This window comes from Jatrophihabitans sp. YIM 134969 (assembly GCF_054456675.1).
In genome coordinates, this window is the sequence record NZ_JBTJEQ010000010.1 from 1 (window position 1) to 55,677 (window position 55,677).

Sequence of the window (55,677 nt, forward strand, 5' to 3'; positions counted from 1 at the left end):
GTCGCGGTGGCGGCGGCGGTGAGGTGGGCCGCCTGGGCGCGGACGTCGGCCGCGAGGTCGGTGAGCCGCCGCGCCGCGGCGACGAGGGCACCGGTGCCGGGCGCCGTCCAGGACGTCATGGCGTCGAGCCTGGGTCGGCCCGGGGCCGCGCCTCCCTGTGAACGACCCGTCTGTGGACGACACGCCGCCCGTCCACAGGGCCGTCACGTGCAGTTCGGCGCCTGGCGGGTGCCGGTCCGCCACGCGGGGCCTCCTGCGTGCTTGAATGACGGTCGACCACCGCGAATGACACTGGTGCAATTCACCGTCCCCCGTCCGTCGCGACGACGTCCGACCCCGAGCGAAGAGGAGTTGCCCGTGGCCGCCGAGCCCGCGCGTGACGCCCAGGGCGAGCCGTCCGAGGCCGCGACCCAGACCGCCGCCACCGAGACCACCGGCGACGAGCTCGGCGCGGGACTGCCGCGCCGCGACCGCGACATCCTGGCCTTCGAGCGGCAGTGGTGGAAGTACGCCGGCGCCAAGGAGCAGGCGATCCGCGACCTGTTCGGGATGTCGGCCACCCGCTACTACCAGGTGCTCAACGCCCTCATCGACACCCCGGAGGCCCTGGCCGCCGACCCGATGCTGGTCAAGCGGCTGCGCCGCCTGCGCGCGAGCCGTCAGCGGCAGCGGTCGGCCCGCCGCCTCGGCATCGACGTCTGAGCGCGCCCGGCCACGCCGCGCCCGCGCCACGACGCTGAATACCCTGCTCGCATGACCCGGCTCGACCCGGCGCCCGACCGTCGCCGTGAACAGATCATCGGCGCGGTCGTCGTCCTCGTCGGCGTGGCCGTCCTCGTCCTCTCGGTCATCGCGCTGATCGCCGCGGGCGACGACCCGAGCAGCGACGTCGCCGGGCCGTCCGTGACCCTGCCGCGCGACTCCGCCAGTGCGAGCCCCTCCGGCACCCCGAGTGCCACCGGCTCGCCGACGACCACCAGCCCGGGGGCGACCGGGTCCGGATCGGCGTCGGCGACCACCTCCACCAGCGCCTCGACGTCGTCGGCCGCCGGCGGGGCCATCGGCTCGCAGCCGCTCGTCGTGCTCAACAACACCCGCCAGGTGGGCCTGGCCCAGCAGGCAGCGGCGACCTTCACCCAGGGCGGCTGGAAGGTCAGCGACACCGGCAACCTCGACCAGGACATCCTGTCGACCTGCGCGTACTACGACCCGAGCGTGCCCGGGGCACAGGCCGCGGCCGAGGCGCTCATGCAGCAGTTCCCGGCCATCAAGCGGACCAAGGAGAAGTTCGGAGCGCTGCCGGCCGGACCCGTCGTCGTGGTGCTGACCGCCGACTACACTGCCCAGTAGCTCCACCCACAACTGAACACCTCATCCAGAGGGGCAGAGGGACCGGCCCGTTGAAGCCCCGGCAACCACCCACGCGCTACGCGTGGTGCAGGTGCCAATTCCGGCTCCCGGGGCAGATCGCGCCCGGGGACAGATGAGCGCGAAGGAACCGCCTCCTCATGACCACCCTGCTCGACCGTCCCGCTGCCTCCGCGTCCCCGGCCAGCGGCCTCGTCTGTCGCAACTGCGGCGCGACCTACCCCCTCGGCGCCCAGCACGCGTGCCTCGAGTGCTTCGGCCCGCTCGAGATCGGCTACGACGCCGACCGGCTCGCGAGCGTCACGCGCGAGCAGATCGAGGCCGGCCCCCACAGCATCTGGCGCTACGCCGGTCTGCTCCCCGTCGGCCAGGACCCCGCCACCCGCGTCGACTCCGGCACCGGCCTGACCCCGCTCATCCGCGCTGACCGCCTCGGGGCCGAACTCGGGTTCACCGCGCCGCTGTGGGTGAAGGACGACTCGGCGAACCCCACCCACTCGTTCAAGGACCGCGTCGTCTCGGTCGCCGTCACCGCCGCCCGCGAACTCGGGTTCGACCGCATCGCCTGCGCCTCGACCGGCAACCTCGCGAACTCCGTCGCCGCGCACGCCTCGCGGATCGGCATGCGCGCCGTGGTCTTCGTGCCCTCCGACCTCGAGCCCGCCAAGATCGCGCAGAGCGCCGTGTACGGCCAGACCCTCGTGGCCATCGAGGGTTCCTACGACGACGTCAACCGGCTGTGCTCCGAGCTGTCGGAGACCGACGAGTTCGAGTCGACCGCGTTCGTCAACGTCAACGTCCGGCCGTACTACGCCGAGGGCAGCAAGACCCTCGCCTACGAGGTCGCCGAGCAGCTGGGGTGGCGGATCCCGCGCCAGGTCGTCGCGCCGATGGCGTCGGGTTCGTTGCTGACCAAGGTCAACAAGGGCTTCAAGGAACTGGTGGCGGCCGGGCTGGTCGACGACACCCCGTGGACGGTGTTCGGCGCGCAGTCGGCCGGGTGCGCTCCGATCGCGACCGCGTTCGCCGAGGGCACCGACGTCGTGCGGCCGGTCAAGCCGACCGGCATCGCCAAGTCGCTCAACATCGGCAACCCCGCCGACGGCCCCTACGCGCTCGACGCCGTCCGGGCGTCCGGTGGCGCGATGGCCGCGGTCGACGACGACGAGATCCGCGAGGGCATCTCACTGCTCGCCCGCACCACCGGGGTGTTCGCCGAGACGGCGGGCGGGGTCACGGTCGCGGTGCTGAAGAAGCTCGCCGAGGCCGGGCTGCTCGACACCAGCCGCGAGACCGTCGTCTACAACACCGGTGACGGCCTCAAGACCGTCGACGCGCTGCAGGTCGCGCCCACGGCCGTCATCAGCCCGACGGTCAAGGGCATGCGCGAGGCGGGACTGCTCGTCCCGTAGGCCGGGTCCCGGCCGCCCGTGCGGCAGGAGCGCCGCCCGCGGGCGCAGGTGATGCAGGCTCACGGCCGTTCGTCCAGGATCGCGGTCAGCTCGTCGTCGAGGCGGCGGACCAGATCGCGCACGCGGCGCACCCGGTCGGGGTCGGTGCGCTGGACCGCCCGGGCCGCGCGCTTGAGCAGCGCGGCGAGGTCACGGTCGAACGCCTTCGCCTCCTGCTCGTCGAGCTTCACGTCCGCCCGGGCCGACCGGCCGGACGCCCGCCGCTCCCGGCGGGCGCCCCGGGCGGCCGCCGTGAGTTCCTCGCGCAGGTCGCGGGCCGACGCCCCGACGTCGCGCCGGAGCTGCTCGGCCACCCGCGCGACGCTCTCACGGACCTCCTGCTCGACCGAGTCCAGCTCGTCGCGGTGGGCCTCGAGTTCGGCGCGGCCGGCCTCGGTGATGGCGTAGACCTTGCGGCCCTCGACCTCGTGGTGCTCGACCAGCCCCTCGGCCTCGAGCTTGGCCAGGCGCGGGTAGATGGTCCCGGCCGACGGGGCGTAGGTGCCGAGGAACCGGTTCTCCAGTTCGACGATGACCTCGTAGCCGTGGCGGGGGGACTCCGCGAGCAGGCCCAACAGGTAGAGCCGCAGGCCGCCGTGCCGGAAGACCGGGCTCACGTCGTCACCGTCGGCCGGTCGACCAGCACGATGCGCCCCGAGACGGTCGACCCGGTGACGTCGACGTCGCCGCCGCCGGTCGCGCGGGCCTTGGACGAGCCCGGGGAGCGGTGGATCTCGACCGGGAAGTTGTCGGAGTCGATGCGACCACTGGTGGAGTCGAACCGGACCCGGCCGAGCGCCTCGACCGGTGCACGCAGCAACAGGTCGCCGCTGACCGTGCTCAGCGTGATCTCGGAGGCGGGCTCCGGCAGCAGGTCGAGCGTGATGGCGCCCGAGACGGTCTCGGCCTTCAGCCGCGACGGCCGCCCGTCCACCACCGTGAGGTCGCCGGACACGCTGAACAGCTTCACCGGGCCGCGGACCCCGCGCAGTTGCAGGTCGCCGGAGACCGTCTCGCCGCGCGTGCCGGCGGACAGGTCGTCGACCACGACCGTGCCCGACACCGAGCGGACCTCGGCTGCCTCGGCGAACCCGGCGACGGTGGCCGTCGCGCTGACGACGCCCAGCTGCACCTTCGTGTGGTCCGGCACGGCGATGGACACCCGCGCCTCGCGCTTGTTGCTGCCCGTGACGAAGGCCAGGATCCCGCCCCACTTCACGTCGTCGTAGCCGACCCGCAGCACGCCGTGCTCGAACCGCACGACGACGGGTGGGCCGTCGAGCACCTCCACCTCGACCCGCGCGGGACCGTCGGTCGACACGACGTCGACCGCCCCCGCCACGAGCCGGATGCGTGCACCGCTGACGTCCTCGTCGATCTCGACGGTCTCGGTGTCCTCGACACGCCACTCGCTCATGACGGTCCTGCCTCTCGTCCGGTTGAAACGCGATGTATCGCGTTGCGGTCGACGGTAGGGAGCGACTGTCGCGAAGTCAAGACACATCGCGTTCGGGACGGTCGGGGAACGCCTGCGTGACACGCCCGGTGGAGAACTGCGACACGCCCGGAGGGAGGTGGCGGACGGTGTCGGGCGCCGTGTACGTTTCGCCGCGGTCGAGGTACCGAAGGACGTTCGGGACTACGTATGACCCCGAGCGTGCGCGACGTGCGGCGCTCCGGAAACACTGCAAGATCCGCGAGGAGCGCACGTGGCACAGGGCACCGTGAAGTGGTTCAACGGCGAGAAGGGCTACGGCTTCATCGCCGTGGACGGCGGCCAGGACGTGTTCGTCCACTACTCCGCCATCCAGTCCGACGGCTACCGCAGCCTGGACGAGGGTCAGCGGGTCGAGTTCGAGGTGACCCAGGGTCCCAAGGGCCCGCAGGCCGACCAGGTCGTCCCCGTCGCCTGAACCAGCACCACCAGCTCGATCCGGCCCGGTTCCACCGCAACGGCGCGGTGGGGCCGGGCCGTGTCGCGTCCGGGGACTCCTCGGGACGAGGGCGTGCCGGGGACGCGGTCGTGATCAGGACGCGGCGGTGACCAGGTCGTCCGTGCCGGCGGCGACCGTGCCGGTGGCGTCGCGCTCGTCGCCGGCCGCGGCCGACGTGCCGGTCAACGCGGCGAGGTAACGCCACGCGCCCACCCCACGGGGCGCGGTGGCGTCGCTGCCGGCGACGAGCGTGACGCCCGCGTCGTGCAGGGCGACGGCGATGCGCACCGACGGTGCCCGCCAGGTCTCGTCGACCTCGACGGCCGCGCCCTTCTCGGTGCAGGCCTCGGCCACGGCGAGCAGGTGGTCGTCGGTGACCAGGTCGTCGTCCAGCCCCAGTTGCGGCAGCAGGCTGAACGGCCGGCCGAGCACGGTGTGGGTCGGGCTGGTCGCGACCGCCGCGACCATCGCGGCCACCAGGTCGTCGACGATCTGCTCGCCGGTGACCGTGCCCTGCTCGAGCGCGGCCCGGACCTCCTCGACCTCGACCGGGCCCTCGGCGCCGGGCATGTGGACGGCCGTCACCACGACGTGGTCGACGCCGGTGACGTCGCCCGGCAGGTCGAGTCGGCCGGCGCGGTCGAGCACCGCCGTCTCGACGCCGCAGCGCACGGTGATCCCCGGGCGCGCGAAGGCGCGGACCATCTCGACGTAGTCGGGGAGCCAGTCGGTCGCGGCGCTCACCTGGTCGGTGATGCCGACGGTGTGCAGGCCGGCGGCCTGGGCGGCGTCGACCATGCCGACGGCCGAGGCGGTGCCGCGCCCGAGGTCGGTGTGCACGTGCCAGTCGGCGCCGAGGTCGATCGGCAGCGGGTTCTCCACGACGGCGGCGTCGGCCTCGGTCACCTCGGCCGCGCGGGCCAGCGGGACGACGGGCGCGGTCTCCGCGGCGGTCAGGGCGGTGTCGTTCTCGGCGTGGTCAGCCATGGCAGCGGCGCCCTGTCTCGGGTCGAGCGGTCACCGGGTGCGACCACTTCACTGGGAACACACATGACTTTGTACCCGAGGAAGAGGCTTCTGTCATCCGGAGATCGGCCGGACCTCCGGCCGTCAGCCGAACAGGGGCAACCGGGCCACGGCGTCCCCGAGCGCGGCGGTCTCGGCCGACGTCGGGTCCGCCCGGCCGGTGGCGAGCCGCGCCCAGCGCTCGCTCGACCAGTCCGGCGGCGTCGGCCGGCCGAGCAGGGCGTCGCACACCCGCCGCACCTCGGCCAGGACCTCGGGTGCGGGCGGGTCGGGCAGCACCGCGACGAGGTCGAGGTGGTGGACGGCCGCCTCGACGGCGAGCGTCGACACCAGGGACGCGACCGTGAGCGTGTGACCCTGGGTGACGACGACGGTCCCGGGATCGGCCGCGGCGACCGCGTGCAGGACGGCCCGGGCGGTCTCCCGGTGCAACCCCGCGGGCCCCGCGACACTGCTCCACTGGCTGGCCATCGTGCGGGTGACGCGTTGCCCGGTGTCGGCGCCCGGGCTGCCCGCCTCCCACCGCGACCAGTAGCTGATCGCGTCGGTGTCGGGCGGCGCCGCGGTCGGGGTGTGCAGCGCGACCAGGGCCCGCTGGGCGTCACCGGCGAGGTGGAACACCAGGTCCCGGACGGTCCAGCCCGGCAGGGCGGTGGCGGTCCACCCGGTGGTGTCGGCGCGGTCGGGAGGCTGGGTGGCCAGGCTGTCGGAGAGGGCGAGCAGCGGGGCGTAGGCGGCGGCCAGCAGGTCGGTCACCCGTTCTGCCTAGCAGGGGGCTGGGCGTGGCGTCCGGTTTCTTGCACTCCCCGGGTGAGAGTGCCAGACTCGGTTCTGGCACTCTCCACAGGTGAGTGCCAACGGACGACGTCCTCCGGGCGATCGTGCCGCGCCGCGCAGCCACACCGCGCGAGCCGGCAGGCCGTCGCGGGCCCCGGGCCCGGTGGGAAGCGTCCTCTGGCACCACCCCCTGAACACCACCACTGTCTACGAGAAGGACGTCATCGCATGGCAAAGATGATCGCGTTCGACGAAGAGGCCCGTCGCGGCCTGGAGCGCGGCATGAACCAGCTCGCCGACGCCGTCAAGGTCACCCTGGGCCCGAAGGGCCGCAACGTCGTGCTGGAGAAGAAGTGGGGCGCCCCCACGATCACCAACGACGGTGTGTCCATCGCCAAGGAGATCGAGCTCGACGACCCGTACGAGAAGATCGGCGCCGAGCTGGTCAAGGAGGTCGCCAAGAAGACCGACGACGTCGCGGGTGACGGCACCACCACCGCCACCGTGCTGGCCCAGGCGCTCGTGCGCGAGGGTCTGCGCAACGTCGCCGCCGGCGCCAACCCGATGGCCCTCAAGCGGGGCATCGAGGCCGCGGTCGCGTCCGTCTCCGAGGTCCTGGGCAACCAGGCCAAGGACGTCGAGACCAAGGAGCAGATCGCCGCCACCGCGTCGATCTCCGCCGCTGACACCTCGGTCGGCGAGCTCATCGCCGAGTCGATGGACAAGGTCGGCAAGGAAGGCGTCATCACCGTCGAGGAGAGCAACACGATGGGGCTCGAGCTCGAGCTCACGGAGGGTATGCGCTTCGACAAGGGCTACATCTCGGCCTACTTCGCCACCGACACCGAGCGCATGGAGTCGGTCCTCGACGACCCGTACATCCTCATCGTCGAGGGCAAGATCTCCTCGGTGAAGGACCTGCTCCCGCTGCTGGAGAAGGTCATGCAGTCCGGCAAGGCCCTGCTGATCATCGCCGAGGACGTCGACGGCGAGGCGCTCGCGACCCTGGTCGTGAACAAGATCCGCGGCACCTTCAAGTCCGTCGCCGTCAAGGCCCCGGGCTTCGGCGACCGCCGCAAGGCCATGCTCGGCGACATCGCCATCCTCACCGGTGGCCAGGTCGTCAGCGAGACCGTCGGTCTCAAGCTCGAGAACGCCACCATCGACCTGCTGGGCACCGCCCGGCGCGTCGTGGTCACCAAGGACGAGACCACCATCGTCGAGGGTGCGGGCGACGCCGAGGCGATCCAGGGCCGGGTCAACCAGATCCGGACCGAGATCGACAACAGCGACTCCGACTACGACCGCGAGAAGCTGCAGGAGCGGCTGGCGAAGCTCGCCGGCGGCGTCGCGGTCATCAAGGTCGGCGCGGCCACCGAGGTCGAGCTCAAGGAGCGCAAGCACCGCATCGAGGACGCCGTCCGCAACGCGAAGGCGGCCGTCGAGGAGGGTCTCCTCCCCGGTGGTGGCGTCGCGCTCGCGAACGCCGCGGTCACCGCGTTCGACAAGCTGGACCTCAAGGGCGACGAGGCGACGGGCGCGAACATCGTCCGCGTCGCGCTCACCGCGCCGCTCAAGCAGATCGCGATCAACGCGGGTCTCGAGGGTGGCGTCGTCGCGGAGAAGGTCTCGACGCTGGAGCCCGGCTGGGGCCTCAACGCCGCGACCGGCGAGTACGTCGACATGCTGAAGGCCGGCGTCGTCGAGCCCGCCAAGGTGACGCGTTCGGCGCTGCAGAACGCGGCCTCGATCGCCGCGCTGTTCCTCACCACCGAGGCCGTCGTGGCCGACAAGCCCGAGAAGGCCGGTGCCCCCGCGGGCGGCGGCATGCCCGGCGGTGACATGGACTTCTGATCCCCGGATCAGGCGTTCAGCAGTACCAGTAGTACCTGTCCACGAGGGCGGTCCGGCAGCAGCCGGGCCGCCCTCGCGGCGTTTCCCGGGCCCACCGCGTTCACGTGAACGCGCCGCGAGGCCACCCCCTGACCGCGTTCACGTGAACGCGGTCAGGGGTGGCGCTGCTGCAGGACGCCGACGACGACGTGCTGGAGCTGCTCGCGGCGGGTCGGGTCGACCGCGCGGAGCAGCAGGGGCGGGCCGTCCCCGGCGAGGCCGACCACCAGCCCGCCGTCGGTGAGCCCGGTGACCCCGACGACGTCACCGAGGTCGACCTCGACCAGCGCGTCCTCGGGGTGGGTGTCCTGGACGACGAGCAACAGCCGCCGGTCGGTGACGACGAGGTCGCCGTCCACCCGTGCCGCGCCGAGGCGGGTGCGCGAGCGGTGCTCGTCGTGCACGGTCACCGGCACGGCCTCGACGACCTGCTCGCCGGGAGTGGTCGTCTGCAGCACCTGCGGCCGCACCGCCGTGTAGGTGGCGACCCGTCCCTGGCGGGCGCCGTCGCCGAGCGGGGCGAGCAACCCGAGGACCTGGTGGTCGAACTGCGCCGCGAACGACTCGTCGGGCGCGACGGCCACGGGCGCCGCGGTCACCGTCGTCGTCGGGGGTGACCACGCCGTGTCGGTCCGCGGCCACGGCGCCGACGCCACGGCCGGCACGGGCGACGTGACCTGCGGGGCGGGCGGCGGGGTGTCACGCAGGCGGCGGAAGTCGGTCCACGCCGCGCCGTCCCACCAGCGCAGCAGGCCCGGATCGGCCGGGTCGAGCAGCCACCCGGCGGGCGGAGCGGGCGTCGCGTCGGTCACCGGCGCAGAGTAGAGGGCAGCCGGGAACATCTCGGACAGGTCGTCCGTTGGAGCCATCAGACCGACCCGGTTCAATGCCCCCGGGCCTCAACCACTGCCGCTACGAGCGGCCACTCGCCGAGAGGCGGCTTTGCCGGGTCGGTCGCCCACTTCGAGTGAGCACGGGCCGCGTTCACGTGAACGCGGCCCGTTCTGCGTTTCCCGGGGACCTTCGGGCCGGGAACGGACCCCATCGGGCACCGATGACGTGAGGCGCTGTCCACCCCGGGTCGTCGTGGGTCAACCTCGGCTCGCGGTGCGCGTCCGCGGGCCGCGAGGGGACGACTCCGGAGGTTCGTCGTGAGAGCTCGATGGTTGGTCGTGGCGGTCGCCGCGACGGCAGCACTGACCGGTGGGACGGTGGCGGCGATCGCCGCGCCGCAGGGGGAGAACAGCACGCCGTCGGCACAGTCGGCCGCACCGAAGGCGCCGGTCGACACCGCGACCGAGTTGAAGTACACCGCCGTCACGCCGTGCCGCGTGCTCGACACCCGCAAGGCGGCCGCCGGCCCGCTCGCCCTCAACACCACCCGCAACGTGTTCGTCGCGGGGACGTTCGGGTTCGCGCCGCAGGGCGGCACGTCCGGCGGCTGCGGGGTCCCGATCGGCGCCACGTCGGTCACGGCCACCGTCGCCACGGTGACGCCGCCCGGATCGGGGTACCTGGTCGGCTGGGCCGCGGGCACCCCCAAGCCCGGGACGTCGTTCCTCAACTTCTCGGCCGGGAAGGTGACCAGCACCGGCGTCACGCTGCCGATCGCGAAGTCGGCCAGCGCGCAGCTGTCCCTCCAGGCTCAGGCGCCCGGCAGCACCCAGGTGATCATGGACGTGACCGGCTACTACACGTTGCCGCTGTCGGTGGTCGTCAACTTCAACGGCACCGTGTCCTCCAGCGGGGGTCGGGTGACGGCGGTGGCGACACCGGTGGACACGGCCGGGTCCTACCAGGTGACGTTCGACCGGGACGTCTCGCGGTGCGCCTACTCGGTGACGCCGAACAGCTTCCACCTCGTCGCCCAGGCGCAGCCCCGGGCGGGCAACATCAACGCCGTCTACGTGTTGCTGCAGAGCGCCTCGGACGTCGACACCGCGGGCGGGTTCTCGCTCGTCGTGACCTGCTGAGCTCCCACGTTCCTCGCGGCCGCGCCGGCACCCACGTGCCGGCGCGGTCGTCCGTGCGGGGGCGGTGGTCGGTGCGGATGACGTCCGCCGTCGACGTCACCTGCCGGTCGGCAGCGTCGCCAGCCAGGCCAGCAGCAGGTCGTTGACGGCGTCCGGGGCCTCCTGCTGCACCCAGTGCCCGACGCCCGGCAGCACGTGCGAACCCCGTAGCCCCGGCATCGTGCGGTCGAACGCGGCGATCGCCTCGCGGCCGCCGTGCACGACCGGGTCGTCGGCGCCGCCGACGAACAGCGAGGGCAGGGTGAGCGGGGCACCGTCGTGGACGGCCAGGTCCTCCCAGTCGCGGTCGACGTTGCGGTAGCGGTTGAGGCCGCCGGTCAGCCCGGTGCGCTCGAACTCGCCGACGTAGAAGTCCAGGACGTCGTCGGTCAGCCACGCCGGTCGGGCCGTGACGAACCGCGCCCGCATCGTGCCGCCCGGCGGGACGAAGAAGGCGTTCGCCGCGCGGTCGTGGCTCATGGTGTCGGCCGAGAGGCTCGCGTACATCCCGGCGATCCACCCCGCGACGTCGGGTTCGATCTCCGCCTCGGCGCGGCCGGGCTGCTGGAAGTGGTCGATGTAGAACGTGTCCTCGCCGCCGACCCGGGCGAAGAACTCGGTCGGGCGCGGACCACCCCGCGGGAGGTAGGGGACGCTGAGCAACGCCACCGCTCGCACGACGTCCGGCCGCAGCAACCCGGCGTTCGCCGTGATGGGTGAACCCCAGTCGTGCCCGACCACCACGGCCGGACCGTTGCCGAGTGCACCGATCACGGTCGCGACGTCGTCGACCAGCTCGGTCATCCGGTACGCCTCGATCGCCGCCGGCCGCGACGAACGGCCGTACCCGCGTACGTCGATCGCCGCCGCGCGGAACCCGGCCGCCGCGAGCGCCGGCAACTGGAACCGCCACGAGTACCAGGACTCCGGGAACCCGTGCACGAACAGCACGAGCGGGCCGTCGCCTTCGACGACGACGTGCGTGCGGCCGGCCGGCCGCGGACGGGATCGTCAGGTGCTCCACGGCCGCGACGCTAGCCGACCGGTGGGCTCGTCTCCCGGACCGCGAGGTCGGCCCAGACGCTCTTGCCGGAGCCCGTCGGTTCGACGCCCCACGCGCTCGCGAGGGCGTCGATGAGGTGCATGCCGCGGCCGCTGGTGGCGGTGGGCTCGAAGCGCATGTTCGGTGACGGCGGGCGGGTCTCGGTGTCGGTGACGGTGATCCGCACCCGGCCGGTCTCGCGCTGCAGCTTGAGCACCGACTTGCCGTCGGTGTGGCGGATGGCGTTGGTGACCATCTCGCTGACGATCAACGTGGCGTCGTCGACGACCGACTCGCTGCCCCACCGCGCGAGCATCTCGCGGGTGAACGACCGGGCCCGGCCGACGACGTCGGGGCCGACGGGCAGGCGCATCGTGGCCGACTCGAACCGGGCGCGGGTGCCGACGACGTCACACACCAGCAGGGCGACGTCGTCGGTGAGCCCGGCGCCGACGCGACCCAGGACGACGTCGGCGGCGTGTCCCGGGTCGCCGAACGGGACGGTCGCGAGCGCTGCGGCCAGGCGGGTCACGCCCGCCTCGATGTCGTCGTCGCGGCGCTCGACCAGGCCGTCGGTGTAGAGCAGGAGTCGGTCGCCCGCGCCGAGTTCGACGGTGGTGACCGGCCAGGTGGTCCGTGACAGCACCCCCAGCGGGACGCCGACCGCGGCGTCGACCTGGGTGACCCGGCCGTCGGCGCGCCGGACCAGCGGGCGCGGGTGCCCCGCCCGGACCACCCGCAGCCGGCCGGCGGCGACGTCGAGCTCGGCGACGCAGCAGGTGGCCATGACGTTCGGGTCGAGATCGGCCAGCAGCTTGTTGGCCCGGCCCACGGCGACGTCGAGTTCGTGGCCCTCGGCGAGGTAGGCGTGCAGACCGGTCCGCAGCTGACCCATGAGAGCCGCCGCCTGCAGGCTGTGGCCCTGGACGTCGCCGATGACGAAGATGGCGCCGTTGTCGGTGGGGACGACGTCGTACCAGTCGCCGCCGACCTCGACGTCCTGCGCGCCCGGCAGGTACCGCACCGCCACCTCGACCTCGTCGAGGGTGGGCAGTTCGCGGGGCAGCAGCGAACGTTGCAGGGTCTGGGCGACGCTGGTGATCGCGGCGACGCTGGCTGACAGCTGCCGGCGGGCCTCCCGCTCGGCCTCGAACAGCCGGACCCGTTCCAGGGTCGCGCCGAGCTGCCGGGTGGTGGCCTCGAGCAGGTCGACCTCGCCCTCGGCGAACTGGCGGTCGGTGGTCCAGATCAGACCGATCGCGCCGACGACACCGGCCTGGGTGAGCAGCGGCAGGCACAGGCTGGCGCGCACCACGCACGGTCCGCCCCGGACCAGCTCGGGCATGTCGGACGGGTCGACGGAGGTCGGCCGGGCGACCGGTTGGCCGGTGCGCATGGCCCGCAGGATCGGCGGTGGCAGGTCCTCGGGAGGCGGCATCGGCGTCGAGCCGGGAACCGCCCGCCACCCGACCAGGCGCCAGTCGTCGGGGGTGCCGAGGTAGACCCGGACGGTCGAGGCGCCGAGCGGGGCGACGACGTCGCGCACCAGAACGTCGAGCACGTCGTGCTCGGTGACGGCCGCGGCCAGCGCCGCGGTGAGCTGCTGCAGGACGGCGAGCCGGGCCGCGGTCTGCTCGGCCTGCAGCCGGGCCTGCTGCTCGGCCTCGAACAGCTTGGCGTTCTCCAGCGCGATCGCGGCCTGGCTCGCGACCGAGCGGATGACCCGCTCGACCCCGACGTCGAACCGGCCGGTCTCGCGGTGGCCGAACAGCAACGCACCGAAGACCTCGCCGGAGCTGCTCACCACGGGGGTCGCGAGGTAGCTGCGCACCGGCAGGTGCCCCGCGGGGAAGCGGCTGTGGCGGGGGTCGGACGGGATGTCGTCGACCCGCACGGTCTCGCGGCCGCTGAACGTGGGCTCGAACAGGGCGGTGATGCGGACCGGCGGCATGCTGCGGAACCGCTCGGCCTCGGCCCCGGAGAGCACGTGCAGGCGGTAGTTCTCGCCGTTGTTGTCGACCGCGTTGTAGAAGAACGCGCCGAACTCGGCCCCGGAGAGCTGCGTGCCCGCGTCGGTGACGGCCTGCAGGATCCGGGCGAGGTCGCGCGTCGACGCCGTGGCCTCGGCGAGTCGGAGCAGGGCTTCCCGGTCGTCGGCACGGTCGTCGGCACGGGCGCCGAGGCGGTCGGCCGTGCGGGCCGACACGGGGGGTGGGGTCTCGGCCAGGGTGCGCGCGGGCACGACGGTCTGCCGCGCCACGGTCCTGGGCTCCACGCAGGGCAGCTTAGGCGGGCCGGAGGGCCGCCGTCTCGTTGAGCGGGCGAAGTCTGACTGGACCTGATACCGCCGGTACCGCACAATTCCTGCATGCGCCTGGAGCAGGAGTGGAAGACGGGGAACACGGTCGACGCCGCCTACGGGGCCCACCTGGACCGGTGGGTGCGGGAGGAGGGGTGCCGCAAGTCCGGGGCGAGGGACTTCACGGTCACGATCGAGGACGACGGTGACGCCACCAAGGTCGTCCTCGACCGGCAGATGCCCCTGCGGGGGATGCCCGGGCCGGCCAAGAAGGTCCTCGGCGAGACCGCCCGCATCGTGCAGACCGAGCGTTGGCACGCCCCGGACGCCGACGGCGTGAGCCGCGCCGACGTCGTGGTCGAGTTCCCCGGCAAGCCCGTCTCGATGACCGCCGAGGCCGTCATCAGCCCCACCGACGCCGGCAGCCACGAGGTGCTCAGCGGCGAGGTCAAGGTCAAGGTGCCGATGGTCGGCAAGGTGGTCGAGCCCGAGATCGTCAAGCAGATCAGTCGCTCGCTCGACGTCGAGATGCAGGTCGGGATCGACTGGCTGGCCGAAGGCCACGGGAAGTAGGCGGTCGGTCGGGCTCACTCCCGCCGGCGCGCGCGGTAGGCGCGGGCCTTGGCGCGATCGCCGCAGCCCGCCATCCCACACCACCGCCTCCGCCCGGCGCGTGACCGGTCGAGGAACGGGTGGGTGCAGGCGGTGTCGTCGCACCACCGCAGGCGGGCGAGGTCGTCCCCGCCGACGAGGTCGAGCGCCGACCGCGCCACGGTCGACAGGGCGGCGGTCACGTCGCCCGTGCGGGTGAGCGTGCCGTCCGGTGCCAGGCGGGCGGTGACCGGCGGGTTCGCCGCGGCCCGGTTGACGGCGGCCAAGGCCGCCCGGGGGAGGGGTCGGCTGTCGCTCGCCGCCACCAGCAGTGCGTAGAGGGCCTCGCGCACCTCGAGGGCGCGGATCAGGTCGTCGTCGTCCGCCTGGGGGTGGCGGTCGACGACTCCGGCCCGCACGAGCCAGTCGTCGAGGTCGACCGGGGTCCGCAGGTGTTCGTGTCGGGTCGAGTTGCGCTCGGCCACCGTTCCCACGAAGTCCAGCGCCGGGTGGTCGGCGACGCGGGCGGTGTCCATGGCCACGTCACCAGTTTGACGGGTGACGCAACCCGGGGCAAGGTGGACACCATGACGGCATCACTGGTCGAACCGGTGACGAGCAGGTCGCGCGCCGCCGTACTGCGGTACACCGCGACCGCCACGGCCGCGCGGATCGGTGACGCCGGGGCCGGGATCGGCGTGGTGCTGCTCGCGGTCGACCGCGACGGCGCCCGGGCGGGAGCGCTCGTCGGAGGTCTGCTGACGGCCTCGTTGACCGCGCCCCACGTGCTGGGGCCCTGGACCGGTCGGCTGCTCGACGGTGGTCGCGACCCACGTCGGGTGCTCGGTCTCGCCTGCCTGGTCTACGCGGTGGCGCTGGGTGCGGGACTCGTGGTCATGACGGCCGGACCCGTGCTCGCCGCCGCGCCCGCGTTGCTCCTCGCCGGGGCGGCCGGTCCGTTGCTGACCGGCGGGTTGAGCTCGCTGGTGGCGGGCCTCGGGGGCGACACCGGCCGGGCCCGGGGCGTGGACGCCCTCACCTACGGGGTCGCCGGCACGGCCGGTCCGGCCGCGGTCGCCGGACTGGCCGCCGTCACCTCACCGGCCACGAGCCTCGGCGTGGTCGCGGTCGTCGTCGCGGCCGCCGCGCCGGGGTTGCTCACCCTCCCGCGGCCGGCAACGCTCACGACCCGCACCGGCGGCTCGTCGTCCGGCATCGGACTGCTGTTCGCCGGACGGTCCCTGCGCCGGGTCACGGTCGTGACCATGGCGGCCGCGGCCGCGGGCGGAGCGCTGGCCGTCGTCGCGGTGCTGCTCGCAGTCGACCTCACCGGTTCGGGAGCGGCCGGCCCGTGGCTCGTCGTCGCTCTCGGTGCGGGCAACCTGCTCGGCGCCGTGGTCGTCACGGCTCGGCCGTGGCGGGGCGACCCGGTCCGGTCCGGCCTGAGGGTCGCGGGCGTGCTCGGCCTCGCGACCGCGGTGCTCGCCGTCGTGCCGACCGTGGCCGTCGCCGCGGCGGTCTTCGCCGTCGTCGGCGTGCTCACCGCCTGGTGGGTGGCCACGACGCTGACCGCCCGTGACGTCCTCGCGCCGCCCGGCAGGCGCGGCGAGGTCTTCGTGGCGATGTCCGGACTGAAGGTCGCCGCGGGATCCGGCGGCACCGCCCTCGCCGGTGTGCTCGCCGGCTGGGGGGCCCGGCCGCTCGCGTTCGCCGCGGGAGCCTTGGTGCTGGTCGCGCTCGGTGCGGTCAGTCTCCGCGCAACCGCGCGGCGGCCTGCTCCGGGGTGACGTCGTTGATCCACACGGCCGCGCCGGACTCCGAGCCCGCGAGGTACTTCAGCTTGCCCTTGGCGCGGCGGATGGTGAACAGCTCGTTCGCGAGGTGCCAGTCGGCGCGGCCGTCCGCGACCGGCGCCTGCTGCCAGCCGGAGATGTAGGGCGCCGGGGTGTCGAAGAGCCGGTCGAAGCGCTGCAGGACGTCGAGGTAGACCTCGGCGAGCTGGTGGCGTTCGTCGTCGGTGAGCGCGGGCAGGTCGGGGACGTGCCGGTGCGGCACGATCCGGACCTCGTAGGGCCAGCGCGCGGCGAACGGGACGTAGACCAGCACGTGCTCAGTGTCGAGGACGACACGTTCGCCCGCCTTGCGTTCGGCCTCGGCGACGTCGCACTGCAGGCAGGCGTCGTGGTCCGCGCGGTAGGCGGCGTTGTTGGCCACGACCTTGCCGAAGCGGGCCGGCACGAACGGGTAGCCGTAGATCTGCCCGTGCGGGTGGGAGAGGGTCACGCCGATCTCCTCCCCGCGGTTCTCGAAGGCGAAGACGTACTCGACGCTCGGAACGGACGACAGTGCAACGGTGCGGTCGACCCAGGCGTCGAACACCGTGTGCACGCGCGAGAGCGGCAGCCCCGAGAACGACGTGTTGTGGTCGCTGGTGAAGCACACGACCTCGCACCGGCCGGCACCCGGCCACGAGGAGAACGGCGGGTCCTCGACGACCGGCACGTTGGCGAGGGCGTCGGTGGCGAGCGACGGGAACCGGTTCTCGAACACGACGACGTCGTAGTCCGCCGCCGGGATCTCGGTGAGCCGTTCCCCACGGGTGGGGTCCAGCGGGCAGTCGTTGGTCGGCGGCTTGTAGGTGCGGGACTGCCGGTGGCCCGCGATGACCGACCAGTCGCCGAAGATCGGGTCCCAGCGCACCTGCGAGGCGTTGTGCACCTCGGGCAGGTCCCGGCGGTCACGCGCCGACCGGTCGGCGCCGGGGGAGTCGTCGAAGTAGATCAGCTCACGGCCGTCGGCCAGGTCGATCGGGGTCTTGACCGTCACGCGGTCACCTCGCCCGCGACCGGCACGTCGATCTCCAGGTCCGCGGGTACCACCAGCAGTTCCCCCACCGTCTCGCGCAGGTGCTCGGCGACCTGCGGCTCGATGCCGTCGTCGGTCACGAGCACGTCGGCCGTCGACAACGGGCCGAAGTCGGCGAGGCCGACCGCGCCCCACTTGCTGGAGTCCGCGACGACGACGACCTGTGACGCCCGGTTGATCAGCTCGCGGTTGGTGTGGGCCTCGGCGAGGTTCGGCGTGGTGTAGCCCGCGTGCGCGGCCATGCCGTGCACACCGAGGAACAACTGGTCGACGTAGATGGCGCGGATGCCGATGTCGGCGATCGGGCCCACCAGGGCGGCACTGGGCGTGCGCACCCCGCCGGTCAGGATCACCGTGCGGCGCGAGGGGTTCGGCAACGTGGCGATGGTGTCGGCCACCGTGGTCGAGTTGGTGACGATGGTGAGGCCGTCGATGTCGGCGAGGAACGGGGTCATGGCCCACGTCGTGGTGCCGGCCGAGATCGCGATCGCGGTACCCGGGCGGATGAGGGTGGCGGCCGCCGCGGCGATGGCGTGCTTGGCCGAGCGGGCGATCTCCCGCTTGGCCTCGAACCCGGGCTCCTCGGTGACGTTGCCGGTGAGCACCGCACCGCCGTGCACCTTGGTGGCGAGCCCCGCGCTGACCAACTGCTCGAGGTCGCGGCGGATCGTCATGTCGGAGACGCCGAGCAGGTTGGTGAGCTCGCTGACGCGCACGCCGCCCGAGCGGCGGAGCTCCGCGGCGATGCGGGCCTGGCGTTGACGGGCGAGCACGGGCAGCCTCTCGGATCGACGCGGCGCGGACGGGCGGGGCGGTGGGGGAACGGAGTCGAGCGGTCGCGACGGGGCGAGCCGGGAGAACCCGCTCCGTCGAGGAGCTACAGAATCTCTCGGAATCGCACAATGTGCAACACCCTGACTGTTCGGGCCGAGAGGGACGTACAGCGCGTCAGCCGATCTGTTCGTCCACGTAGCACCACCGCCACGCCTCGCCGGGTTCGGCACTGCGCATCACCGCGTGGGACGTCTGGTGGAAGTGGGCCTCGGCGTGCCGACGTTCGGAGGAGTCGCAGCAGCCGACGTTGCCGCAGGTCAGGCACGCGCGCAGGTGGACCCACGCCGTGCCCTCGCGCACGCACTCGCCGCACACCCCGGGCGTCAACATGCGGATGACGGTCGGAGCGTCGGCCAGGTGCTCGCAGGCGGCGACCAGCCGTCGTCCGGGCACCAGTTCCTGGTCGTGGTCGCGGGCGCCGAGGTCGTCGGCCCGGTCCAGCAGCGACTCCTCGAGGTCGATGGCCGCGAGCGCGCCGCGCAGCACCTCGTCGTCGGCGCGACCCTCGTCGCGGGCGTCGACCACGACCTGTCGCTCCGCGGTGAGCATCTGCACGCGCAGGCGCCGGTACATCGCGCTCGGGGGCTCGTACTCGGCGTCCGGGCGCCCGAGGACCTCCCAGGCACTGTTGACCCGGGTGTCGGCGCGATCGCGCAGGGCCTGCACCACGGCCTCCGGTTCGTCGCCCACGAGCAGGTCGTCGAGGCGCTGCAGGCCGGCCTGGGTCGCGGCCGACACCAGCGACGCCGTCTGCAGAGCGTCCTCGGCGGGATCGGGACCCGCGACCTTGAGCCGGCGGACCAGCGACGGCAGCGACAGGCCCTGGATGAGCAGGGTGCCCGCCACGACCACGAACGCCGCCAGCTGCAGCAACGGCCGCTGGGGCGTGTCCTCGGGGATCAGCAGCGCGGCGGCGAGGGTGACCACGCCGCGCATGCCGGCCCAGGAGATGAGCGTGGAGTCGGACGCGGGCCAGGGGTCGCGCCGCGCGGCACGCCACAGGCCGGCGGCACCGAAGACCCAGACGAAGCGGGCGGCGATGGTCGCGACCAGGACCGCGGCGCACGTCGACACGACCGTGCCGACCGACAGGTTCGACTTCTGGACGGCCGCGAGCAGCACCGGCAGTTGCAGGCCGATGAGCAGGAACACCGCGTTCTCCAGCAGGAACGCCACCGTGCGCCAGTTCGTCGCCTCGGCCACGCGTGACTGCGCCGTCTGCACCTTCGGCGCCCGCTGGGCGAGCACCAGGCCGCAGACCACGGTGGCGAGCACCCCGGACGAGTGGGCCTCCTCGGCCGGCAGGAAGGCCAGGAACGGGGCGGCGAACGACAGCGTGGTGTCGAGGACCGGGTCGGTGATCCGGCGTCGGACCGCGGCGAGGACCAGCGCGACGACCACGCCGATCGCGACCCCGCCACCCGCTGCGAGCGCGAACCGCCACCCGACCTCGCCGATGCCGACGCTGCGGGTCAGCGCGGCGATCGCGACGTTGAGGGCGACCAGCGCCGCGGCGTCGTTGACCAGGCTCTCGTTCTCCAGCAGCGTCGTGATCGGGCGCGGCATCCCGAGCCGCTTGCCGAGCGCTGTCGCGGCCACGGCGTCGGGTGGGGCGACCACCGCGCCGAGCGCGACGGCGGCGGCGAACGACACGGCCGGGGCCACCCACCACGTCACGAGGCCCACGAAGAACGTCGTGAAGACGACCGCACCGACGGCCATCATGAGCACGGCCGCCTTGTTGTTGCGGAAGTCCACGAGCGAGGACCGGATCGCCGCGGCGTACAGCAGCGGCGGCAGCAGACCGAGCAGGACGAGGTCGGGTTCGATCACGACGTCGGGCACCCCGGGGATCGACGCGATCCCGACCCCGACGACCACGAGCACGAGCGGGGTCGGCCAGCCGAGCCGGTCGCAGAGGCCCGCGGTCACCCCGACCACGACCACCAGGCCGAGAACGATCAGTGCCGCATCCACGGGTGACATCTTCCGTGATGCGAGCGGCGCGTGGAGCGACCACCCGACCCCGGTCGCACCGACCCGTCTCTGCTGGGGCCCGGATTGTCCGTGATGTCCCGGGGGATCAGTGCAGCCGCGCCGCCCGGGCCGCCAGCCACTCCCGCTCGAGGACGGCGTGGACGTCGAGGTCCGACCACTCGCCCTCGAACAGTTCGTTCTCGACCAGGTGGGCCTCGTGGCGGAACCCGAGCCGACCGGCCACCCGCGCCGAGGCGGTGTTCCGCGCGTCCATCTGAGCGATGACGCGGTGCAGGGCGAGGCCGCCGTCGGGGTCGAAGGCGAGGTCGAGCAGGGCCGTGCTCGCCTCGGTGACGTAGCCGTGGCCGACGGCGTCCGGGTGCAGGACGTAGCCGAGCTCGCCGCCCCGGTGCTCGGCGGAGCGGAAGAAGAGGATGACGTCCCCGACCAGTCGGCCGTCGCTCGCGCGCTCGATGCCCAGGGTCAGGGCGTCGCCCTCCTCGCGCAGCGCCTGCACTCGCCACATGCCGTCCAGCCGCTCGGCGATCGTTGCAGCCGACATCGGTTCGAACGGCAGGTACCGGCACACCTCGGGGTCGCTGCGGTAGGTGAGCAGCGCCGCGGCGTCGGCGTGGGTCAGCGGCCGCAGGCGCAGCCGTGCGGTGACGATCGGGTACGTCGGTTCCAGGGCCACGCGCTGATCATGCCGCGCGCCCGCGCTCAGTCGAGTCGTTTGCGCAGCGTGGGCCGGCCGGGCGTGGACGCCGTGTCGGTCTCGGTCAGGTCGGCACCGGGTTTGAGGTGGGCCGGAGCGAACGCCCGGCACAGGTGGTAGGCGACCAGCACGATGATCGTGCCGGCGGCGATGCCGCCGATGGAGAAGGTGTCGGTGACCTTGATCTCGAGGTTGCCGATGCCCGCGATGAGGCCCGCGGCGAGCGGGACGAGGACGAGCGGGTTGCCGAAGTCGACCTTGTTCTCGATCCAGATCTTCGCGCCCAGCAGGCCGACCATGCCGTAGAGCACGAGGGTGATGCCGCCGAGCACCCCGCTCGGCGCCGCGGCGACGACTGCTCCGAACTTCGGGCAGAAGCCGAACAGGATCCCGACCAACGCGGCGATGTAGTACGCCAGCGTCGAGTAGATCCGGGTCGCGGCCATGACCCCGATGTTCTCCGCGTAGGTCGTGGTGGGCGAGCCGCCGACGAAGCTCGCCACCGCGGTGCCGACACCGTCGCCGATGAACGCCCGGCCGAGGTACGGGTCGAGGTCGTCGCCGGTCATCTCCGAGACGGCCTTGACGTGCCCGGCGTTCTCGGCCAGCAGCGCGATCACGCTGGGGATGACCAGCAGGACCGCCGCCGCGCTGAACGCCGGCAGGTGTGGTCCGGTCAGTTCGCCGAAGGTCGGGCTGACGATGGTCTTCGGCAACCCGATCCAGGCGGCGTCGCCCACGGCGGAGAAGTCGAGCCGTTTGCCGGTCGCGGTGCACGCGGTCACGACGTCGGCCGTGCACCTCGGCACGTCGTCGACCCGGTCGGCGATCCAGCTGATGCCGTAGCCGAACAGCAGGCCCAGGAAGATCGCGATGCGGCTGAGGAACCCGCGGCCCAGGACGGCCACCGCGATGACGAAGGCCGCGGTGAGCAGCCCGACCCACTGCGAGGTCGGGAAGTAGGTCTGGGTCGCCACGGTGGCGAGGTTGAAGCCGATGAGCATGACCACGGCACCGGTGATCACCGGTGGCAGCACCGTCCGCACGATGTGGGCACCGCCGAAGTGCACGATGAGGCCGACACCCGCCAGGATCAGGCCCGCCACGAGGATGGCGCCGGTGACGTGGGCCGAGTCGTTGCCGGTCTGCTGGGCGCGGATGGCTCCGACGGCGGCCACGAACGAGGCCGACGTGCCGACGTAGCTGGGGATCTTGTTGCCGACGATGAGCAGGAACATGATCGTCGCGACGCCCGACATCAGCACGGCGAGGTTGGGCGAGAGCCCCATGACCGCGGGGAACACGAACGTGGCGCCGAACATGGCGACGACGTGCTGCGCGCCGAGGCCGACCATGCGCGGCGTCGAGAGCCGCTCGTCGGGTCGTACCACCTCGCCGACCGGCGGCGTCCGGCCGTCGTGCACGAGCTTCCAGGTGAACATCGACACTGATGTACCTCCGGTCCGGGTCAGGAGACGGCCGCCTCCGGCGGGTTGACGGCGGGGATGACGTGGTCGCCGTAGGCCCGCAGCGTCTCCTCCTTGCCGTCGTGCTGGAGGTAGACCGCGAACTGGTCGACGCCGAGCGAGCGCAGTTCCTCGATGCGGCGCACGTGCTCGGCGACCGGGCCGAGGATGCAGAACCTATCGACGATCTCGTCGGGGACGAAGTCGGCGTGGGTGTTGCCGGCTCGGCCGTGCTGGTTGTAGTCGTACCCCTCGCGGGATTTGATGTAGTCGGTCAACGCCTGCGGAACCCCGCTGCTGGCGGGGGAATCCCCGTACCGGGCGACGATGTCGGCGACGTGGTTGCCCACCATCCCGCCGAACCAACGGCACTGGTCGCGCATGTGGTCGAGGTCGTCGCCGACGTACGCGGGCGCGGCGACACAGATGGTCACCGAGTCCGGGTCGCGGCCGGCGTCGGCCGCCGCCTGCTTGACCGCGCCGACCGTCCACGCGGTGATGTCGGGGTCGGCGAGCTGCAGGATGAAGCCGTCGGCGACCTCGCCGGTGAGCGCGAGGGCCTTCGGGCCGTACGCGGCGATCCACACCTCGAGCCGGCTCTTCGACGCCCAGGGCAGCCGGATCATCGTGCCGCGGTGCTCGACCGCGCGGCCGTTGCCGAGTTCGCGGATGACGTGGGTGGCCTCGCGCAACGTCTGCAGGGTCGTGGGTTTCCCCGAGAGGGTGCGGACGGCGGAGTCGCCGCGGCCGATGCCGCACACGGTGCGGTTGCCGTACATCTCGTTCATCGTCGCGAACGTCGAGGCCGTCACCGACCACTCGCGGGTGGCCGGGTTGGTGACCATCGGGCCGACGACGAGCTTGTGGGTGCTGGCGAGGATCTGCGAGTGGATGACGTACGGCTCCTCCCACAACAGGTGGGAGTCGAACGTCCAGGCGTAGTCGAAGCCCTGCATCTCGGCCAACCGGGCGTACTCGACCACCTTGCTCGCCGGCGGGGTGCACTGCATGACGACACCGAAGTCCATGGTCATCCCCCTCAGCGCAGGTAGGTCGAAAGGCCGCGGGAGACGTACTTGCCGTGGCTCTTGGTGCCGAGGTACTGCCCGCCGTCGATGATCTTCGTGCCGCGGGAGATGACGGTCTTGACGCCGCCGTCGACGGTCCAGCCCTCGTACGCGGAGTAGTCGAGGTTCATGTGGTGGGTCTCGACCGAGATGCGGGTCTTGGCCTTCGGGTCGTAGACCACGACGTCGGCGTCGGAACCCGGGGCGATCACGCCCTTCTGCGGGTACATGCCGAACATCCGCGCGGGCGTCGTGGAGCACGTCTCGACCCAGCGCGCGAGGGAGAGCTGCTCGTCGACGACGCCTTGGTAGATGAGGTCCATGCGGTGCTCGACGGACCCGATGCCGTTGGGGATCTTGCTGAAGTCGCCGATCCCCATCTCCTTCTGGTCCTTGAAGCAGAACGGGCAGTGGTCGGTGGAGACGACCGCGAGGTCGTCGGTGCGCAGGCCACGCCAGAGGTCGCGCGCGTGGTCCTCGTGCTTGCTGCGCAACGGCGTCGAGCACACCCACTTGGCGCCCTCGAAGCCCGGCGCGCCGAGTTGGTCCTCCAGGGTCAGGTACAGGTACTGGGGGCAGGTCTCGGCGAAGACGTTGGCGCCGCGGGAACGGGCGGCCGAGACCTCGGCGAGCGCCTGGGTGGCCGACATGTGCACGACGTACAGGGGTGTCCCGCCCGCGACCTCGGCCAGGACGATGGCGCGGTGGGTGGCCTCGGCCTCCAGCAGTGCCGGCCGGCTGATGCCGTGGTGGATCGGGTCGGTCTGGCCACGGGCGAGCGTCTGCTTGACGATCTCGTCGATGGCGATGCCGTTCTCGGCGTGCATCATGATCATCGCGCCGTTGCCGCTCGCCTGCTGCATCGCCCGCAGGATCGCGGCGTCGTCGCTGTAGTAGACGCCGGGGTAGGCCATGAACAGCTTGAACGAGGTGACGCCTTCGTGGTCGACGAGTTGGTCCATCGCCTTGAGGGCGTCGTCGTCGACCCCGCCGAGGATCATGTGGAAGCCGTAGTCGATCGCGCTGTTGCCGGCGGCCTTCTCGTGCCACACGCCGAGTTGCTCGGGCACGATCTGCCCGGGGGTCTGGATCGCGAAGTCGATGATCGTGGTCGTCCCGCCCCACGCGGCGGCGCGGGTGCCGGTCTCGAAGGTGTCGCTCGCGGTGGTGCCGCCGAACGGCATCTGCATGTGGGTGTGGGCGTCGATGCCGCCCGGTACGACGTAACACCCGGTGGCGTCGACGGTCTCGTCGACGGTGAAGTCGGCGCCGAGGCCGGGGGACAGGACGGCCGCGATGGTCTCGCCGTCGAGCAGGACGTCGGCCGGGGCGGCACCGGTGGCCGAGACCACCGTGCCGCCGCTGACCAGCGTGCGGCTCACGGGCGCACGGTCCGCGTGTAGCTCTCCGGCCGACGGTCGCGGTAGAACTGCCAGTCGTTGCGGGTGCGGGTGATCTCGTCGAAGTCGAGGTCGCGGATGACGATCTCCTCCTTCGACGTCGAGGCGATCTCGCCGACGTAGTTGCCGCGGGGGTCGACGAAGTAGCTGGAGCCGTAGAACTCGACGGCGTCGTCACCGAACTCGTCGAACTCGCGGCCGATGCGGTTGTTGGCGGCCACGAAGTACTGGTTCGCGGCGGCAGCCGCCGGCTGCTCCAGCTCCCACAGCCGGTTCGAGAGGCCCGGCTTGGTGGCCGAGGGGTTGAACACCAGCTGGGCGTTGCCGAGGCCGAGTTCGCGCCACCCCTCCGGGAAGTGCCGGTCGTAACAGATGTAGACACCGACCCGGCCGACCGCGGTGTCGAACACCGGGTAGCCCTGGTTGCCGGGCCGGAAGTAGAACTTCTCCCAGAACTGCGGGAGGTTCGGGATGTGGTGCTTGCGGTAGGTGCCGAGCAGCGAGCCGTCGGCGTCGACCACCGCGGCGGTGTTGTAGTACTCGCCCTCGTTGGCCACCTCGTAGATCGGCAGCACCATGACCATGCCGAGCTCGGCTGCCACCGCCTGGAAGCGCTCGACCGTGGGGCCGGGGATCGACTCCACGTAGGCGTAGTACTTCTGGTCCTGGATGATCCCGAAGTACGGACCGTAGAACAGCTCCTGGAAGCAGATCACCTGCGCCCCGCCGGCCGCGGCCTCGCGCGCCAGCTCTTCGTGCCGGTCGATCATCGAGGCCTTGTCGCCCGTCCACGCCACCTGCGTGACGGCCGCTCGGATGACGGTCATCGGTTTCTCCTTCGTCTCGAGGGGACGAGCCTGCCACCGGCTCGTGTCGGAGGGGTTACCGCGTGGCTACCGGGCACCCGTGTAGTGGGCGTCGGCGACGTCGAGGGCGGCGTCGAGCATGGCGAGGCCCTCACGGGCCTCGTCCGGGGTGATCGTGCACGGCGGCACGACGTGGGTGCGGTTGAAGTGCAGGAACGGCCACAGCCCCTGCTTCTTGCAGGCCGCGGCGAACTCGTTCATCGGGGCGGCCGACGCGCCGGCCGCGTTGAACGGCACGAGCGGTTCGCGGGTCGCGCGGTCCTTGACCAGTTCGACGGCCCAGAAGGTGCCCAGGCCACGGACCTCGCCGACGCTCGGGTGCTTCTCGGCGATCTCCGCCAGTGCCGGGCCGATGACCTGCTCGCCGATCGCTCGCGAGTTCTCGACGATCCCCTCTTCCTTGAAGATGGTGATGCTGGCGACGGCGCTGCCGCACGCGAGCGGGTGACCCGAGTAGGTCAGGCCGCCGGGGTAGGGGCGTTCGGCGAACGTCTCGCCGACCGCCCGCGACATCACGACACCGCCGAGCGGCACGTACCCGGAGTTGACGCCCTTGGCGAAGGTGATGAGGTCGGGCTGGACGTCCCAGTGGTGGATGGCCCACCACTCACCGCAGCGGGCGAAGCCCGCCATGACCTCGTCGGCGATGAGCAGGATGCCGTGCTCGTCGCAGATCTCGCGGACGCCCGCGAGATAACCCGGCGGCGGCACGAGGATGCCGTTGGTGCCCACGACCGGCTCGAGGATGATCGCGGCGACGGTGTGTCCGCCCTCGACCATGATCGTGTCGCGCAGGTGCTGCAGGGCGCGCTCGCACTCCTGCTCCTCGTTCTCCGCGTGGAACGCCGAGCGGTACGGGTACGGCCCCCAGAAGTGCACGATGCCCGGCACGACGTAGGGCTCGGTGCCCCAGCGGCGCGGGTCGCCGGTCAGGCCGATGACGCCGTGGGTGGCGCCGTGGTAGCTGCGGTAGGTCGCGAGCACCTTCGTGCGGCCGGTGTGCAGGCGCGCCATCCGGATGGCGTTCTCGTTGGCCTCGGCGCCCCCGTTGGTGAAGAACACCTGCGGCATGTCGCCCGGGGCGAGCTCGGCGATGAGGCGCGCGGCCTCGCTGCGCATGTCGTTGGCGAAGGTCGGCGCGACGGTGGTCAGCCGGCCCGCCTGCTCCTGGATGGCCGCGACCAGCTTCGGGTGCTGGTAGCCGATGTTGACGTTGACCAGCTGGCTGCTGAAGTCGAGGTAGCGGTTGCCGTCGAAGTCCTCGAAGTACACGCCGGACGCGCTCTTGATCGGCAGCGGGTCGATGAGCGCCTGTGCCGACCAGGAGTGGAAGACGTGCGCGCGGTCGTCGCGCCGGATCTGCTCTTCTTCGGGAGTCATGTCATGCCCTTCAGCGCGTACGCGGGAAGCCGAGATCGACGGTCGAGGTGGCGGGGTCCGGCCAGCGTGACGTGACGACCTTCCCACGGGTGTAGAAGGAGATCCCCTCCGGCCCGTACATGTGGGTGTCGCCGAACAGGGAGGCCTTCCAGCCGCCGAAGGAGTAGTAGCCGACCGGCACGGGGATCGGCACGTTGACGCCGACCATGCCCGCTTCGACCTCGTACTGGAACTGGCGGGCCGCGCCGCCGTCGCGGGTGAAGATGGCCGTGCCGTTGCCGAACTCGTTGTCGTTGACCAGCTTCACGGCGTCGCTGTAGGTGTCCTGCCGGACCACGCACAGCACCGGGCCGAAGATCTCGTCGGTGTAGACGGACATGTCGGGGGTGACGTGGTCGAGGAGGGTGACGCCGAGGAAGAAGCCGTCACCCTCGGGGAGGTCGGCCTCACGGCCGTCGACGACGACCGTTGCACCGGCATCCGATCCCTGCCCGATGTATGACGCCACGCGGTCGCGCGCCTCCTTCGTGATGAGCGGGCCCATCTCGGAGTCCGGGTCGGTACCGATGCCGATGCGCAGCTTGGGCAACCGGGCGGCGATGGCGTCGACGAGACGGTCGCCGACGTCGCCGACCGCGACCGCGACGCTGACGGCCATGCACCGTTCGCCGGCGCTGCCGTACGCCGCGGACACCGCGGCGTCGGCGGCCATGTCGACGTCGGCGTCGGGCAGCACGACCATGTGGTTCTTCGCGCCGCCGAGGGCCTGCACCCGCTTGCCGTGGGTCGTGCCGGTCTCGTAGATGTAGCGGGCGATCGGCGTGGAACCGACGAAGCTCACGGCCGCGACGTCGGGGTGCACCAGCAGAGCGTCGACGGCTTCCTTGTCGCCCTGGACGACGGTGAACACGCCGTCGGGCAGGCCCGCCCGCTTCCAGAGGTCGGCGATGAACAACGAGGCCGACGGGTCCTTCTCGCTGGGCTTGAGCACGAACGCGTTGCCGCAGGCGATGGCGTTGGCGCACATCCACAGCGGGACCATGGCCGGGAAGTTGAACGGCGTGATGCCGGCGACCACGCCCAGCGGCTGGCGCATCGAGTAGACGTCGACACCGGTGCTCGCCTGCTCGCTGAACCCGCCCTTGAGCAGTTGCGGCACCCCGCACGCGAACTCGACGTTCTCCAGCGCGCGGGCGAGTTCGCCGCCGGCGTCGCCGAGGACCTTGCCGTGCTCGGCGGTGATGACCGCCGCGAGGTCGTCGGTGTGCTGGTGCAGCAACTCCCGGAACGCGAACAGGACCGCGCTGCGCCGCGAGAGCGAACTGTGCCGCCACTCGGCGGCGGCCGCCTTCGCGGTCGCGACCGCGGCGTCGACCTCGGCGGTGCTGGCGAGGTCGACGTCCTTCGTGTGCTCGCCGGTGGCGGGGTCGTACACCGGTGCGGTGCGGCCGGAGCCGCCCTCGTGGTTCCGACCGTCGATCCAGTGGTTCACGCGCGCGACCATGCCCCGACCGTAACGTCACAGATCTGGTGCGTACAAGGCACCTTTTGTACTGTCACGAACCGTGGACACCGGCGTGCTGGGGGAGCTCGAGCAGCGCCTGGACGGGTCCTCCGCCCGTGCGCTCGCCGACGCCGTCGTGGCCGCCATGGCCGACGACGTGCTCGTCGCCGGCACCCGGCTGCCCCCCATCCGCACCGTCGCCCGCGAACTGGGACTGTCCCCGACCACGGTGAGTGCCGCCTGGGCGTTGCTGCGGCGTTCGGCGACCATCCGCACCGACGGCCGTCGGGGCACGGTCGTGGTCGGGCGCCGCTCCGACGCCGACTCGCGCTACCGCCTCGCCGTCGACCACGCCACGACCTTCGCGCTCGACCTGTCGACGGGCGTCCCGGACGAACGCCTGCTCCCTGACCTGCGCCCGGCCCTGCGGTCGCTGTCGGCGCGGGCCACGCGGGCGAGCTACCTCGACGACGCCGTGCTGCCGGAGCTCGTCGACCTGCTGCGCGCCGACTGGCCCCACGCCGTCGAGGACATCTCGATCCACGACGGCGCGATGGACGCGCTCGAACTCGTCGCGCGCGCGGTGGTCGCGTTCGGGGACCGGGTGGTCGTGGAGAACCCCGGGTTCCCGCCGTTGGTCGACCTGCTCGAGTCGCTGGGTGCGACCCTCGTGCCCGTGCCGGTCGACGACGCCGGTCTGCGCGCCGACGCGCTCGCCGCGGCCCTGCGCACCCCGGTGACGGCGGTGTTCCTGCAGCCGCGGGCGCACAACCCGACCGGGGTGTCGCTGACGCCCGCGCGGGAGCAGGAGTTGGCGTCGGTGGTGCAGGGGGCTCCCGGCACCTGGGTGGTGGAGGACGACTCGGCGGGTGCGGTGGCGTCGTCGGACGACGCGAGCCTCGGTCGGTACGTCCCCGACCAGGTGGTGCACGTCCGCAGCTTCGCCAAGTCGCACGGCCCGGACCTGCGGTTGGCGGCGCTCTCGGCGCCGCCGCCGCTCGCCGACCGGCTGACGGCCGCGCGGCGGCTGGGCCAGGGGTGGACCTCGCGACTGTTGCAGCAGGTGCTGATCGGGCTGCTCACCCGGGACGCGTCGGTGGCCTCGGTCGCCGCCGCCCGTGCGGAGTACCGCCGCCGTCGGCACGCCCTCGTCGGGGCGCTCGCGCGCCGCGGGGTCGAGGTCGGCGGCGGCGACGGGATCAACCTGTGGCTGCCGGTGGCCGACGAGACGGCCGCGGTGGTCCGGCTCGCGGCGCGGGGCATCGGCGTCGCGCAGGGCACGCCGTTCTTCGTGGCGGGCGGACCACCGCACGTCCGCGTGACGTGCGGGTTGTTCGCCGGCGTCGGCGACGACCTCGAACGGCTCGCGGACGAGCTCGCGGCGGCCAGCCGGGTCGGGGCGTGGTCGGGGCGGCGCTGATCGCCTCGCTGTCAAGTCCGGAACCCGTTCTGTGGACGGCCGTCGCTGCCTGTCCACAGACACGCATTGCTCGTTGCGACAAGGGTTTCCCGCTGCCTAGCGTCGTGCCATGACCGCCACCGCGACCCTCACCCCACCCGTCCTGTACCTCGTCCCGGGCACCGCCCGCCGGCGTCCGCCGGGGCGGCGCGCCGCCCCGGCCACGTTCCCCGGAGCGGTGTCGGCGCTCGCGGCGCTCGCCACGTCCCGCGTGGTCGGCACACTGTTCGCCGGCACCGCCGTCGAGGTCGCCCGGGCCCTCGGCCAGCGCGCCCCGTGGCTCGCGCGCCGTGGTCGGCCCGAGGTGTGGGCCGCGGCCATCGCCTTCCTGGTGGCCGAGGAGGCGGAGTTGTTCGACTACGCGTACTGCGGCACCCGCACCTCGGTCGCCCGGGACCTGGGCTCGTCGTTGCCGACCCTGCGGCGTCGGGTCGCGGCCATCCGCGAGGCGCTCGACCCGCTCGTGCTCGACCTGCCCGCACCCGATCTCGGGTGACGAGCCGGGTCGCCCGCCCGTCGTAGCCTCAGGCCTGTGACCGAGCCGCCCGCCCCGCCTCCGGAGACCACCGACTGGACGTTCGTCATCGAGACACCGTGCGCCGAGTGCGGCTTCGACCCGGCGGGCGTCGACGTCCACCACGGGTTGGGGGAACGCATCACCACGGCCGCCGCCACGTTGGCCCGTGCCGCGCAGGCACCGGGTGGGAGCGACCGGCCGGCGCCGCTGGTGTGGTCGCCGGTGGAGTACGCGGCGCACGTCCGCGACACCTGCACGGTCTTCGGTGGCCGGGTCGACCTCATGCGGGCCGAGGACGGCGTGCGGTTCCCGAACTGGGACCAGGACGCCGCGGCGGTCGAGGGCCGGTACTGGGAACTGGACCCCGCGGACCTGGCGGGAGACCTCACCGCCGGCGCCGCGGCGATCGCGGCGCGGTTCGCGGAGTTGGGCGCGTCGGAGTGGGCGCACCGCGGCCTGCGGTCGAACGGGTCGGCCTTCACGGTCGAGACCCTCGCCGTCTACTTCCTGCACGACCTCGAGCACCACGTGCACGACGTGCGCGGCTGACGCTCCCCGCCGCCGGAGTTCGCGCGCCTAGTGTTGCGGTCCATGGCGCGTTACGGAGCGATGTTCGGGCCCGACATCACCTTCCTCGGGGTCGACCGGTGCGACTGGGCGGACACCTCGACCTACGCCGACGCCGACGTCGTGATCCTCGGGGCGCCGTTCGACGGCGGTACGTCGCACCGGTCGGGGACCCGCTTCGGGCCGCAGTACATCCGCCAGACCTGCTACCTCCCGCACGACGGCAGTCGACCCAGCCTGGCCATGCGCGTCGACGGCCTGCAGGACCTGCGGGTGTACGACGCCGGCGACGTCGAGATGTTCGCAGGCGACGCCGAACGCTCGGTCCGTGACCTGCAGGAGGCGGTGTACGCCGTCACCCGCGCCGGGGCGATCCCCCTCGTGCTCGGCGGCGACCACACCATCGCCTGGCCGGACGCCGCGGGCGTGGCGCAGCACCTCGGCCAGGGCCGGGTCAGCATGATCCACTTCGACGCGCACGCCGACACCGGCGACGTCGAGTTCGGCTCGCTGATCGGTCACGGCCAACCGATGCGACGCCTCATCGAGTCCGGAGCGGTCCGCGGCGACCGCTTCCTGCAGATCGGCCTGCGGGGGTACTGGCCGCCGCCGGAGACCCTGGACTGGATGGCCGGCCAGCGGATGCGCTCGTACGAGATGACCGAGGTCGTGCACCGCGGGCTCGACGCCTGCCTCACCGAGGCGTCCGGCATCGCCACCGACGAGTGCGACGGCGTGTTCCTGTCGATCGACATCGACGTCTGCGACCCCGGCCACGCCCCCGGCACAGGAACCCCCGAGCCGGGCGGGCTGACCTCACGGCAACTGCTCGACAGCGTGCGGCGCCTCGCCTACGAACTCCCGGTCGTGGGCATGGACGTCGTCGAGGTGTCGCCGCCGTACGACCACGCCGAGATCACGTCGTTCCTCGCCAACCGGGTCGTGCTCGAGGCACTCACCGGGATGGCGAGACGGCGACGCGACGCGGCCGACGGCACCACCTGGGACCCGGCGCAGCCGCTGCTCGCCGACCGCCGCACCGCGGACTGAGGCCGCCGCCGGGCTACGGGGCGTCGTCGTCCGGCGCGGCCTTCGGCACCACCGGCCGCAGCAGGCACCAGCCGATGAAGAACGCGGCCAGCGCCAGCATCCCGATGCCCGCCCAGAGGTTGACGTTGACCCCGCCGGCGCGGTCGGAGTCGGCGTCGGTGAACGACACCAGCCCGATGACCAGGCAGACGACGCCGTAGACGGCGAACAACACGCCGATGATGGTGCGCAGGTCGAACAGCGTGTCGGTGACGCGACGACGTGGGGTCGGCACGGCGGCCTCCTCGGACGGGGTGCGGTCGGCGTTCACAGCGCGGTCGGCGTTCACAGGGCGACCTGGAACACGAGGTAGCCCGCGGCGCTCATCGCGAGCACGGCCACGGACAGCACGATCGGGTTGCGGTACCAGCCGGGTTCGGCCGCCACGGCGAGATCGGCCTTCGGGGTCACGGACCGGACCAGGCCGACCAGTTCGCTGTCGGGCTTCGGTGTCCCCATCCGCGACACGATCCACGCGACGATCAACGCGAGCACGAATCCCACGCCGCCACCGACGAAACTCGAACCCTGACCCGAGAAGTCGAACACGCCCGCGCGGTTCATGATGAACACGATGACCGCGCCGACCGTCCCGGCGAGCAGCCCGGCGAACCCGGCGCTGCCGGTCATCCGCTTCCACAGCAGGCCGAGGATGAACACCGCGAACAGCGGGACGTTGAAGAAGGAGAACAACGTCTGGATGTAGTCCATGATGTTGTTGAAGCCCGCGGCGATGAACGCGGTGCCGATCGCGAGCGCCGTGCCGCCGACCGTGACCAGCCGCCCGATCCGCAGGTAGTAGCTGTCGGGACGGTCCGGGCGCACCCAGTCCTGCCAGATGTCGTAGGTGAACACGGTGTTGAAGCTGCTGACGTTGGCGGCCATGCCGGCCATGAACGAGGCCAGCAACCCGGCGAGCGCGACACCGAGGAACCCGTTCGGCAGCAGTTCGCGCAGCAGCAGCGGCACGACGTCGTTGTACTCGAACTGTGAGGGCATCCCCTGCCGCAGTGAGGCGATCCCCGGGATCAGGACGGCGGCGATCATGCCGGGGATGACGATGATCAACGCGATGAGGACCTTCGGGATCGCGGCGATGAGCGGGGTGCGCTGGGCCGCCGACGCGCTACCCGCCGAGAACGCCCGCTGCACCTCGGCGAAGTTGGTGGTCCAGTACCCGAAGGAGGTGACGAACCCCAGGCCGAGCACCACGCCGATCACCGAGCCGACCGAACTGCCGATGCCGGTGAGTTCGTGCGCCGGGAACGGCGACAGGCTCGCCGAACCGTTCGGCTGCGCCGCGAACTTCTCGGTCAACCCGTGCCAGCCGCCGACCCGCTTCAGGCCGATCAGGGTCACCGGGATCATCGCCACGACGATGACGAAGAACTGCAGCACCTCGTTGTAGATCGCGGCCGACAACCCGCCGAGGAACGTGTAGGCGAGCACGACGATCCCGGCCGCGACGATGGCGAGCCAGGTCGGCCAGCCGAGCAGGGCGTTGACCACGATGGCCATGGCGTAGAGGTTGACTCCGGCGAGCAGGACCGAGGCCAGGGCGAACAGCACCGCCTGCAGGCGTTGGGTCTTGCGGTCGAAGCGCCGGGCGAGGAACTCGGGAACGCTGCGGACCTTCGCGCCGTAGTAGAACGGCATCATGAACAGCCCGAGGAACACCATCGCGGGGATGGCGCCGATCCAGTAGTAGTGGAACGTCTGCTCGCCGTACTGCGCGCCGTTCGCGGTCTGCCCGAGCAACTCGGTCGCCCCGAGGTTCGCGGACATGAACGCGAGCCCGGTGATCCAGGCCGGCAGGCTCCGGCCCGACAGCAGGAAGTCCAGGCTGCTGGACACGCTGCGGCGGGCGATGAGCCCGATGCCCAGCACCAGGGCGAAGTAGACCCCGATGAGGGCGTAGTCGACGGGTTGCGCGTCGATGCGCAACGGCGTCGCCAGGTAGACGGTGGCGGCGTCGGACACGGCACTCCTCTGTGGCGGGACGACGGGCGGCGGTGGCGTTGTGAACGCGAACACGAACGCGGGGAGAGACCTTATGCCCCTTTGGCCCGAATGGCGAGGGGGCTCCCCGGCGGGCATCATCACCGGTGTGACCGTGCGCATCGCAGTGCAGCTGCAACCCCAACACGCCGACTACGTCGCGATCCGGGAGGCCCTGAAGCAGGCCGAGGACCTCGGCGCCGACGTCGCCTTCAACTGGGACCACTTCTTCCCGCTGTCCGGCGATCCCGACGGCCTGCACTACGAGTGCTGGACGATGTTGGGTGCCTGGGCCGAGCAGACCTCCCGCATCGAGATCGGTGCGCTGGTGACCTGCAACAGCTACCGCAACCCCGACCTGCTGGCCGACATGGCCCGCACCGTCGACCACATCAGCGGCGGGCGGCTGATCCTCGGGATCGGCTCGGGCTGGAAGCAGAAGGACTACGACGAGTTCGGCTACGAGTTCGGCACCGCGGGTTCACGCCTGGACGACCTGGCCGCCGCGATCCCCCGCATCGAACGGCGCCTGGCCGCGGGCAACCCACCGCCCACCCGGGACGTCCCGGTGCTCATCGGCGGCGGCGGCCCGAAGAAGACCATCCCGCTGGTCGCGAAGCACGCCACCATCTGGCACACCTTCACCGACCTCGACGAGTTCACCGCCAAGGACGCCCTCCTGGTCGAGGAGTGCGCGCGGATCGGCCGCGACGCCGGCGAGATCGAACGCTCCGTCGGCGCCCCCGGTGACGGCCCCGGCGCCGACGCCGACGCGTTGGTCGAGGCCGGCGTCGGCATGTTCACCATCGGGGTGAGCGGCCCCGACTACGACCTGTCCACCCTGCGCGAGTGGGTCCGCTGGCGCGACGATCGCTGACCGGGACGCGAGCGGCGCGGGCGTCCTGGGTAGACGTCCGCCCTCGACCACGACGGCCCGGCGGCCGTGTTCGCGGTGCTGCTCATCATCGCGGTCCTCGTCCTCATCCTCGGTGTGCTCGCCGTGGTGGGCACCGCGGCGGTGGAACCGTTGCAGGCAGCACCGGGCGACACCGTCGAACGGGCCGAGGACCTCACGGTCTCCTCGACGGCCCAGGGCCCGGTCCCACTGCTGCTCGGGGCGGTCGCGGTGTGGGCGGCGGCGGCGCGGGCCAGGCGTCCGGAACGCCTCCTGGAGCGGTTGATCCGGGTGTGACCCGATCCGGCGGCGCACGGTAGCGCAGATCGGCGGCGGCGGTTCCGCGTCGTCCACAGGGCGGGGCGTCGTCCACAAATCAGCGGAACGCCCGCTCGGGCAGGCAGATCCTGCCTAGCGTCACCTCCCATGACGAAGCGAGTGCCGGCGCCGCCCCCGCCGGTCGACGACCTGCTGGCGTACAAGGTCGGCGGGATCTTCGAGGAACTGCACGACCTCGGGCGCACGCCCGGATCAGCGCGCGCCGCGGAGTCCGCCGCCTGCGACCTGATCAGCACCGTGGTCGATCACCGTCCGGACCAGTGGGCGGTGCTGCTCGAACTGCTGGGGTCGCGACCCGACCCGCTCACCTGCGCGCTCTACACCGCGATGAGCCTGGTGCTGACCGGTCCGCGGCGCGTCGAGGTCGCGCGCCGAGCGGCCCGGATGCGCTGCGATCTGCTGCCGCAGCCGTGGATGGACCACATCGGGGCTGCCCCCCGACCGGGCGTGCCGCCCGGGAACGGACCGACCGTGACACTCCGATCCGGCTGTTCCGGGAGCTCGAGTGGCTCATCGAGATGGACAACGGTCTCGAGCGGTACTGCCTGATGACCAACCAGGATCTCGACACCGGATCGCTCGGGTGGTGCTGCTTCTTCCCCGACCTCGACACGCTGGCGCACGGTGACGACGACGACCGGGTGCTGGCCGGTGAGCGGGTCGCCGTTCCACTCGACGAGGCGGTCGCGGGGATGCGCGCAGCCGTTGAACTACCCGGGATGTTCGGCAAGTCCACCACCGTCGGGTACCTGGGGCTGTGGGTGCGGTGGCAGCTCGCACGGATCGACCGGCCGGTCCTGCGGAACCTGCCGATGATCGAATACCGGTGACAGCGAAGGGCCCCGACCGCGTTCACGTGAACGCGGTCGGGGCCCGTCGGGTCAGCGGTCGATCAGAAGGCGCCGACACCCTTCGGGGTGCCGAGGCCGGTCGGGCCGTCGTAGCCCGAGACGCCGGTGCAGAGGTACTTGGTGCTGCAGCGCCCGTTGCTGCCGCTGGTCACGTCGTACAGCGAACCCGTGTTGCTGTAGGCAACGGACGCGGGGACGCCCGAGGTGTTGCCCGACCGGGCGTACACCGCGCCGATGATCGGCGCCGCCACGCTGGTGCCGCCGTACACGAACCAGTTCGCGCCGCCGCTGCTGCCGTAGCTGTCGTACACGGCCACGCCGGTGTTCGGGTCGGCCACCGCGGACACGTCCGCGACGGTGCGCTTGCTGCACCCGGTGTCGTGCTGCCAGGACGGCTTGCTGATGTAGCGCGAGCAGCCGCTGCCGGCGCCGCTCCAGGCCGTCTCGGTCTTGCGGGTGTTGTCGGAGTTCAGCACGAGGTTGGTGCCGCCGACCGCCGTGACGGTGTTGAACGAGGCCGGGCTCTGGACGCCGTAGCCGTCGTCGCCCGAGCTCACCGTGATCGCCACGCCCGGGTGGTTGTAGTAGCTGGCGTAGGCGGATTCCCCGGACGACTCCGAGCCGCCGTAGGAGTTCGAGACCACCTTCGCGCCCTTGGCCACGGCGGTGTTCACCGCGGTGCCGAGGTCGGCGAACGAGGTCGAGTTCGCACCCACGTAGACGATCGAGCAGCTCGGGCAGATCGCCGAGACCATCTCGAGGTCGAGCATCTCCTCGGAGCCCCAGCCGGTGTCGCCCGCGGGCAGCGTCGTGCCGCCGGTCTGGTTGTACTGGGTCAGGTTGGCCGTGCCGAGTCCGAACTGGGTGCGGTACGCGGCGAGGTCGGCGGCGGCGTTCGGGCTCGCGTACGCGTCGACGACCGCCACCGTGGCGCTGCCGGTCGCGCCGGCGAGGGCGTAGGCCGTCGTCAGCTGGGCGGGGGAGTACCCGCTCTGGTAGCTGGTCGTGGCGAGCGGCGTCGCGCCGTCGGTGGTGGTGACGACGTGGGCGTCGCACGCCACGTGGCCCTTCGCCGCGACCGAACAGACCCGCTTCTGGGCGTGCGGGGCGGTGAGCACGTGCGCGGCGGTGCCCGAGGGCGTGGCCGCGACGGGGGTGGCCGTCGCGGGCGTGGCGAGTGCGGTGACCGCGAGGCCCGCGGCGGCGAGGGTGGCGACCGCGGTGAGCGGGCGGCGCCACCGGGACGTGCGGACGGGTTCGGACACGGGGTCTCCCGGGGAACAGGTGCCGACGGGACGGCTCGGCAGGTCGGACATCCGTCCACAAGCGGACAGATGGGGTGATGCCGACATCCTGTCGGTTCTCAGCCCCGATAGCCGTTACCGTCGGTTCCGGGTTCTGTGCGGGTCCGGTGTGCTCCCTTCCCGGCGAGAAGCTCGGTCAGGCCGCGTCGAGCCGGCGGCGCAACGCCTCGACCGCGGCCGGGGCCAACCCAGCTGAAGCGAGCACGGCGGGGACGGCTCCGAGGTCGTGACGGTCGACGTCGAGGACCCGACTCGCCTCGGCCACGGTGACGGCCGCGTCGTCACGCTCGACCAGCAGCACGTCCGCCCCGGCCGCGAGGTCGCCGGGCTCGAGCACCCGGAGCAACCACCCCACCCGGCCCGCGCGCGCCAGGGCGAGGTCCAGCTTCGGGCGCCCGTACCGCACGGCGATCTTCCGGCAGGGCGACCGGGGCTGGCTGACCTGCACGAGCACCCCGGACGTGCCCTCGACCGCGATCCGGAACACGTCGCCGATCCGCACCTCGGTCTCGAGCAGGCCGCGGGTGGTGAGGTTCTCACCGAACGCCGCGGCGTCCGGCACGTCGAGCCCGTCCGCCTGCAGCGCCAGCAGGTGCTCGCTCGCGTACACGCACAGCGCCATGTCCGGGCCGCCGTGGTGGCGGTAGACGTGGGCGTCGCCGGGCAGCCCGAGCGGCCCGACCGGCACCGGACCGGTCAGCGGCGTCTTGAGGAAGGCCGACCGCATCGCCCGCCCCCGGTCGTCGAGGTGGCCGACCCCGCCGGCGCTCACAGCGAGGATTCGACCGCGCGGGACGGGTGGAGCGCTCGCCGACGACACCGTGCGAGGGTAGGTCGGCGGCCGAGACCGGATCGTGACCGAGCGCAGGACAACCTCCGGCGGCCCGGCGCGACCCTTCGACGTGACCGTTCCGGTGGAGGGACACCCCGTGGAAGCGTGGCGTGAGTCGTCGCCCCCGTCGCCCGTGCCTGTGGCACGGGTCGACGTGCAGGCGCTGTACCTGCAGCACTGGCGTGGCCTGGTCCGCCTGGCCGTGCTGCTGGTCGACGACCTGCCCAGCGCGGAGGACGTCGTGCAGGAGGCGTTCATCGGCTTGCACCGTCAGGCGGCGTCGCTGCGTGACCCCGAGGCCGCTCTAGCCTACGTGCGGTCGGCCGTGGTGAACCGCTCACGGTCGACCATCCGGCGGCGGCAGGTCAGCCGCCGCCACCAGTACCTCTCCGAACCCGAGCCGGCACCGGGCGCCGACCGGCACCTGGAGCTCGCGGAGGACCAGCAGGCGGCGCTCGCCGCCGTCCGCCGACTCCCGGGGCGGCAACGGGAGGTCCTGATGCTGCGGTACTGGTCGGACCTGTCGGAGGCCGAGATCGCCGCGGCCCTCGGCATCTCGGCGGGAACGGTGAAGTCGTCGGCCAGCCGGGCCATGGCCAGTCTGCGCGAGACCCTGGGGGCGAACCGATGAGCAGCAACCACGTCGACGACCGCGACGCCGAACTCGAATCGCTGCTGCGTGCAACATTCGCAGGTGAGGCCCGCCGCCAGGTGCCCGACGCCCGCTCCGTCCCGCCGTTCCCGCAGACCGAGCGGCTGGCCACTGTGCACCCGCTGCGTCGGAAGTGGACCGGGGTGGTGCTGGTGGCTGCCGCGCTGGTCGGCATCGTCGTCGCCGGCACGCTCATCGGCCGCGAGGCCATGGACGCCCGGCCCTCGCCGAGCACTCCTGCCGGCACGAGCGTCGCGCCCACGCCGACGGTCACCACGACGGGCTCGGCCACGTCCAGCCCGACGGCGGCCACGTCGACGACGTCCGTACCGGCTACGAAGCAGGTGACGGTGCTGGGCGTCACGCTGTCGGTGCCGACCTCGTGGAGCGTCGGCGCGAACCCCGGCGGCGTTGCGGACTCCGGGTGCCTCGTGGCCCCCGGCAACACGTGCGCCCTCGACGTGTCGGTGGGGGCCTCGACGAAGGGTGGGCCGGTCGACCCCGACCTCCCGTGGGTGACCGGCGAGAAGTGGCTGTGTCCCGAGGGACCGGAGCGTCTGACGCAGCGGACGACCACTGCCGACGAGTTCCTCGCCCACGGTGTGACCGTGGAACACCGGGTGTTCACCGCCGCCTGCGTCGACGGCTCGTTCGAGCAGTGGACGATCGCTACCGCCCCGCTCGTGGTCTTCGTGGCGCAAGGATCCGATCCGACAGTCCACGCCCGCGCCGCCCAGGTGGTGCACTCCGCGCTGGTGGGAGCACGCTCACCGTTGCGGTTGGGCGACCACGGCCGCGTGGTGGCGGCGTCGGCGACCACGCTGCGGCTCGATCGCGTCGACCACCTGTTCCAGGCGGGCAGCGCGTCGTTCGCCGAACGGGACATCAACCCGGCGACGTACGACTACCCGTTGGCGGGGGCCCAGATCGAGTGTCTGGACTGCGCGGCGGCGGGACCGCTCGTGTTCGGTGCGGAGGACCTCGCGGCTGTGCTCGCGGGTCAGACCGTCGGGGACATCCCGCCACTGGACACCGACCACGCCGTGATCGTGACGGACGGCTACCGCGTGATCAGCGTGACCTTCGTGCAGAAGCGTTCCTGACCGGACTGGCCGCGTTCACGTGAACGCGGCCGGCGGGGTCCGGGTCCCGCCCGCTCAGGTCAGCGGGCGGAGCAGGTCGTCGGCGTCGACGATCGTGTAGGCGTAGCCCTGCTCGGCGAGGAAGCGCTGGCGGTGGGCGGCGTACTCGGAGTCCAGGGTGTCGCGGGCGACCACGGTGTAGAAGTGCGCCTGCCGCTTGTCGGCCTTGGGACGCAGCACCCGACCGAGCCGCTGGGCCTCCTCCTGGCGTGACCCGAAGGTGCCCGACATCTGCACCGCGACCGCGGCCTCGGGCAGGTCGATGGAGAAGTTCGCGACCTTGCTGACCACCAGCACCCGGCTCTTGCCCTCGCGGAACTCCTGGTAGAGCCGCTCACGCTCCTTGTTCGGGGTCGAGCCCTGGATGATCGGCGCGCCGTCGAGCGCGGCCGAGGCGTCCTCGAGTTGGTCGAGGTAGGCGCCGATGACCAGCACCTGGTCGTCGGGGTGGTTGTCGACGATCTGCTTGATCACCGGCAGCTTGGTGTGCGCCGTGGCCGCGAGTTTGTACCGCTCGTCGGGCTCGGCGGTGGCGTAGGCCATCCGCTCGGCGTCGGTGAGGGTCACCCGCACCTCGGTGCAGTCGGCCGGGGCGATCCAACCCTGGTTCTCCACGTCCTTCCACGGCGCGTCGAACCGCTTGGGGCCGATGAGCGAGAACACGTCGCCCTCGCGGCCGTCCTCCCGGATGAGGGTGGCGGTGAGCCCGAGGCGGCGGCGCGACTGCAGGTCGGCGGTGAGCCGGAAGATCGGCGCCGGGAGCAGGTGGACCTCGTCGTAGATGATGAGGCCCCAGTCGCGGGCGTCGAACAGCTCCAGGTGGCGGTACTCGCCCTTCCGGCGGGTGGTCATCACCTGGTAGGTGGCGATGGTGACCGGCCGGATCTCCTTCTTCTCCCCGGAGTACTCGCCGATCTCGTCCTCGGTGAGCGACGTGCGGGCGAGCAGCTCGCGCTTCCACTGCCGACCGGAGACGGTGTTGGTGACGAGGATCAGCGTCGTGGCCTTGGCCTGCGCCATCGCCGCGGCGCCGACGAGGGTCTTGCCCGCACCACACGGCAGCACGACGACACCCGAGCCGCCCGCCCAGAACGAGTCCGTGGCCTGCTGCTGGTAGTCCCGCAGCACCCAGCCCTCCTGGTCGAGGTCGATCTGGTGGGCCTCGCCGTCGACGTAGCCCGCGAGGTCCTCGGCGGGCCAGCCGATCTTGAGCAGCGACTGCTTGAGCCGGCCGCGCTCGGACGGGTGCACGAGCACGGTGTCGTCGTCGACCCGCTCGCCCAGCAGCGGCTGGATCTTCTTCTGCCGCATGACCTCCTCGAGCACCGCGCGGTCGAGCGCGACGAGGACCAGCCCGTGGGTGGGGTGCTTGGTCAGCTGCAGCCGGCCGTAGCGGTCCATGGTGTCGGCGACGTCGACCAGCAGCGCGTGCGGGACGGCGTAGCGCGACCAGCGGACCAGGGCGTCGACGACCTGTTCGGCGTCGTGCCCCGCGGCCCGGGCGTTCCACAGGCCGAGCGGGGTGAGGCGGTAGGTGTGGACGTGCTCGGGCGAGCGCTCCAGCTCGGCGAACGGGGCGATCGACGCGCGCGCGGCGGCGGCATCGGGGTGGTCGACCTCGAGCAGGAGGGTCTTGTCCGACTGGACGATCAGCGGGCCGTCAGGCATCCCACCATTGTGCCGTGACCCCCTGACACTTCCGCCCGGGTGCGCGACGAGCGGAACCGGGAAGGCGCGATCCACGTCACCTCACCGGACGTGCAGCCCGGGTCGCACAGCCGGATCCGGTTCCATCGGACGGGTGACCGCCACCGCGACCACCCGCCCCTCCGCCCTGTTCACGACCTTCCGCTGGGTCGCGGTCGTCGAGGCCTGCTCGTGGCTCGCTCTGATCGTCGCGACGCTGGTCAAGTACACGACCGACCCGCAGATGGAGGGCGGCGTGGAGGTGCTCGGCCCGGTCCACGGCGGCCTGTTCACCCTCTACGTCGTCCTGGCCCTGGTCGTGGCGTGGAAGCTGCGGTGGAGCTTCCGGACCCTGGTCGTCGTCCTCGTCGACTCGGTGCTCCCGGCGGGCGGGTTCCTCGTCGCCCGCCGGGACGACCTGCGTCGGGGCCGCATCCGGGTCTGACGCGCGTCCGGCCGACGACCCCGGTCGTGCCTACTGCCCGGGCTGGAACACCGCCCGCACGCAGCCGTCGGTCTTGTCCTTGAACATCGCGTACCCCTCCGGCCCCTGTGACAGCGGCATGACGTGGGTCGCGAGGTGCGAGGTCGACAGCTCGCCCCGTCCCAGGAGGTCGAGGATCTCCGGGATGTAGCGGCGGCCGTGCTGCTGGGCGCCGCGGAACGTCAGGCCCTTGTTCATCACCGCACCGAGCGGGAACTTGTCGACCAGACCCCCGAACACGCCGAGCACGAACACCCCGCCGCCCTTGCGGCACGCGTGCACGGCCTGCCGCAGCGCGGTCGGCCGGTCGGTCTGCAGGCGCAGTTGCTGCTTGACCTGGTCGTACACGCCCATGACCCCGCTGCCGGGGTGGGCCTCCATGCCGACGGCCTCGATGCAGACGTCCGGGCCGCGACCACCGGTGGTGGCGCGCAGGGTCGCCGAGACGTCGACGTCCTCGAAGTTCAGCGTCTCGACGCCGATGTGCCGGTTCGCCTGTTCGAGCCGTTCGGGCAACCGGTCGATGACGATGACCTCGCCCGCGCCACGGGTGAGGGCGGCGGCCGCGGCCATCTGCCCGACCCCGCCGGCCCCCCACACCGCGACGACGTCGCCGGGCGCGATGCCGATCGAGTCCGCGCCGGTCCAGCCGGTGGCGGCGGCGTCGGAGGCGAACAGCGCGCTCATGTCGTCGACGCCGTCGGGCACGGTGAAGGCGCCCTGGTCGGCGAACGGCACCCGCACGTACTCGGCGTGGCTGCCGGCGAACCCGCCGAGGGCGTGGGAGTAGCCGAAGCACCCACCGGGGGCGAAACCCCAGAGCGCTTCGGTGATGGCGGGATCCGGGTTGCCGTTGTCGCAGAGCGAGAACAGTTCCTGACGGCAGTACCAGCAGTTGCCGCAGGCGATGAACGAGCAGACGACGACCCGGTCGCCCACCCGGTGCTTGCGCACCCCGGGTCCGACCTCGACGACCTCGCCCATGAACTCGTGGCCCAGCACGTCACCCGCGCGCATCGCGGGGATGTAACCGCCGAGCAGGTGCAGGTCGGAGCCGCACGTCGTCGTCAGCGACACCTTCACGATGACGTCGCCGTCGTTGAGGATCGTCGGGTCGTCGACGTTCTCGACCGCCAGCTCGTTCACGCCGTTCCAGACGAGGGCCTGCATCACAACACCCCCTGCTCGGCGCCGTGGGCCTGCGCTTCGTCCAGCGCCTTGCCCGCGGGTGAGTTCGTCCGTGCGCCGTGGGGTTGCGGGTCGACCTTCATGACCTGCCCGGTCTCGAGGAGTTGCTTGCTGTGCCGCAAGGCGAGGCGCAGCGACGTCTGCAGCTCGGCGAGGTCTCCGGCCGCCTGGTCGCCGTCGGTGATGACGCGCGCCGCGATCTCGGTGCCCTTGTCGCCCGGTGCCGGGGTGACGTCGACCTGGATCCGGTCCTGCAGCTCGGCGAGCGGGGCGGGCAGGCCGCCGGCCAGCACGGTGTCGCGGTCGGCGAGGACGGTGACGGCGAGCCACTCGCCCGGGTCGGCGCCCGGTGCGACGTGCGACAGGCGCTGCCGCACGCCGCGCACCAGCTGACCGACGCCGGACCTGACTCCCTGGACGACCGATGACGGGGACGACGGTTGTTCCACGATGGCGAGCCTCTCGGGCTTCGGTGCCCGCGCGGGACGTACCGATCGCGCGGGCGGTGAGTCGCCGGGCTGCTTCCGGCCTCCTCGAGGCCTTACCCGGGTGGCGGGGGGCCTGTCCCGCGGGCCGTCCCGGGCCGAGGGGTCACATCGTCGCGGGGACCGCCGCGAAGCGCCGCCGCAGCGCGGCGCGGCCACCCGCCGCGAGACACAACGCGGCGGCGACAACGCACAGAGCACTGGCCAGGTAGAAGGCCGGGTCGTACGTACCGAACGTGTCACGGATCCAACCCGCTCCGCTGGCTGCCGTGGCGGCGCCGAGTTGGTGGGCGGCGAACACCCAGCCGAACACGATGGGTGCGCGTTCGCCGAAGTACTCGCGGCACAGTGCAACGGTCGGCGGGACCGTGGCGACCCAGTCCAGGCCGTAGAACAGGATGAAGACCCAGGTGCCGGGGGCGGTGTGGGGGGAGAGCAGCGACGGCAGGGCGGCCAGTGCCAACCCGCGGCCGACGTAGTAGACGAGCAACAGCAGGCGGGGATCGACGCGGTCGGTGAACCACCCCGAGGCGATCGTCCCGGCGACGTCGAAGATCCCGACCAGTGCGAGCAGTGACGCCGCGGTGGTCACGGGCATGCCGTGGTCGCCCGCGGCCGGGATGAAGTGCGTGCCGATGAGGCCGTTCGTCGTGGCGCCGCAGATGGCGAAACTGCTGGCCAGCAGCCAGAAGACGGGTTTGCGGGCGGCGTCGACGAGCGACCGCAGGGCGACCCCGGCACTGCTGCCGACCCGCACGGCCGGCGACGGCCCGGGCTCGGTGTCGGTGGCGCCGTAGGCGCGCAACCCCATGCGGTGCGGGTGGTCGCGCATGAGGACCAGCACGAGCGGCACCACGGCGAGCGCCGCACCGGCGACCACGAGCGAGGCGGTCCGCCACCCCTGGTGCTCGGTGAGGCTCGCGATCACCGGGAGGAACACCAACTGCCCGGTGGCGTTGGCCGCGGTGAGCACGCCGCTCACCAGCCCGCGGCGCGCGACGAACCACCGGGTGGTCACGGTGGCCACGAACGCCATCGACATCGCGCCGGTGCCGGCGCCGACCAGCACGCCCCAGCAGAGGATCAGGTCGAACGGCATGCGGGCGAACACGGCGAGGCCGCTGCCGGCGGACACCAGCACCAGCGCGACGGTGACGACCGGACGGATCCCGAAGCGGTCCATGAGGGCCGCGGCGAACGGCGACATCAACCCGAACAGCGTCATGTTGACGGCCATGGCCGAGCCGACGGTCGCGTGGGACCAGCCGAACTCGGCGTGCAGCGGGTCCATCATGACGCTGGGTACGGACCGGAAGCCGGCCGCGCCGAGCATGGTCACGAAGGTGACGGCGGCGATGAGCCAGGCGTAGTGGGGCCGGCGGCGGGTGGACGTGGACGTGCTCACGGTCGACGAGCCTGCCGCTCCGGAGGCAGTCCGGCCAGTGGCACAGATGCCGATGTGTGCAAGGATCGTGCCATGTCGCGTCGTCACCGGGTGGCCGTCCTGCTCCTGCCGCCCGTCGTCGGGTTCGACGCCACCATCCCGGCGCAGATGTTCGGGTCCGCGGTCGACGACGAGGGCCGCCCGCTCTACGACGTGCGGATGGTGGGCCTCGACACCGGCCCGGTGACCAGCACCGAGGGCTACGCGATCGTGCCGCAGGCGGGTCCGGACGAGCTGACCCGTGCCGACACCGTCATCGTGCCCGGCACCCGCTACCCGGCCGCCCGCCGCGACGGTGTCGCGACGCCGGAACTGCGGGACGCGTTCGGCCGGATCCGCCCCGGGACACGGGTGGTGTCGATCTGCACGGGCGCGTTCGCGCTGGCGTCGCTCGGGGTGTTCGACGGCCGTCGCGCCACCACCCACTGGGGGTACGCGGACGACTTCCGCCGGCTCTACCCCCGCGTCGACCTCGACGTCGACGTGCTGTTCACCGAGGACGGCGACCTGCTCAGCTCGGCCGGGGTGGCCGCGGGCATCGACGTGTGCCTGCACCTGATCCGCGCCGACCACGGGGTGGCCGTCGCCAACCGGGCCGCCCGGCAGTGCGTCGTGCCGCCGTGGCGTGAAGGCGGCCAGGCCCAGTTCATCGACCGGCCGGTCCCCGCCGCGGCCGCCGAGTCGACCTCGGCCGCGCGGGAGTTCGCGTTGAGCCGACTCGGCGAACCGCTCGACGTCGCCGGGCTCGCCGCGGTCGCGAACATGAGCCTGCGGACGTTCAACCGCCGCTTCCGCGAGGAGACCGGCCGCTCGCCGGGCGCGTGGATCGTCGAGCAGCGGGTGGCCCACGCGCGGCACCTGCTCGAGGTCACCGACGAGCCGGTCGACGTCGTCGCCCGCCGCGCCGGGCTCGGCACCGGAGCGAGCCTGCGCCAGCACTTCCGCACCGTCGTCGGGCTGTCGCCCGCGGCCTACCGCCGCACGTTCCGGGGCCAGCCGGTCGGGTAGACGATCGTTGCAGTGTGCGCCGGCCGTCAGTGCAGCGTCGGCCGGTAGACCAGTTCCAGCGTGTTGCCGTCGAGCGTGTGCTGCTCGAGCAGTTCGAGGTCGAAGTCCTCGGCGCCGGCGAACACCGGGTCGGAGCCGTTGCGGCCGGTGACGACCGGGAAGACGGTGACCGACAGCCGGTCGACCAGACCGGCCGCGAGAAGCGCCCGGTTCATCGACAGGCTCCCGTGCGAACGCAGCGGGACGTCGGACTCCTGCTTGAGTCGGCGGACGACCTCGACCGCGTCCCCGGGCTCGATGGTGACCTCGCCCGCTCCCGATCCGGGGCCGGCCACCGGGGAGGTCAGGGTCGAGGAGATGACGGTGGTCGGCAGCGCGAAGAACCGCGTGACCCACGGGTCCTGCACGCCGGACGTCTCGTCGCTGGCCGCGAGCATCTCGTGGAACTGGCGGTAGGTGGTGCCGCCGAGCACCAGGCGCTGGTCGGCCTCGAAGATCCGCAGGCGGTGCTCGAGCAGTTCCGGGCCCTGCTTGCCCCAGTAGCCGGACCAGTCGCCTCCCGAGGCCGATCCGAACCCGTCGAGGGTGCTGAAGACGTCGAACGTGTAGGTGGCGGTCATGGCTGCTCCTCGTCCCGCGGCGGCCCCGTCGGCCGCCTCACACCACTACCACGAACGGGAGCGACCAGATCCGACATGGAGCGGCATCAACGGGTGCGGTACGAAGAACCCATGCCTGCCTACTGGATCAGTGAGTACGTCGAGATCACCGACGAGGCCAAGCTCGCGGCGTACGCCGCGCTCGCCGGCCCGGCGCTGGAGGGGGCCGGCGGCCGCTTCATCGCCCGTGGCATGCCTGCCCACACCTTCGAGGCGGGTCAGGCCACCCGCACGGTGATCATCGAGTTCGAGTCGGTCGAGGCCGCGGTGGCCGCCCACGACGGCCCGGCCTACGCCGAGGCGCTCGCCGCCCTCGACGGCGGTGCCGTGCGCGACCTACGGATCGTGCCCGGGGTGGGGTGAGGAAACGGTCGACCGCTGTGACGATCAAACTGTTGCGTTGCGCAACGATGTCTGGGTGGGGTCGACCTCGGGTGGTGGTGTCCACCACGGGACGCCGTCTTCCATGTGGCAGGCCCATCCCCACCGTTGGAAGTTCCGATGGTGGTGTCCGCACAACAGGGTGAGGTTGTCGATCTCGGTTTCGCCGTCGAACAGCCAGTCCAGGACGTGATGTCGTTGGCACCACTGCGGTGGTATCCGGCAGCCGGGGAAGCTGCAGTGAACGTCGCGGGCAATCAATGCTTTGGTCTGGCCGGCGCTGGCCAGGCGTTTCGTTCGGCCGTGGGACAGGACGCCGCCGGCGTCGTTGAGGACGACGGGGATGATCTCGGCTTCGGCGGCCAGGTTCAGCAGTTCCGTCACGGACATGTCGCCACCGTGGGAGGTGTGGACGCGTCCGGTCCGGGTCTCGAGGTCCTTGACGGTCATGGTGACGACGAGGGTGGTGGGGACGCCGCCGGAGTCGGGCAGGGTGCCGGAGCGCAGGAACCGGTCGCACAGTTCTTCCAGGGCGTCGTGCAGGCGGACGTCCGCGGCGCGGGTGTCGGGGCCGTGGCCGTCGTCCGGTCGGGGTGCCGCGAGGGGGCTCAGGACGGTCTGGAGTTTCGCGAACAGCCCAGCGGTCAGGTCGCCGCGGGCGGTGCACGCGCCGTCGTCGTGCTGGGTGAGCCGCAGGGACCGGCGGCGGCGCTGGGCTTCGTCGCGGGGTGTCGGTCCGTCCTGGTCGAGCCGGTCGCGGATGTCTCGCCCGAGTGCGGCGACGTCGGTGGCGTCGTAGACGCGGGCGACCTTCAGCAGGGCCTGCTCGGCCGCGTCGACCACCTCGACCGGGAGTCCGACGGGGAGGGCGGTCAGGGCGCGGTCGATGGTGTGGGCGTGGTCGGCGGTGATGAGCCCGGCGGTCTGAGCGGCGGCGACGTGCGGCCGCAACGGCGGGAGGGGTTCGCCGGTGAGGGTGACCCGTGGGGCGCAGCCGTTAGCGGTGCGCACGCGTCGTTTGGCTTCGGCGGGCCGGATCCGCAGCGCGCCGGCGAGCCAGGCGGCGGTGGAGCGGGCGCCGGTGCGTTCGATGGTGTCGGGCCGCCGTTCGATCTCCGCGATCAACGCCTGGTCACACGAGGCGATGACGTTGACGGCGGCCTGCAGTTCATGGACCGCACCGAGGACCTCGTGCCCCTCCGCGTCGCGCACCGCGGCAGGGATCAACACGGCCAGCTTGTCGACCTGAGCGCGCAGGGCCGCGATCTGGTCGAGCATCGACAGCGGCTTGCTGCCGTCAGCTTCGACGGCGTCCATCGCGGCCAGGATCGCCTGCGCCTGGTCGGAGAGCACGAATCCGTCGTCGGTCTCGAGGAAGACCGGCTCGCACGGCACCCACTCGTCGAGGGTCGCCATTGATTCGTGCACGTGTTCGAGTCTACCACTTGAAGCAGAAACGTCAATGATTCGCTGGTGATTCTTCGGAGCCGACAACCCGCGGGAGGTCCGGGTGAGCCCCACGCTGCCAGCGACCCGCTGAACGCCGGGTCGCGCCGGGGTCCCGCTCCGCGGTACAGCAACCGATGGCTGACCGCGTGAGAGGGACCCGGAGATGCCGACCAAGAACCCCCGCTCGCCCGCGCCGACGACGTCGACGACGGTCGCGATCCACGGCACGGCGCCGGAGACTGCGCCGCCCGACCGGGTGGTCGTGGTGCGCGTACGCCCTCGGGGAGGTCGAAGAAGGAGCCGGGCGGGCGATCACCGCCTCGCGGTGCGAGACGGCAGCGGTTAGAACATCCCGAGCCGCGCGAGGGGCTCGACCAGTTCGCGCTCCTCGTACGACAGATGACTCAGCAGCGTGTCCGACAGCAGGTCGAGCGCGTCGCGGAGCGCGGGGATGCCGTCGGGCTGGGAGACCAGCGCGACCAACGCCTGGTCGAGGCCCTCGAGCACGTCGTGGATCACGACGTGTTCCTGCTGCAGGCGCGTGGTCACCGGCGCGAGCCGGGGGTCACCCTGTGCGAGGCGGGGCAGCATGGCCTGGTCCTCCAACGAGTGGTGCATGGTGACCAACCGGCAGTAGGACTCGCAGTAGGTGCCGAGCGTCCAGTTGTTCTGCCGCATCGTCATGGCGTTGATCTGCGAACGGGCCGCACCGATCGGGAGTTCGCCGTCCGCGACCTGGTCGACGAGGTCGTACAGCTGGGCCAGTTCCGAGCGCAGGTGGTCGTGCACGTCGACCAACTGCTGCGCCGAGGCGAGGTCGTGCGCGGTGTACGTGCGGTCCGGGTCGGGAGCAGGACCGGTCGGCCGCTGCGACTCGTCCCACGGCCGCACGCTGCTGCGTCGGGTGCCGTCGTCGGGAGTCGGTGTCACCGCGAAACCCCCGCGTGCGACGACGGTTTCGCGGCGCGGCGCCTCGGGCACCGGCGTCGACACCACGGCGGCGCCGGACCGGCCTGCGGCCACCAGCTCCCGGACGGTGGTCGCGGTCTCGCCCGCGAAGCGGCGGATCGCGTCGGGGTCGTCGGTGCCGAGGATGTAGGTGCTGAAGCCGTGTTCGAGCGTCCACCGCGCCAGGTCGGCGGGGTCGACGTCGCCGGTGACGTTGAGCAGCCGGCGGATGGCGCCGGGTTCGCGACCGGCGGCCCGGGCGGCGTCGTCGATCGTCGCGTTCGACGCCGCGAAATCCGCCGGGTCGAGGTAGCCGAGCGAGGGCAGCCAGCCGTCGGCGACCCGTCCGGTGAGCGCGAGCATCTTCGGCTTGTAGGCGCCGAACCAGATCTCGACCGGGTGCGCGGGCGCGGGGCCGCGCTTCGCGCCGAGCACCCGGTGGAACTCGCCGTCGACCCGCACGCCGCCACGCTCGCCGGTGTCCCACGCCTGGCGGAGGACCTGCACGGCTTCGTCCAGCGCCCGGACGGCCTCGCCGGCCGTCAGCCGCTTGCCGCCCATCGCCACGATCGGGTCCCAGAACGCACCCGCGCCCAGGCCGAGTTCCACCCGGCCGTCGGACAGCAGGTCGAGGCTCGCGACGCTGCGCGCCAGGACGGCCGGTGGGCGCAGCGGAAGGTTGACGACGTTGGGCGCGACGGTGATCCGTTCGGTGCTCGCGGCGACGACGGAGAGCAGCGTCCAGGTCTCGAGGAACGCCGGTTGGTACGGGTGGTCCTGGAAGGTGACGAGATCGAGGCCGACCTGCTCCGCGAGCTGGGCGCGCGCGACCACGCCGTGCGGGTCCGCGGCGGCGGGAGTGAGGAAGGCACCGAAGTGCAGGGTGTGGCCGTGGTCCATCAGGGTCTCCGGGTCGCTCGAGAAGGTTGATGCGTCAACCTCAGACACCGTAGCCTGTGTTCCGTGACCCGTCGACGAACGCTGGCGCCGGCCGAGGAGCGGGCCTGGGAGACCTTCCGGCGCATGTCCGCGCACCTCGACGCCGAACTCGCCCACCGGCTGCAGGGCGACGGCATGTCCGAGGCCGACCGGGCGGTGCTCTGCGCGCTGGAGGCCGCGCCCGGTGGGGTCCTGCGCTCGCGCGAGCTGCGGTGCGCCCTGTTCTGGGAGAAGAGCCGGCTCGCGCACCAGGTGCGCCGCATGGAGGCGCGCGGCCTGGTGACCCGGGGAGCCTGCGAGAGCGACGCCCGGGCGTCCGAGGTGCGCCTCACCGAGACCGGCCGCGGCGCGATCGCCACGGCGTCGCCGGACTACCTGCGCAACCTGCGCGCGCTGTTCTTCGACGCCCTGGACGCCGATCAGCTCGCCGCCCTCACCGCCATCGGCGAGCAGGTCCTCGCCCACCTCCAGCAGGTGGGAACGGCTGACTCAGTCGCCGGATTCGAGTAACCGGGCCGTCACGATGCGGTGGAGTTGGTACACCTCGAGCTGGTCCTGCGCGCCGTAGCCGCGGACCTGCCCGCCGGCCATCGAGATCGGCGAGATGGTGCGGGCCATGGTGGCGCCGTTGTCGTCGACGTAACCCAGCCACAGCTCCGACGAGGTCTGGATCGCGGTGCGGATGGTCTCCAGCATCGCGGCCGAGGTCACGCCCGGCACCGACGGAACCGTTGCTTCGTGCACCGCTCGCAACGACGCCAGCTCCTCACCCGTTCGCATCCGGCGCACGATGTCGGCCAGCTGACCGTCGCCGAGCGTGGACGATCGAACCGGCCGGGCCGCTCGACGGGCCGGCGCCCGCGGCGGCTCGTCGTCGAGCGAGAGCACCGTGCCGGCAGGGGATTCCGCGGCGGGCGCGAACCCACCCTGCCGCAACGCCTCCAACAGCTTGGCCGGGCTGACGTTGCAGATGGCAACGGTCGGGGCGAGTCGTCGCAGGCCGAGCGGAGCGGTCGCCGGGTCGCCGAGCACGCGGCTGAGCAACTCCTCGTCGTCGCAACGCAGGTACGCCGTGGCGGCACCGGCCCGCAACGCGCCGTACCGGCGGCCGAGGTCGTCGATCTGGTACTGCAGCGCCTGCGGGATCGGGGTGACCGACGTCGTGGTGAAGAAGTCGAGGAGGTCGGCACCGCTGCGCCCGGCGTCGAACGCCCGGCGCAACGAGGTCTCCGACACCCGGTACACCGCCGCCCCGCCCGACGACTCGAGGTCGGCCACCAGGGTGAGCTCGCGGGCGAGTTCCGGGACCGGCTGACCCGGCACCACGATCGTGAGGTCGGGCTGCACCAGCACGGTGTCGACCGGCTCGGGCAGGGCGTCGTCGAGCCGGGCCTCGACCTCGCCCCACGTGCCGGTCTGGTCGGCGCGCAGGCCCGACGCCGCCAACGCCGCCCGGCCGTACGAGGTGAGCCCGCCGGCGGCCGTCAGCCCGAGCACGGCGGCCTCGCGCAGGATCGCGGCGGCCGCCTCCCGCGCCTGGCCCGCCTGCCGCGGCGCGTTCCACGCCAGCCGCGCCATCACGTCGTCCTCGGATCGGGCGGCGCTGCCGGCGGGGAGCGTGGCGAGCACGCCCAGGACGTCGGCGCGCAGGTTCGGCACCGTTCCGCGTTCGACGTCGAACCCCAGCGCCGTGACGACCTTGTCGCGGCCGTCGCGTCGGCCGACCAGGTCGGGTTGGCGGGTCATGGTGAGCCACGCGCGGGCGAGCTCGGTCCAGCGCACCGACGGGTCGCGGCGGGTCCAGGTGTCGAAGGCCGAGGTGGGAAGGAAGGTCGGGTCGATGCCCGTGGTCGGGCCGACCAGCCCCGCGGTCGCGGCGACCTCGACCAGCAGCGCGGCGTCGGCCTCGGAGATCGCCAGCGACTTCGCGGTGCGCCGCAGTTCGCGCACCCCCAGACCGCCCGATCGCAGGACCGGTGCGGGCGTGGTGGTCCACTCGGTGGCCAGCGCGTCGACCCACCGCAGCACCTCCAGCACGGCGGTGGTGCCGGCGTCGTCGAGGTCGACCGGCCGGTCGGGCGCGGCGACGACGATCGGCGGTGGTTCGGGGGTGGCCGCGGCCGGGACGGGCGTGGTCCGGATCGCGACCGCGACCTCGTGGGGGAGTTCGACCGTGCGTTCGTCGACCGGGCCGAGCAACCCGTGCTCGAGCAGCCACGCGAGGTCGGGATCGGTGTCGTAGCCGGGCAGGCCGTCGAGCCCACGGTGCAGCCGCAGCGCGCCCGCGGCGACGGTGGCGAGCGGGGCGGACGACAGCCGCTGCAGCACGGCCCGGGCGTCCGGTGGGGCGTCCTCGAGGATGGCCTCGAGCTGGTCGGGGTCGCCGAGCACCCCGGCGATGAGTTGCGCCGCACGGGGCTGACGCACGTCGGGCAGGTCGAGGGTGCGCAGCACCGGTGAGACCTGCGCGTCGGAGGCGTTGGAGAACACGTGCAGGGCACCCCGACCGAACCCCGAACGGCGGCCGCCGAGGGCCGCGGCGACCGGACCGACCGGCAGCAGGTCCCCGGTGTTCGGGTCGTCCCGGACCAGCGCCAGGGTCATGAGGTCGGCGATGCGGTCGCGGAGCACGCCGGGATCGACGTCGGGCATCCGCGCGGCGATCTCGGCCGCGGTGCCGTCACCGTCGTCGTGGGCTGTGACGACCACCCCGAGCAGACGCAGCGCGAACGCGTCGAGCCGGTCGACCGCCCGCTGCACCGACGACCGCACCACGGCCCGCGCGGCCAGGGTCGCGAGGTCACCCGGTGCGGGCAGCGCGAGATCGGGGCGGCGGCGGAGCAACGCCGCGAGAGCGGTGTCGTCGCGCGTGGCGAGCCACTCGCGAAGCGACGGGGTGTCGGAGTCGGCGCGCCGCATGGGCGCGCCCGGTGCTGCGGTCGTCACTCCCCCGCGAGGTTCGGGCGCTCCCGCCGGCCGGGGTGTACGTACCCGGTCGCGGCGACCGGCAGCGGGAACTCGATGTCACCGAACGGCGAGGACGAACCCGCGGTGGGCGAGACCAGCTCGGAGACGTCGAAGTCGTCGCCCTGCTCGTCCTCGGGACGGCGGGCGGTCGGCGTGTCGGGCACGGCGGGGCTCCTCGGTGGTCGCGCGGGCGGGCTCAGCGGTCGAACGCTCAAGTGTGCCACGCCGGGGAGACGCGCTGATGTCAGCCGCGGCCGCGGTCCTCGAGCGCGCGCAGGGCGTCCTTCTGCTCGCGGCGGCCCTGGGCGAGCGCGGACCACACCGCGACGACCAGCCCCAGGGGCAGCAGCAGGCAGGCGAGGTTGAGCCAGAGCGGCCGGTCGTCGGCGCCGAAGAAGAACGGCAGGACGTCGACGAGCACGAACAGCACGCCGAGCGCGATGAGGCCGACGCCGATCCGCACGCCGAGGCGCGGGCGGTCGGGCCGGGTCGCGTCCTGAACCAACGGAATTCCGTCCTGGGAGAAGTCGGGTGAAGCGGGTCCCTCGCTCCGACTACCCTAGGCGGTTCCCTGGCCGCTGCCGCACCGTCGCGCACCGGCCTCCCACGTGTTCGAGGAGTAGCAAGGTGCCCACCGGCAAGGTCAAGTGGTTCAACGCCGAGAAGGGTTTCGGCTTCCTCGCGGACGACGAGGGCGAGGACGTCTTCGTGCACAAGGACGCCCTGGAGGGCGGCCTCACCGAGCTCAAGCCGGGCCAGCGCGTCGACTTCGGCATCGTCTCCGGGCGCAAGGGCAACCAGGCGCTCGCGGTCAAGGTGCTGGACCCGCTGCCGTCGGTCGCGCAGTCGATCGCCCGGGCCAACCGCAAGGACGCCGACGAGATGGCCCCGATCGTCGAGGACGTCATCAAGCTGCTCGACAAGACCAGCAACAGCCTGCGCCGTGGTCGCTACCCCGACCGCGCCGAGGGTCAGAAGGTCGCGCAGGTCCTGCGGTTCGTCGCGGACAACCTCGACGCCTGAGCAGGTGTCGGGTCAGGCCCCGATGCTCACCGTCAGGTTCCAGGTGCCGGTGGGAACCTCGCTGCCGCTGCGGTACTCCGAGACGGTGAGCAGGTAGCTGCCGGACGACTGGGCGGGGACCTCGACCGCGACGTGGTGGTTGTCGACCACCGCGGCCGAGCCCGCACCCTCGATGGCGGTGAGCGTGCCGTCGTCGCCGACGTTGCTGGCCTTCACGATCCAGGCGTTGTCGGCGACGGTGCGCGGGACGCTGATGTTGATGACCCCGCCCGCGACGGTGCGCAGCGTCCGCTGGGCGGCGCCGGCGTCGTGGCAGGTGTCGTCGGCGAGCTCGAAGCAGTAGCGGTTCGGCTCGACCAGCACGCTGCGGGAACCGGACTGGAACGTCACCTCGGGCAACGGTTTGTCGCAGGCGACGAGCGTGGCCGCGCCGGCGCCGGCGACGGCCACCAGTGCGGCGCGCCGGACGAGACGGCGGGAGACGGGCGGCACGCGCGTCACGCTACCCGGCCCCCCTGGGGCCGCCCCGGGCTCGTGATCGACCTCGCCTGCGTGCGGGCGCGCACCACGACGGCGACCACGACGGCCGCGAGGACCACGCCCACGACGGTGAACCCGATCCAGCCGGTGCCGCTCGGGAGCAGCAACGCGATGGTCCCGCCGACCACCCACGACAGCTGCAGGAACGACTCCGACCGGCCGAAGGCGCTGGCCCGGAACGTCTCGACGACGTCGCGTTGTACGAGCGAGTCCAGGGCGATCTTGGCCAGCGCCGCACCGGTCGAGGCGACGAGGATGACGACCACGGCCGTCACGGGCGAGAAGAAGACCGCACCCGCGATGACGACGAGGGCGGCGACGCCGGCCACGCCGACCACCAACCGCTCCGGTCGGGGCGGGTGGA

At 72.3% G+C, this 55,677-nt stretch carries 57 protein-coding genes and 1 riboswitch (1 of these 58 only partly in view); of the genes, 23 read left to right on the forward strand and 34 right to left on the reverse strand.

The genetic code is table 11. The features are described 5' to 3' along the window. Positions 1-456: 456 nt before the first annotated feature. The 3 genes from ACXR2U_RS07370 (at position 457) to thrC (ending at position 2,780) form a co-directional block, all read left to right on the forward strand. Positions 457-702: a DUF3263 domain-containing protein gene (locus ACXR2U_RS07370; protein ID WP_458824424.1), complete on the forward strand. Its 246-nt coding sequence runs from the start codon at positions 457-459 to the stop codon at positions 700-702. Positions 703-753: 51 nt separating this feature from the next. Further along, entirely contained in the window at positions 754-1,350 is a 597-nt protein-coding gene (locus ACXR2U_RS07375; RefSeq protein WP_458824317.1) for a LytR C-terminal domain-containing protein, read from the forward strand. Positions 1,351-1,368: 18 nt separating this feature from the next. After that, a riboswitch (SAM riboswitch) is annotated at positions 1,369-1,490 on the forward strand. Positions 1,491-1,508: 18 nt separating this feature from the next. Next, entirely contained in the window at positions 1,509-2,780 is a 1,272-nt protein-coding gene (gene thrC, locus ACXR2U_RS07380; protein ID WP_458824318.1) for a threonine synthase, read from the forward strand. Positions 2,781-2,839: 59 nt separating this feature from the next. Here thrC and ACXR2U_RS07385 read toward each other — a convergent pair whose 3' ends face one another. Then, on the reverse strand, positions 2,840-3,436 hold the full coding sequence (locus ACXR2U_RS07385) for a PadR family transcriptional regulator (RefSeq protein WP_458824319.1): 597 nt from the start codon (positions 3,434-3,436) through the stop codon (positions 2,840-2,842). Beyond that, the gene (locus tag ACXR2U_RS07390; protein WP_458824320.1) at positions 3,433-4,236 is read right to left on the reverse strand and encodes a DUF4097 family beta strand repeat-containing protein; all 804 of its coding nucleotides are present in this window, start codon (positions 4,234-4,236) and stop codon (positions 3,433-3,435) included. Before ACXR2U_RS07390 ends, ACXR2U_RS07385 begins: the two co-directional genes overlap by 4 nt. Before the next feature lie 292 nt (positions 4,237-4,528). Here ACXR2U_RS07390 and ACXR2U_RS07395 point away from each other — a divergent pair, with 292 nt between their 5' ends. Beyond that, on the forward strand, positions 4,529-4,732 hold the full coding sequence (locus ACXR2U_RS07395) for a cold-shock protein (protein ID WP_458824321.1): 204 nt from the start codon (positions 4,529-4,531) through the stop codon (positions 4,730-4,732). 114 nt (positions 4,733-4,846) lie between these two features. Here ACXR2U_RS07395 and ACXR2U_RS07400 read toward each other — a convergent pair whose 3' ends face one another. Beyond that, positions 4,847-5,740 carry a PHP domain-containing protein gene (locus ACXR2U_RS07400; RefSeq protein ID WP_458824322.1) on the reverse strand — a complete coding sequence of 298 codons (894 nt, stop codon included), beginning with the start codon at positions 5,738-5,740 and terminating at the stop codon, positions 4,847-4,849. A gap of 123 nt (positions 5,741-5,863) precedes the next feature. Next, positions 5,864-6,535 (reverse strand): maleylpyruvate isomerase N-terminal domain-containing protein, encoded by a 672-nt coding sequence (locus tag ACXR2U_RS07405; RefSeq protein WP_458824323.1) that lies wholly within the window; start codon positions 6,533-6,535, stop codon positions 5,864-5,866. 249 nt (positions 6,536-6,784) lie between these two features. Between ACXR2U_RS07405 and groL the strand changes: the two genes are divergently transcribed. Then, positions 6,785-8,410, forward strand: coding sequence for a chaperonin GroEL (groL, locus tag ACXR2U_RS07410; protein WP_458824324.1), 1,626 nt, complete (start codon positions 6,785-6,787; stop codon positions 8,408-8,410). 152 nt (positions 8,411-8,562) lie between these two features. Here groL and ACXR2U_RS07415 read toward each other — a convergent pair whose 3' ends face one another. After that, positions 8,563-9,261, reverse strand: a complete 699-nt coding sequence (locus ACXR2U_RS07415) for a DUF2510 domain-containing protein (protein ID WP_458824325.1) — start codon at positions 9,259-9,261, stop codon at positions 8,563-8,565. 339 nt (positions 9,262-9,600) lie between these two features. Between ACXR2U_RS07415 and ACXR2U_RS07420 the strand changes: the two genes are divergently transcribed. Further along, on the forward strand, positions 9,601-10,422 hold the full coding sequence (locus ACXR2U_RS07420; RefSeq protein WP_458824326.1) for a hypothetical protein: 822 nt from the start codon (positions 9,601-9,603) through the stop codon (positions 10,420-10,422). A 96-nt stretch (positions 10,423-10,518) separates the two neighbouring features. Here ACXR2U_RS07420 and ACXR2U_RS07425 read toward each other — a convergent pair whose 3' ends face one another. Together ACXR2U_RS07425 and ACXR2U_RS07430 are read right to left on the reverse strand one after the other, a co-directional pair. Beyond that, positions 10,519-11,412, reverse strand: a complete 894-nt coding sequence (locus ACXR2U_RS07425) for an alpha/beta fold hydrolase (protein ID WP_458824327.1) — start codon at positions 11,410-11,412, stop codon at positions 10,519-10,521. Positions 11,413-11,495: 83 nt separating this feature from the next. Next, entirely contained in the window at positions 11,496-13,778 is a 2,283-nt protein-coding gene (locus ACXR2U_RS07430; protein WP_458824328.1) for a SpoIIE family protein phosphatase, read from the reverse strand. A 93-nt stretch (positions 13,779-13,871) separates the two neighbouring features. On the opposite strand from ACXR2U_RS07430, the gene ACXR2U_RS07435 reads away from it, so the two are divergent. Further along, positions 13,872-14,375 (forward strand): DUF2505 domain-containing protein, encoded by a 504-nt coding sequence (locus ACXR2U_RS07435; RefSeq protein WP_458824329.1) that lies wholly within the window; start codon positions 13,872-13,874, stop codon positions 14,373-14,375. Between the two features lie 14 nt (positions 14,376-14,389). On the opposite strand, the gene ACXR2U_RS07440 is transcribed toward ACXR2U_RS07435, so the two are convergent. Next, a complete protein-coding gene (locus ACXR2U_RS07440; RefSeq protein ID WP_458824425.1) occupies positions 14,390-14,929 on the reverse strand; it encodes a CGNR zinc finger domain-containing protein in 540 nt (179 codons plus the stop codon). A 51-nt stretch (positions 14,930-14,980) separates the two neighbouring features. Here ACXR2U_RS07440 and ACXR2U_RS07445 point away from each other — a divergent pair, with 51 nt between their 5' ends. After that, positions 14,981-16,180, forward strand: coding sequence for an MFS transporter (locus tag ACXR2U_RS07445; protein WP_458824330.1), 1,200 nt, complete (start codon positions 14,981-14,983; stop codon positions 16,178-16,180). Here the strand turns inward: ACXR2U_RS07445 and galT are convergent. The 10 genes from galT to ACXR2U_RS07495 form a co-directional block, all read right to left on the reverse strand. Next, positions 16,140-17,219, reverse strand: coding sequence for a galactose-1-phosphate uridylyltransferase (gene galT, locus ACXR2U_RS07450; protein ID WP_458824331.1), 1,080 nt, complete (start codon positions 17,217-17,219; stop codon positions 16,140-16,142). The two genes, ACXR2U_RS07445 and galT, sit on opposite strands and share 41 nt — an antisense overlap. Next, complete coding sequence (locus ACXR2U_RS07455; RefSeq protein ID WP_458824332.1) at positions 17,216-18,031, reverse strand: DeoR/GlpR family DNA-binding transcription regulator; 816 nt, start codon at positions 18,029-18,031, stop codon at positions 17,216-17,218. Before ACXR2U_RS07455 ends, galT begins: the two co-directional genes overlap by 4 nt. Before the next feature lie 175 nt (positions 18,032-18,206). Continuing rightward, a complete protein-coding gene (locus tag ACXR2U_RS07460) occupies positions 18,207-20,078 on the reverse strand; it encodes a cation:proton antiporter domain-containing protein (protein WP_458824333.1) in 1,872 nt (623 codons plus the stop codon). Positions 20,079-20,175: 97 nt separating this feature from the next. Then, positions 20,176-20,763 carry a GNAT family N-acetyltransferase gene (locus ACXR2U_RS07465; protein WP_458824334.1) on the reverse strand — a complete coding sequence of 196 codons (588 nt, stop codon included), beginning with the start codon at positions 20,761-20,763 and terminating at the stop codon, positions 20,176-20,178. Between the two features lie 26 nt (positions 20,764-20,789). Next, a complete protein-coding gene (locus ACXR2U_RS07470; RefSeq protein ID WP_458824335.1) occupies positions 20,790-22,226 on the reverse strand; it encodes a uracil-xanthine permease family protein in 1,437 nt (478 codons plus the stop codon). 26 nt (positions 22,227-22,252) lie between these two features. Then, the gene (locus ACXR2U_RS07475; protein ID WP_458824336.1) at positions 22,253-23,278 is read right to left on the reverse strand and encodes a TIGR03842 family LLM class F420-dependent oxidoreductase; all 1,026 of its coding nucleotides are present in this window, start codon (positions 23,276-23,278) and stop codon (positions 22,253-22,255) included. An 11-nt stretch (positions 23,279-23,289) separates the two neighbouring features. Next, positions 23,290-24,699, reverse strand: a complete 1,410-nt coding sequence (gene hydA / locus ACXR2U_RS07480) for a dihydropyrimidinase (RefSeq protein WP_458824337.1) — start codon at positions 24,697-24,699, stop codon at positions 23,290-23,292. Continuing rightward, on the reverse strand, positions 24,696-25,544 hold the full coding sequence (locus tag ACXR2U_RS07485; RefSeq protein ID WP_458824338.1) for a nitrilase-related carbon-nitrogen hydrolase: 849 nt from the start codon (positions 25,542-25,544) through the stop codon (positions 24,696-24,698). Before ACXR2U_RS07485 ends, hydA begins: the two co-directional genes overlap by 4 nt. Positions 25,545-25,610: 66 nt before the next feature. Further along, on the reverse strand, positions 25,611-26,963 hold the full coding sequence (locus tag ACXR2U_RS07490; RefSeq protein ID WP_458824339.1) for an aminotransferase class III-fold pyridoxal phosphate-dependent enzyme: 1,353 nt from the start codon (positions 26,961-26,963) through the stop codon (positions 25,611-25,613). 10 nt (positions 26,964-26,973) lie between these two features. Then, positions 26,974-28,467, reverse strand: coding sequence for a CoA-acylating methylmalonate-semialdehyde dehydrogenase (locus ACXR2U_RS07495; protein ID WP_458824340.1), 1,494 nt, complete (start codon positions 28,465-28,467; stop codon positions 26,974-26,976). 61 nt (positions 28,468-28,528) lie between these two features. Between ACXR2U_RS07495 and ACXR2U_RS07500 the strand changes: the two genes are divergently transcribed. From ACXR2U_RS07500 to speB, 4 genes are all read left to right on the forward strand, one after another. After that, complete coding sequence (locus tag ACXR2U_RS07500) at positions 28,529-29,887, forward strand: aminotransferase-like domain-containing protein (RefSeq protein ID WP_458824341.1); 1,359 nt, start codon at positions 28,529-28,531, stop codon at positions 29,885-29,887. A 109-nt stretch (positions 29,888-29,996) separates the two neighbouring features. Further along, positions 29,997-30,422: a hypothetical protein gene (locus ACXR2U_RS07505; RefSeq protein WP_458824342.1), complete on the forward strand. Its 426-nt coding sequence runs from the start codon at positions 29,997-29,999 to the stop codon at positions 30,420-30,422. Positions 30,423-30,458: 36 nt separating this feature from the next. After that, the gene (locus tag ACXR2U_RS07510) at positions 30,459-30,992 is read left to right on the forward strand and encodes a DinB family protein (RefSeq protein ID WP_458824343.1); all 534 of its coding nucleotides are present in this window, start codon (positions 30,459-30,461) and stop codon (positions 30,990-30,992) included. A 42-nt stretch (positions 30,993-31,034) separates the two neighbouring features. Continuing rightward, positions 31,035-32,060 (forward strand): agmatinase, encoded by a 1,026-nt coding sequence (speB, locus tag ACXR2U_RS07515; protein ID WP_458824344.1) that lies wholly within the window; start codon positions 31,035-31,037, stop codon positions 32,058-32,060. A gap of 13 nt (positions 32,061-32,073) precedes the next feature. Here the strand turns inward: speB and ACXR2U_RS07520 are convergent, their stop codons facing one another. Continuing rightward, positions 32,074-32,334 (reverse strand): hypothetical protein, encoded by a 261-nt coding sequence (locus ACXR2U_RS07520; RefSeq protein WP_458824345.1) that lies wholly within the window; start codon positions 32,332-32,334, stop codon positions 32,074-32,076. A 50-nt stretch (positions 32,335-32,384) separates the two neighbouring features. Then, complete coding sequence (locus ACXR2U_RS07525; protein WP_458824346.1) at positions 32,385-34,079, reverse strand: sodium:solute symporter family protein; 1,695 nt, start codon at positions 34,077-34,079, stop codon at positions 32,385-32,387. Positions 34,080-34,152: 73 nt separating this feature from the next. On the opposite strand from ACXR2U_RS07525, the gene ACXR2U_RS07530 reads away from it, so the two are divergent. From ACXR2U_RS07530 to ACXR2U_RS07545, 4 genes are all read left to right on the forward strand, one after another. Beyond that, positions 34,153-34,974, forward strand: coding sequence for an LLM class F420-dependent oxidoreductase (locus ACXR2U_RS07530; protein ID WP_458824347.1), 822 nt, complete (start codon positions 34,153-34,155; stop codon positions 34,972-34,974). 66 nt (positions 34,975-35,040) lie between these two features. Next, the gene (locus ACXR2U_RS07535) at positions 35,041-35,289 is read left to right on the forward strand and encodes a hypothetical protein (protein ID WP_458824348.1); all 249 of its coding nucleotides are present in this window, start codon (positions 35,041-35,043) and stop codon (positions 35,287-35,289) included. A 129-nt stretch (positions 35,290-35,418) separates the two neighbouring features. Then, a complete protein-coding gene (locus tag ACXR2U_RS07540; protein ID WP_458824349.1) occupies positions 35,419-35,880 on the forward strand; it encodes a hypothetical protein in 462 nt (153 codons plus the stop codon). Further along, positions 35,850-36,161, forward strand: a complete 312-nt coding sequence (locus tag ACXR2U_RS07545; RefSeq protein ID WP_458824350.1) for a hypothetical protein — start codon at positions 35,850-35,852, stop codon at positions 36,159-36,161. The genes ACXR2U_RS07540 and ACXR2U_RS07545 overlap by 31 nt, the downstream gene beginning before the upstream one ends. A 62-nt stretch (positions 36,162-36,223) precedes the next feature. Here the strand turns inward: ACXR2U_RS07545 and ACXR2U_RS07550 are convergent, their stop codons facing one another. Then, positions 36,224-37,447 carry a S53 family peptidase gene (locus tag ACXR2U_RS07550; protein ID WP_458824351.1) on the reverse strand — a complete coding sequence of 408 codons (1,224 nt, stop codon included), beginning with the start codon at positions 37,445-37,447 and terminating at the stop codon, positions 36,224-36,226. Positions 37,448-37,622: 175 nt separating this feature from the next. Then, positions 37,623-38,258, reverse strand: a complete 636-nt coding sequence (locus ACXR2U_RS07555; protein WP_458824352.1) for an MOSC domain-containing protein — start codon at positions 38,256-38,258, stop codon at positions 37,623-37,625. 157 nt (positions 38,259-38,415) lie between these two features. On the opposite strand from ACXR2U_RS07555, the gene ACXR2U_RS07560 reads away from it, so the two are divergent. Together ACXR2U_RS07560 and ACXR2U_RS07565 are read left to right on the forward strand one after the other, a co-directional pair. Next, the gene (locus ACXR2U_RS07560; RefSeq protein ID WP_458824353.1) at positions 38,416-38,949 is read left to right on the forward strand and encodes a SigE family RNA polymerase sigma factor; all 534 of its coding nucleotides are present in this window, start codon (positions 38,416-38,418) and stop codon (positions 38,947-38,949) included. Continuing rightward, positions 38,946-40,073, forward strand: coding sequence for a hypothetical protein (locus ACXR2U_RS07565; protein ID WP_458824354.1), 1,128 nt, complete (start codon positions 38,946-38,948; stop codon positions 40,071-40,073). Before ACXR2U_RS07560 ends, ACXR2U_RS07565 begins: the two co-directional genes overlap by 4 nt. A 54-nt stretch (positions 40,074-40,127) precedes the next feature. On the opposite strand, the gene ACXR2U_RS07570 is transcribed toward ACXR2U_RS07565, so the two are convergent. Further along, entirely contained in the window at positions 40,128-41,780 is a 1,653-nt protein-coding gene (locus tag ACXR2U_RS07570) for a DNA repair helicase XPB (RefSeq protein ID WP_458824355.1), read from the reverse strand. Between the two features lie 133 nt (positions 41,781-41,913). On the opposite strand from ACXR2U_RS07570, the gene ACXR2U_RS07575 reads away from it, so the two are divergent. Continuing rightward, entirely contained in the window at positions 41,914-42,243 is a 330-nt protein-coding gene (locus tag ACXR2U_RS07575) for a DUF3817 domain-containing protein (RefSeq protein ID WP_458824356.1), read from the forward strand. A gap of 30 nt (positions 42,244-42,273) precedes the next feature. On the opposite strand, the gene ACXR2U_RS07580 is transcribed toward ACXR2U_RS07575, so the two are convergent. The 3 genes from ACXR2U_RS07580 to ACXR2U_RS07590 form a co-directional block, all read right to left on the reverse strand. Further along, positions 42,274-43,452: a zinc-dependent alcohol dehydrogenase gene (locus tag ACXR2U_RS07580; protein ID WP_458824357.1), complete on the reverse strand. Its 1,179-nt coding sequence runs from the start codon at positions 43,450-43,452 to the stop codon at positions 42,274-42,276. Next, the gene (locus ACXR2U_RS07585) at positions 43,452-43,919 is read right to left on the reverse strand and encodes a hypothetical protein (protein WP_458824358.1); all 468 of its coding nucleotides are present in this window, start codon (positions 43,917-43,919) and stop codon (positions 43,452-43,454) included. The genes ACXR2U_RS07580 and ACXR2U_RS07585 overlap by 1 nt, the downstream gene beginning before the upstream one ends. Positions 43,920-44,061: 142 nt before the next feature. Next, entirely contained in the window at positions 44,062-45,360 is a 1,299-nt protein-coding gene (locus ACXR2U_RS07590; RefSeq protein ID WP_458824359.1) for an MFS transporter, read from the reverse strand. Between the two features lie 72 nt (positions 45,361-45,432). On the opposite strand from ACXR2U_RS07590, the gene ACXR2U_RS07595 reads away from it, so the two are divergent. After that, positions 45,433-46,407 (forward strand): GlxA family transcriptional regulator, encoded by a 975-nt coding sequence (locus ACXR2U_RS07595; RefSeq protein WP_458824360.1) that lies wholly within the window; start codon positions 45,433-45,435, stop codon positions 46,405-46,407. Between the two features lie 26 nt (positions 46,408-46,433). On the opposite strand, the gene ACXR2U_RS07600 is transcribed toward ACXR2U_RS07595, so the two are convergent. Further along, entirely contained in the window at positions 46,434-47,027 is a 594-nt protein-coding gene (locus tag ACXR2U_RS07600) for a dihydrofolate reductase family protein (protein ID WP_458824361.1), read from the reverse strand. A gap of 111 nt (positions 47,028-47,138) precedes the next feature. On the opposite strand from ACXR2U_RS07600, the gene ACXR2U_RS07605 reads away from it, so the two are divergent. Next, entirely contained in the window at positions 47,139-47,429 is a 291-nt protein-coding gene (locus tag ACXR2U_RS07605) for a DUF1330 domain-containing protein (protein ID WP_458824362.1), read from the forward strand. A 24-nt stretch (positions 47,430-47,453) separates the two neighbouring features. On the opposite strand, the gene ACXR2U_RS07610 is transcribed toward ACXR2U_RS07605, so the two are convergent. Both ACXR2U_RS07610 and ACXR2U_RS07615 read right to left on the reverse strand, forming a co-directional pair. Further along, a complete protein-coding gene (locus ACXR2U_RS07610; RefSeq protein WP_458824363.1) occupies positions 47,454-48,875 on the reverse strand; it encodes an HNH endonuclease signature motif containing protein in 1,422 nt (473 codons plus the stop codon). A 363-nt stretch (positions 48,876-49,238) separates the two neighbouring features. After that, a complete protein-coding gene (locus ACXR2U_RS07615; protein WP_458824364.1) occupies positions 49,239-50,744 on the reverse strand; it encodes an LLM class flavin-dependent oxidoreductase in 1,506 nt (501 codons plus the stop codon). 63 nt (positions 50,745-50,807) lie between these two features. Here ACXR2U_RS07615 and ACXR2U_RS07620 point away from each other — a divergent pair, with 63 nt between their 5' ends. Further along, positions 50,808-51,293 carry a MarR family winged helix-turn-helix transcriptional regulator gene (locus tag ACXR2U_RS07620; RefSeq protein WP_458824365.1) on the forward strand — a complete coding sequence of 162 codons (486 nt, stop codon included), beginning with the start codon at positions 50,808-50,810 and terminating at the stop codon, positions 51,291-51,293. On the opposite strand, the gene ACXR2U_RS07625 is transcribed toward ACXR2U_RS07620, so the two are convergent. The 3 genes from ACXR2U_RS07625 to ACXR2U_RS07635 all read right to left on the reverse strand — a co-directional run bounded on the left by ACXR2U_RS07625 (position 51,273) and on the right by ACXR2U_RS07635 (position 54,255). After that, the gene (locus tag ACXR2U_RS07625; protein ID WP_458824366.1) at positions 51,273-53,702 is read right to left on the reverse strand and encodes a helicase-associated domain-containing protein; all 2,430 of its coding nucleotides are present in this window, start codon (positions 53,700-53,702) and stop codon (positions 51,273-51,275) included. The genes ACXR2U_RS07620 and ACXR2U_RS07625 overlap by 21 nt on opposite strands. A 23-nt stretch (positions 53,703-53,725) precedes the next feature. Next, complete coding sequence (locus tag ACXR2U_RS07630) at positions 53,726-53,914, reverse strand: hypothetical protein (RefSeq protein ID WP_458824367.1); 189 nt, start codon at positions 53,912-53,914, stop codon at positions 53,726-53,728. An 80-nt stretch (positions 53,915-53,994) separates the two neighbouring features. Then, the gene (locus ACXR2U_RS07635; RefSeq protein ID WP_458824368.1) at positions 53,995-54,255 is read right to left on the reverse strand and encodes a hypothetical protein; all 261 of its coding nucleotides are present in this window, start codon (positions 54,253-54,255) and stop codon (positions 53,995-53,997) included. 122 nt (positions 54,256-54,377) lie between these two features. Here ACXR2U_RS07635 and ACXR2U_RS07640 point away from each other — a divergent pair, with 122 nt between their 5' ends. Then, positions 54,378-54,773, forward strand: a complete 396-nt coding sequence (locus ACXR2U_RS07640) for a cold-shock protein (protein ID WP_458824369.1) — start codon at positions 54,378-54,380, stop codon at positions 54,771-54,773. Positions 54,774-54,785: 12 nt separating this feature from the next. Here the strand turns inward: ACXR2U_RS07640 and ACXR2U_RS07645 are convergent, their stop codons facing one another. Continuing rightward, positions 54,786-55,265, reverse strand: coding sequence for a DUF2771 family protein (locus tag ACXR2U_RS07645; protein ID WP_458824370.1), 480 nt, complete (start codon positions 55,263-55,265; stop codon positions 54,786-54,788). Between the two features lie 5 nt (positions 55,266-55,270). Then, positions 55,271-55,677 carry the 3' portion of an MFS transporter gene (locus ACXR2U_RS07650; protein ID WP_458824371.1) on the reverse strand. The gene runs 1,111 nt beyond the window's last position, so the window shows 407 of its 1,518 coding nt (coding positions 1,112-1,518); its start codon lies off the right edge, out of view; the stop codon is at positions 55,271-55,273.

Excerpts from the sequence above, each read along its gene's own strand:
- ACXR2U_RS07375 (WP_458824317.1), top strand. The coding sequence starts at position 754 with ATGACCCGGCTCGACCCGGCGCCCGACCGTCGCCGTGAACAGATCATC.
- thrC (WP_458824318.1), top strand. The coding sequence starts at position 1,509 with ATGACCACCCTGCTCGACCGTCCCGCTGCCTCCGCGTCCCCGGCCAGC.
- ACXR2U_RS07390 (WP_458824320.1), bottom strand. The coding sequence starts at position 4,236 with ATGAGCGAGTGGCGTGTCGAGGACACCGAGACCGTCGAGATCGACGAG.
- ACXR2U_RS07400 (WP_458824322.1), bottom strand. The coding sequence starts at position 5,740 with ATGGCTGACCACGCCGAGAACGACACCGCCCTGACCGCCGCGGAGACC.
- groL (WP_458824324.1), top strand. The coding sequence starts at position 6,785 with ATGGCAAAGATGATCGCGTTCGACGAAGAGGCCCGTCGCGGCCTGGAG.
- ACXR2U_RS07435 (WP_458824329.1), top strand. The coding sequence starts at position 13,872 with ATGCGCCTGGAGCAGGAGTGGAAGACGGGGAACACGGTCGACGCCGCC.
- ACXR2U_RS07440 (WP_458824425.1), bottom strand. The coding sequence starts at position 14,929 with ATGGACACCGCCCGCGTCGCCGACCACCCGGCGCTGGACTTCGTGGGA.
- ACXR2U_RS07445 (WP_458824330.1), top strand. The coding sequence starts at position 14,981 with ATGACGGCATCACTGGTCGAACCGGTGACGAGCAGGTCGCGCGCCGCC.
- ACXR2U_RS07460 (WP_458824333.1), bottom strand. The coding sequence starts at position 20,078 with ATGTCACCCGTGGATGCGGCACTGATCGTTCTCGGCCTGGTGGTCGTG.
- ACXR2U_RS07470 (WP_458824335.1), bottom strand. The coding sequence starts at position 22,226 with ATGTTCACCTGGAAGCTCGTGCACGACGGCCGGACGCCGCCGGTCGGC.
- ACXR2U_RS07475 (WP_458824336.1), bottom strand. The coding sequence starts at position 23,278 with ATGGACTTCGGTGTCGTCATGCAGTGCACCCCGCCGGCGAGCAAGGTG.
- ACXR2U_RS07485 (WP_458824338.1), bottom strand. The coding sequence starts at position 25,544 with ATGACCGTCATCCGAGCGGCCGTCACGCAGGTGGCGTGGACGGGCGAC.
- ACXR2U_RS07490 (WP_458824339.1), bottom strand. The coding sequence starts at position 26,963 with ATGACTCCCGAAGAAGAGCAGATCCGGCGCGACGACCGCGCGCACGTC.
- ACXR2U_RS07495 (WP_458824340.1), bottom strand. The coding sequence starts at position 28,467 with ATGGTCGCGCGCGTGAACCACTGGATCGACGGTCGGAACCACGAGGGC.
- ACXR2U_RS07505 (WP_458824342.1), top strand. The coding sequence starts at position 29,997 with ATGACCGCCACCGCGACCCTCACCCCACCCGTCCTGTACCTCGTCCCG.
- speB (WP_458824344.1), top strand. The coding sequence starts at position 31,035 with ATGGCGCGTTACGGAGCGATGTTCGGGCCCGACATCACCTTCCTCGGG.
- ACXR2U_RS07530 (WP_458824347.1), top strand. The coding sequence starts at position 34,153 with ATGCCCCTTTGGCCCGAATGGCGAGGGGGCTCCCCGGCGGGCATCATC.
- ACXR2U_RS07540 (WP_458824349.1), top strand. The coding sequence starts at position 35,419 with ATGACGAAGCGAGTGCCGGCGCCGCCCCCGCCGGTCGACGACCTGCTG.
- ACXR2U_RS07545 (WP_458824350.1), top strand. The coding sequence starts at position 35,850 with ATGGACAACGGTCTCGAGCGGTACTGCCTGATGACCAACCAGGATCTC.
- ACXR2U_RS07565 (WP_458824354.1), top strand. The coding sequence starts at position 38,946 with ATGAGCAGCAACCACGTCGACGACCGCGACGCCGAACTCGAATCGCTG.
- ACXR2U_RS07570 (WP_458824355.1), bottom strand. The coding sequence starts at position 41,780 with ATGCCTGACGGCCCGCTGATCGTCCAGTCGGACAAGACCCTCCTGCTC.
- ACXR2U_RS07580 (WP_458824357.1), bottom strand. The coding sequence starts at position 43,452 with ATGCAGGCCCTCGTCTGGAACGGCGTGAACGAGCTGGCGGTCGAGAAC.
- ACXR2U_RS07595 (WP_458824360.1), top strand. The coding sequence starts at position 45,433 with ATGTCGCGTCGTCACCGGGTGGCCGTCCTGCTCCTGCCGCCCGTCGTC.
- ACXR2U_RS07600 (WP_458824361.1), bottom strand. The coding sequence starts at position 47,027 with ATGACCGCCACCTACACGTTCGACGTCTTCAGCACCCTCGACGGGTTC.
- ACXR2U_RS07605 (WP_458824362.1), top strand. The coding sequence starts at position 47,139 with ATGCCTGCCTACTGGATCAGTGAGTACGTCGAGATCACCGACGAGGCC.
- ACXR2U_RS07615 (WP_458824364.1), bottom strand. The coding sequence starts at position 50,744 with ATGGACCACGGCCACACCCTGCACTTCGGTGCCTTCCTCACTCCCGCC.
- ACXR2U_RS07625 (WP_458824366.1), bottom strand. The coding sequence starts at position 53,702 with ATGCGGCGCGCCGACTCCGACACCCCGTCGCTTCGCGAGTGGCTCGCC.